The sequence below is a fragment of the Geobacter benzoatilyticus genome (assembly GCF_017338855.1).
GTDB lineage: Bacteria > Desulfobacterota > Desulfuromonadia > Geobacterales > Geobacteraceae > Geobacter > Geobacter benzoatilyticus.
Genome location: NZ_CP071382.1, coordinates 1,687,216 through 1,741,423, shown reverse-complemented (window position 1 = coordinate 1,741,423; position 54,208 = coordinate 1,687,216). Strand labels below are relative to the sequence as shown.

The 54,208-nt window shown below is 60.5% G+C and carries 61 protein-coding genes, 2 pseudogenes and 1 riboswitch (2 of these 64 running past the window's edge); of the genes and pseudogenes, 22 read left to right on the top strand and 41 right to left on the bottom strand.

What is annotated here, in order from left to right; genetic code table 11:
• From JZM60_RS08225 to JZM60_RS08200, 6 genes and pseudogenes are all read left to right on the top strand, one after another.
• Positions 1 to 53 carry the end of a thioredoxin family protein gene (locus JZM60_RS08225; RefSeq protein WP_207165282.1) on the top strand. Its footprint begins 175 nt before the window's first position, so only the last 53 of its 228 coding nucleotides appear in the window; its start codon lies off the left edge, out of view; the stop codon is at positions 51 to 53.
• Positions 53 to 430 carry a thioredoxin family protein gene (locus JZM60_RS08220; protein WP_207165280.1) on the top strand — a complete coding sequence of 126 codons (378 nt, stop codon included), beginning with the start codon at positions 53 to 55 and terminating at the stop codon, positions 428 to 430. The genes JZM60_RS08225 and JZM60_RS08220 overlap by 1 nt, the downstream gene beginning before the upstream one ends.
• A complete protein-coding gene (locus tag JZM60_RS08215) occupies positions 427 to 1,113 on the top strand; it encodes a cytochrome c biogenesis CcdA family protein (protein ID WP_207165277.1) in 687 nt (228 codons plus the stop codon). The genes JZM60_RS08220 and JZM60_RS08215 overlap by 4 nt, the downstream gene beginning before the upstream one ends.
• Positions 1,114 to 1,415: 302 nt before the next feature.
• Entirely contained in the window at positions 1,416 to 1,751 is a 336-nt protein-coding gene (locus JZM60_RS08210) for an endonuclease domain-containing protein (protein WP_207165275.1), read from the top strand.
• A gap of 170 nt (positions 1,752 to 1,921) precedes the next feature.
• Positions 1,922 to 2,188 (top strand): annotated as a pseudogene (locus JZM60_RS16760) (BRO-N domain-containing protein); the annotation flags it as partial.
• Between the two features lie 238 nt (positions 2,189 to 2,426).
• Entirely contained in the window at positions 2,427 to 3,092 is a 666-nt protein-coding gene (locus JZM60_RS08200) for a cation efflux transmembrane domain-containing protein (RefSeq protein WP_207165273.1), read from the top strand.
• A 13-nt stretch (positions 3,093 to 3,105) separates the two neighbouring features.
• Here JZM60_RS08200 and modC read toward each other — a convergent pair whose 3' ends face one another.
• From modC to JZM60_RS08180, 4 genes are all read right to left on the bottom strand, one after another.
• The gene (modC, locus tag JZM60_RS08195; protein WP_207165271.1) at positions 3,106 to 4,161 is read right to left on the bottom strand and encodes a molybdenum ABC transporter ATP-binding protein; all 1,056 of its coding nucleotides are present in this window, start codon (positions 4,159 to 4,161) and stop codon (positions 3,106 to 3,108) included.
• Position 4,162: 1 nt separating this feature from the next.
• Entirely contained in the window at positions 4,163 to 4,846 is a 684-nt protein-coding gene (gene modB, locus JZM60_RS08190; protein ID WP_207165269.1) for a molybdate ABC transporter permease subunit, read from the bottom strand.
• A 7-nt stretch (positions 4,847 to 4,853) separates the two neighbouring features.
• A complete protein-coding gene (gene modA, locus JZM60_RS08185; RefSeq protein WP_207165268.1) occupies positions 4,854 to 5,606 on the bottom strand; it encodes a molybdate ABC transporter substrate-binding protein in 753 nt (250 codons plus the stop codon).
• Between the two features lie 272 nt (positions 5,607 to 5,878).
• Positions 5,879 to 6,304: a TOBE domain-containing protein gene (locus JZM60_RS08180; protein ID WP_207165267.1), complete on the bottom strand. Its 426-nt coding sequence runs from the start codon at positions 6,302 to 6,304 to the stop codon at positions 5,879 to 5,881.
• Between the two features lie 176 nt (positions 6,305 to 6,480).
• On the opposite strand from JZM60_RS08180, the gene JZM60_RS08175 reads away from it, so the two are divergent.
• Complete coding sequence (locus JZM60_RS08175; protein WP_207165266.1) at positions 6,481 to 7,140, top strand: YiaD family glycine zipper/OmpA-like lipoprotein; 660 nt, start codon at positions 6,481 to 6,483, stop codon at positions 7,138 to 7,140.
• An 84-nt stretch (positions 7,141 to 7,224) separates the two neighbouring features.
• Here JZM60_RS08175 and JZM60_RS08170 read toward each other — a convergent pair whose 3' ends face one another.
• Positions 7,225 to 7,401, bottom strand: coding sequence for a putative signal transducing protein (locus JZM60_RS08170; RefSeq protein ID WP_207165264.1), 177 nt, complete (start codon positions 7,399 to 7,401; stop codon positions 7,225 to 7,227).
• Between the two features lie 221 nt (positions 7,402 to 7,622).
• Here JZM60_RS08170 and JZM60_RS08165 point away from each other — a divergent pair, with 221 nt between their 5' ends.
• On the top strand, positions 7,623 to 7,916 hold the full coding sequence (locus JZM60_RS08165; RefSeq protein WP_207165263.1) for a Dabb family protein: 294 nt from the start codon (positions 7,623 to 7,625) through the stop codon (positions 7,914 to 7,916).
• Positions 7,917 to 7,993: 77 nt separating this feature from the next.
• Here the strand turns inward: JZM60_RS08165 and JZM60_RS08160 are convergent, their stop codons facing one another.
• From JZM60_RS08160 to JZM60_RS08145, 4 genes are all read right to left on the bottom strand, one after another.
• Positions 7,994 to 8,239 carry a YtxH domain-containing protein gene (locus JZM60_RS08160; RefSeq protein ID WP_207165261.1) on the bottom strand — a complete coding sequence of 82 codons (246 nt, stop codon included), beginning with the start codon at positions 8,237 to 8,239 and terminating at the stop codon, positions 7,994 to 7,996.
• A 106-nt stretch (positions 8,240 to 8,345) separates the two neighbouring features.
• Complete coding sequence (locus JZM60_RS08155) at positions 8,346 to 8,756, bottom strand: hypothetical protein (protein WP_207165260.1); 411 nt, start codon at positions 8,754 to 8,756, stop codon at positions 8,346 to 8,348.
• A 35-nt stretch (positions 8,757 to 8,791) separates the two neighbouring features.
• A complete protein-coding gene (locus JZM60_RS08150) occupies positions 8,792 to 10,609 on the bottom strand; it encodes a bifunctional homocysteine S-methyltransferase/methylenetetrahydrofolate reductase (protein ID WP_207165258.1) in 1,818 nt (605 codons plus the stop codon).
• Between the two features lie 3 nt (positions 10,610 to 10,612).
• On the bottom strand, positions 10,613 to 12,259 hold the full coding sequence (locus JZM60_RS08145) for a putative manganese-dependent inorganic diphosphatase (RefSeq protein WP_207165255.1): 1,647 nt from the start codon (positions 12,257 to 12,259) through the stop codon (positions 10,613 to 10,615).
• An 83-nt stretch (positions 12,260 to 12,342) separates the two neighbouring features.
• Here JZM60_RS08145 and JZM60_RS08140 point away from each other — a divergent pair, with 83 nt between their 5' ends.
• Positions 12,343 to 12,948, top strand: coding sequence for a DedA family protein (locus JZM60_RS08140; RefSeq protein WP_207165252.1), 606 nt, complete (start codon positions 12,343 to 12,345; stop codon positions 12,946 to 12,948).
• 91 nt (positions 12,949 to 13,039) lie between these two features.
• Here JZM60_RS08140 and fsa read toward each other — a convergent pair whose 3' ends face one another.
• From fsa to JZM60_RS08105, 7 genes are all read right to left on the bottom strand, one after another.
• On the bottom strand, positions 13,040 to 13,684 hold the full coding sequence (gene fsa, locus JZM60_RS08135; protein WP_207165250.1) for a fructose-6-phosphate aldolase: 645 nt from the start codon (positions 13,682 to 13,684) through the stop codon (positions 13,040 to 13,042).
• Positions 13,681 to 13,968, bottom strand: a complete 288-nt coding sequence (locus JZM60_RS08130) for a YHS domain-containing protein (RefSeq protein ID WP_207165248.1) — start codon at positions 13,966 to 13,968, stop codon at positions 13,681 to 13,683. The genes fsa and JZM60_RS08130 overlap by 4 nt, the downstream gene beginning before the upstream one ends.
• A gap of 10 nt (positions 13,969 to 13,978) precedes the next feature.
• Positions 13,979 to 14,467, bottom strand: coding sequence for a 2-amino-4-hydroxy-6-hydroxymethyldihydropteridine diphosphokinase (gene folK / locus JZM60_RS08125; RefSeq protein WP_207165246.1), 489 nt, complete (start codon positions 14,465 to 14,467; stop codon positions 13,979 to 13,981).
• A 74-nt stretch (positions 14,468 to 14,541) separates the two neighbouring features.
• Positions 14,542 to 14,961, bottom strand: coding sequence for a nickel-responsive transcriptional regulator NikR (nikR, locus tag JZM60_RS08120; protein WP_207165244.1), 420 nt, complete (start codon positions 14,959 to 14,961; stop codon positions 14,542 to 14,544).
• A gap of 73 nt (positions 14,962 to 15,034) precedes the next feature.
• Positions 15,035 to 15,859, bottom strand: coding sequence for a metal ABC transporter permease (locus tag JZM60_RS08115; RefSeq protein ID WP_207165242.1), 825 nt, complete (start codon positions 15,857 to 15,859; stop codon positions 15,035 to 15,037).
• A gap of 204 nt (positions 15,860 to 16,063) precedes the next feature.
• Complete coding sequence (locus JZM60_RS08110; protein WP_207165240.1) at positions 16,064 to 16,816, bottom strand: metal ABC transporter ATP-binding protein; 753 nt, start codon at positions 16,814 to 16,816, stop codon at positions 16,064 to 16,066.
• Positions 16,807 to 17,763 (bottom strand): metal ABC transporter substrate-binding protein, encoded by a 957-nt coding sequence (locus JZM60_RS08105; RefSeq protein ID WP_207165238.1) that lies wholly within the window; start codon positions 17,761 to 17,763, stop codon positions 16,807 to 16,809. Before JZM60_RS08105 ends, JZM60_RS08110 begins: the two co-directional genes overlap by 10 nt.
• Before the next feature lie 177 nt (positions 17,764 to 17,940).
• On the opposite strand from JZM60_RS08105, the gene JZM60_RS08100 reads away from it, so the two are divergent.
• The gene (locus tag JZM60_RS08100; RefSeq protein ID WP_241426410.1) at positions 17,941 to 18,411 is read left to right on the top strand and encodes a PPC domain-containing DNA-binding protein; all 471 of its coding nucleotides are present in this window, start codon (positions 17,941 to 17,943) and stop codon (positions 18,409 to 18,411) included.
• Positions 18,412 to 18,437: 26 nt separating this feature from the next.
• Positions 18,438 to 19,793 carry a J domain-containing protein gene (locus JZM60_RS08095; RefSeq protein WP_207165236.1) on the top strand — a complete coding sequence of 452 codons (1,356 nt, stop codon included), beginning with the start codon at positions 18,438 to 18,440 and terminating at the stop codon, positions 19,791 to 19,793.
• 4 nt (positions 19,794 to 19,797) lie between these two features.
• Here JZM60_RS08095 and cobD read toward each other — a convergent pair whose 3' ends face one another.
• The 23 genes and pseudogenes from cobD to yihA form a co-directional block, all read right to left on the bottom strand.
• The gene (gene cobD, locus JZM60_RS08090; protein WP_207165234.1) at positions 19,798 to 20,874 is read right to left on the bottom strand and encodes a threonine-phosphate decarboxylase CobD; all 1,077 of its coding nucleotides are present in this window, start codon (positions 20,872 to 20,874) and stop codon (positions 19,798 to 19,800) included.
• On the bottom strand, positions 20,871 to 21,836 hold the full coding sequence (gene cbiB, locus JZM60_RS08085) for an adenosylcobinamide-phosphate synthase CbiB (protein ID WP_207165232.1): 966 nt from the start codon (positions 21,834 to 21,836) through the stop codon (positions 20,871 to 20,873). Before cbiB ends, cobD begins: the two co-directional genes overlap by 4 nt.
• Positions 21,833 to 23,866 carry a sensor histidine kinase gene (locus JZM60_RS08080; protein WP_207165230.1) on the bottom strand — a complete coding sequence of 678 codons (2,034 nt, stop codon included), beginning with the start codon at positions 23,864 to 23,866 and terminating at the stop codon, positions 21,833 to 21,835. Before JZM60_RS08080 ends, cbiB begins: the two co-directional genes overlap by 4 nt.
• Positions 23,863 to 26,262, bottom strand: a complete 2,400-nt coding sequence (locus tag JZM60_RS08075; RefSeq protein ID WP_207165228.1) for a cobyric acid synthase — start codon at positions 26,260 to 26,262, stop codon at positions 23,863 to 23,865. Before JZM60_RS08075 ends, JZM60_RS08080 begins: the two co-directional genes overlap by 4 nt.
• A complete protein-coding gene (locus JZM60_RS08070) occupies positions 26,262 to 27,323 on the bottom strand; it encodes a cobalt-precorrin 5A hydrolase (protein WP_207165226.1) in 1,062 nt (353 codons plus the stop codon). Before JZM60_RS08070 ends, JZM60_RS08075 begins: the two co-directional genes overlap by 1 nt.
• 50 nt (positions 27,324 to 27,373) lie before the next feature.
• Positions 27,374 to 28,159: a precorrin-4 C(11)-methyltransferase gene (cobM, locus tag JZM60_RS08065; protein WP_207165224.1), complete on the bottom strand. Its 786-nt coding sequence runs from the start codon at positions 28,157 to 28,159 to the stop codon at positions 27,374 to 27,376.
• Between the two features lie 40 nt (positions 28,160 to 28,199).
• Positions 28,200 to 28,913, bottom strand: a complete 714-nt coding sequence (gene cobI / locus JZM60_RS08060) for a precorrin-2 C(20)-methyltransferase (protein ID WP_207165222.1) — start codon at positions 28,911 to 28,913, stop codon at positions 28,200 to 28,202.
• 23 nt (positions 28,914 to 28,936) lie between these two features.
• Positions 28,937 to 30,154: a precorrin-6y C5,15-methyltransferase (decarboxylating) subunit CbiE gene (gene cbiE / locus JZM60_RS08055; RefSeq protein WP_207165220.1), complete on the bottom strand. Its 1,218-nt coding sequence runs from the start codon at positions 30,152 to 30,154 to the stop codon at positions 28,937 to 28,939.
• A gap of 40 nt (positions 30,155 to 30,194) precedes the next feature.
• Complete coding sequence (locus JZM60_RS08050) at positions 30,195 to 31,274, bottom strand: cobalt-precorrin-5B (C(1))-methyltransferase (protein WP_207165218.1); 1,080 nt, start codon at positions 31,272 to 31,274, stop codon at positions 30,195 to 30,197.
• A 24-nt stretch (positions 31,275 to 31,298) separates the two neighbouring features.
• Positions 31,299 to 31,943, bottom strand: a complete 645-nt coding sequence (locus JZM60_RS08045; RefSeq protein ID WP_207165217.1) for a precorrin-8X methylmutase — start codon at positions 31,941 to 31,943, stop codon at positions 31,299 to 31,301.
• Positions 31,943 to 32,326 carry a sirohydrochlorin chelatase gene (locus tag JZM60_RS08040; RefSeq protein WP_207165215.1) on the bottom strand — a complete coding sequence of 128 codons (384 nt, stop codon included), beginning with the start codon at positions 32,324 to 32,326 and terminating at the stop codon, positions 31,943 to 31,945. The genes JZM60_RS08045 and JZM60_RS08040 overlap by 1 nt, the downstream gene beginning before the upstream one ends.
• Complete coding sequence (locus JZM60_RS08035; RefSeq protein ID WP_207165213.1) at positions 32,323 to 33,177, bottom strand: energy-coupling factor ABC transporter ATP-binding protein; 855 nt, start codon at positions 33,175 to 33,177, stop codon at positions 32,323 to 32,325. Before JZM60_RS08035 ends, JZM60_RS08040 begins: the two co-directional genes overlap by 4 nt.
• Positions 33,168 to 33,920 carry a cobalt ECF transporter T component CbiQ gene (cbiQ, locus tag JZM60_RS08030; RefSeq protein WP_207165211.1) on the bottom strand — a complete coding sequence of 251 codons (753 nt, stop codon included), beginning with the start codon at positions 33,918 to 33,920 and terminating at the stop codon, positions 33,168 to 33,170. The genes JZM60_RS08035 and cbiQ overlap by 10 nt, the downstream gene beginning before the upstream one ends.
• 12 nt (positions 33,921 to 33,932) lie before the next feature.
• Complete coding sequence (locus JZM60_RS08025; RefSeq protein ID WP_207165209.1) at positions 33,933 to 34,454, bottom strand: ferritin family protein; 522 nt, start codon at positions 34,452 to 34,454, stop codon at positions 33,933 to 33,935.
• Between the two features lie 36 nt (positions 34,455 to 34,490).
• Positions 34,491 to 34,700: pseudogene (locus tag JZM60_RS16755) on the bottom strand (cobalt transporter); the annotation flags it as partial.
• A gap of 59 nt (positions 34,701 to 34,759) precedes the next feature.
• Positions 34,760 to 35,521, bottom strand: a complete 762-nt coding sequence (locus JZM60_RS08020) for an energy-coupling factor ABC transporter permease (protein ID WP_241426408.1) — start codon at positions 35,519 to 35,521, stop codon at positions 34,760 to 34,762.
• A gap of 108 nt (positions 35,522 to 35,629) precedes the next feature.
• A complete protein-coding gene (gene thiC / locus JZM60_RS08015) occupies positions 35,630 to 36,937 on the bottom strand; it encodes a phosphomethylpyrimidine synthase ThiC (protein ID WP_207165208.1) in 1,308 nt (435 codons plus the stop codon).
• Positions 36,934 to 38,325, bottom strand: coding sequence for a cobyrinic acid a,c-diamide synthase CobB (locus tag JZM60_RS08010; RefSeq protein ID WP_207165207.1), 1,392 nt, complete (start codon positions 38,323 to 38,325; stop codon positions 36,934 to 36,936). The genes thiC and JZM60_RS08010 overlap by 4 nt, the downstream gene beginning before the upstream one ends.
• Positions 38,326 to 38,337: 12 nt before the next feature.
• A complete protein-coding gene (cobC, locus tag JZM60_RS08005) occupies positions 38,338 to 38,943 on the bottom strand; it encodes an alpha-ribazole phosphatase (protein ID WP_207165205.1) in 606 nt (201 codons plus the stop codon).
• A 1-nt stretch (position 38,944) separates the two neighbouring features.
• Entirely contained in the window at positions 38,945 to 39,694 is a 750-nt protein-coding gene (cobS, locus tag JZM60_RS08000; protein ID WP_207165203.1) for an adenosylcobinamide-GDP ribazoletransferase, read from the bottom strand.
• Positions 39,691 to 40,749: a nicotinate-nucleotide--dimethylbenzimidazole phosphoribosyltransferase gene (gene cobT / locus JZM60_RS07995; RefSeq protein WP_207165202.1), complete on the bottom strand. Its 1,059-nt coding sequence runs from the start codon at positions 40,747 to 40,749 to the stop codon at positions 39,691 to 39,693. Before cobT ends, cobS begins: the two co-directional genes overlap by 4 nt.
• A 120-nt stretch (positions 40,750 to 40,869) precedes the next feature.
• Positions 40,870 to 41,388, bottom strand: a complete 519-nt coding sequence (gene cobU / locus JZM60_RS07990; protein WP_207165200.1) for a bifunctional adenosylcobinamide kinase/adenosylcobinamide-phosphate guanylyltransferase — start codon at positions 41,386 to 41,388, stop codon at positions 40,870 to 40,872.
• 91 nt (positions 41,389 to 41,479) lie between these two features.
• Positions 41,480 to 41,681, bottom strand: a riboswitch (cobalamin riboswitch).
• Between the two features lie 61 nt (positions 41,682 to 41,742).
• The gene (gene yihA, locus JZM60_RS07985) at positions 41,743 to 42,357 is read right to left on the bottom strand and encodes a ribosome biogenesis GTP-binding protein YihA/YsxC (RefSeq protein WP_207165198.1); all 615 of its coding nucleotides are present in this window, start codon (positions 42,355 to 42,357) and stop codon (positions 41,743 to 41,745) included.
• 152 nt (positions 42,358 to 42,509) lie between these two features.
• Here yihA and JZM60_RS07980 point away from each other — a divergent pair, with 152 nt between their 5' ends.
• Positions 42,510 to 43,364, top strand: coding sequence for an HDOD domain-containing protein (locus tag JZM60_RS07980; RefSeq protein WP_207165196.1), 855 nt, complete (start codon positions 42,510 to 42,512; stop codon positions 43,362 to 43,364).
• A 195-nt stretch (positions 43,365 to 43,559) separates the two neighbouring features.
• On the opposite strand, the gene JZM60_RS07975 is transcribed toward JZM60_RS07980, so the two are convergent.
• Positions 43,560 to 43,940, bottom strand: coding sequence for a flagellar protein FlaG (locus tag JZM60_RS07975; RefSeq protein ID WP_207165194.1), 381 nt, complete (start codon positions 43,938 to 43,940; stop codon positions 43,560 to 43,562).
• A 273-nt stretch (positions 43,941 to 44,213) separates the two neighbouring features.
• Between JZM60_RS07975 and JZM60_RS07970 the strand changes: the two genes are divergently transcribed.
• Genes JZM60_RS07970 through JZM60_RS07960 form a run of 3 tightly spaced genes read left to right on the top strand, consistent with a single transcriptional unit; the run spans position 44,214 to position 46,127 of the window.
• The gene (locus tag JZM60_RS07970; protein WP_207165192.1) at positions 44,214 to 44,477 is read left to right on the top strand and encodes a flagellar FlbD family protein; all 264 of its coding nucleotides are present in this window, start codon (positions 44,214 to 44,216) and stop codon (positions 44,475 to 44,477) included.
• Between the two features lie 48 nt (positions 44,478 to 44,525).
• Positions 44,526 to 45,293: a flagellar motor protein gene (locus tag JZM60_RS07965; protein WP_207165191.1), complete on the top strand. Its 768-nt coding sequence runs from the start codon at positions 44,526 to 44,528 to the stop codon at positions 45,291 to 45,293.
• A 6-nt stretch (positions 45,294 to 45,299) separates the two neighbouring features.
• On the top strand, positions 45,300 to 46,127 hold the full coding sequence (locus JZM60_RS07960) for a flagellar motor protein MotB (RefSeq protein ID WP_207165188.1): 828 nt from the start codon (positions 45,300 to 45,302) through the stop codon (positions 46,125 to 46,127).
• 75 nt (positions 46,128 to 46,202) lie between these two features.
• Here JZM60_RS07960 and JZM60_RS07955 read toward each other — a convergent pair whose 3' ends face one another.
• A complete protein-coding gene (locus tag JZM60_RS07955) occupies positions 46,203 to 46,982 on the bottom strand; it encodes a PilZ-like domain-containing protein (protein WP_207165187.1) in 780 nt (259 codons plus the stop codon).
• 383 nt (positions 46,983 to 47,365) lie between these two features.
• On the opposite strand from JZM60_RS07955, the gene pseB reads away from it, so the two are divergent.
• The 7 genes in view from pseB to uxaC are tightly spaced (at most 50 nt apart) and all read left to right on the top strand, a layout consistent with a single transcriptional unit that may run on beyond the window.
• Positions 47,366 to 48,394 carry a UDP-N-acetylglucosamine 4,6-dehydratase (inverting) gene (gene pseB, locus JZM60_RS07950; protein ID WP_207165185.1) on the top strand — a complete coding sequence of 343 codons (1,029 nt, stop codon included), beginning with the start codon at positions 47,366 to 47,368 and terminating at the stop codon, positions 48,392 to 48,394.
• Positions 48,391 to 49,557, top strand: coding sequence for a UDP-4-amino-4,6-dideoxy-N-acetyl-beta-L-altrosamine transaminase (gene pseC / locus JZM60_RS07945; protein WP_207165182.1), 1,167 nt, complete (start codon positions 48,391 to 48,393; stop codon positions 49,555 to 49,557). The genes pseB and pseC overlap by 4 nt, the downstream gene beginning before the upstream one ends.
• Positions 49,554 to 50,414, top strand: coding sequence for an N-acetylneuraminate synthase family protein (locus JZM60_RS07940; protein WP_207165180.1), 861 nt, complete (start codon positions 49,554 to 49,556; stop codon positions 50,412 to 50,414). The genes pseC and JZM60_RS07940 overlap by 4 nt, the downstream gene beginning before the upstream one ends.
• Complete coding sequence (locus tag JZM60_RS07935; protein WP_207165178.1) at positions 50,407 to 52,188, top strand: cytidylyltransferase domain-containing protein; 1,782 nt, start codon at positions 50,407 to 50,409, stop codon at positions 52,186 to 52,188. The genes JZM60_RS07940 and JZM60_RS07935 overlap by 8 nt, the downstream gene beginning before the upstream one ends.
• On the top strand, positions 52,181 to 53,098 hold the full coding sequence (locus JZM60_RS07930; protein WP_207165176.1) for a class I SAM-dependent methyltransferase: 918 nt from the start codon (positions 52,181 to 52,183) through the stop codon (positions 53,096 to 53,098). Before JZM60_RS07935 ends, JZM60_RS07930 begins: the two co-directional genes overlap by 8 nt.
• Entirely contained in the window at positions 53,064 to 53,993 is a 930-nt protein-coding gene (locus JZM60_RS07925; RefSeq protein WP_241426407.1) for a class I SAM-dependent methyltransferase, read from the top strand. Before JZM60_RS07930 ends, JZM60_RS07925 begins: the two co-directional genes overlap by 35 nt.
• A 50-nt stretch (positions 53,994 to 54,043) precedes the next feature.
• Positions 54,044 to 54,208, top strand: the 5' end (the start) of a protein-coding gene (gene uxaC, locus JZM60_RS07920) for a glucuronate isomerase (protein WP_207165174.1). The gene runs 1,257 nt beyond the window's last position; 165 of the gene's 1,422 nt are visible here — the first part of the coding sequence; the start codon lies at positions 54,044 to 54,046; its stop codon lies beyond the right edge, outside the window.

The following is a 54,208-nucleotide window of genomic DNA, read 5'->3' as shown; positions in this document are numbered from 1 at the left end:
TCAAATTCTCCGGCAAAGTGCCGGCAGCGGATGAAATTCGGGGGATGCTGTGATGCGCATTATTGCCGCTCTCCTTTTTCTTTTTGCCGCCACCGCCGCCCGGGCGGAGCTTCCCTCGGCCAGTGACGCCGACATAAACAAGGCCCTCGCCTCAGGCAAACCGGCGGTCATCGACCTAGGGGCCAGGTACTGCATCCCCTGCAAGAAAATGGCGCCGATCCTGGAATCCCTGGCAGGGGAATACCGGGGCAAGGCAAGCGTCCTGTTCGTGGACGTCAATGCAAACCAGGCCGCGCCGAGGCGGTTCCGGGTGCAGATGATCCCGACCCAGATATTCTTCGACACCAGGGGCAAGGAAGTGAAGCGGCATATGGGCTTCATGGAAAAAGCCGATATCGTCAGGGAACTGAAGGCCCTGGGGACGCGATGAGCTTTCTCGACAATATCGAACTGATTGTCGCGACCCAACCGCTTCTGGCCTTCGGCGCGGTCTTTCTCGGGGGAGTCCTCTCATCGGCCTCCCCCTGCGTCCTTGCCACCATCCCACTGGTGGTGGGGTTCGTGGGGGGCTATGCGGAAGGGAGCCGGAAGAAGGCCTTTATCTACTCTCTTGCCTTCATCATCGGGCTGTCGATCACCTTCACCATGTTCGGCGCTGCGGCGGCGCTCCTGGGGACCATGTTCGGCACCGTGGGGGGGTGGTGGTACCTGGCCGTAGGGTGCGTAGCGGTAGCAATGGGACTCCAGATGCTGGGGTTTTACGAGCTGCGGCTGCCTGATCTGCCCCAATTCAAACCGAAACGGGGCGGCATAGTGGGCGCCCTTCTCCTGGGGCTCTTCTTCGGGGTCGCGTCATCCCCCTGCGCCACGCCGGTGCTTGTCGTGATCCTCTCTTTCGCCGCGCTGAAGGGAAACATCCTCTACGGCACCCTCCTGCTCTTCACCTACGCCCTCGGCCACTGCCTCCTCATGCTGGCAGCCGGCACCTTCACCGGCTTCGTGGAAGCCTTTGCCGCCTCGCGGGGGTTGGCCAACGCCTCCCTATGGGGAAAGCGGGTGAGCGGCCTCATCATCGCAGCAGTCGGAGCATGGTTCATCTGGCGGGCATTCTGAACAACAGCCAAGAAAAACTGCACTGGAAATCGGAGACCTGCCGCGCAAGTGACTGATGACCAGACCATTACGTCCTGCGGAACCGAGACAATGACTGCCAGGGTGGTGGAAGTACGTGCGTGATAGGGCAGGAAGTAATATACCCCCTCTCCCCAACCCTCTCCCACTGAGGGGAGAGGGAGTGAAAGGCTCTCCTGCCGAGGGAAGAGTCAGGGTTAAGCTCCCCTCCCTTTATGGGAGGGGCAGGGGGAATAAAGTCCCCTCTCCCCCCGTGGGAGAGGGTTAGGGAGAGGGGGGAGAATGTGTCCATAAACCTGACGGCAGCAGCCAAGGAACTCCGCCGCAACTCCACAGATGCGGAACGTCTCTTATGGAGCTATCTAAAAGCAAAGCGGCTCAACGGGCTAAAATTCCGGCGGCAGGAACAAATTGGCCGCTTCATTGCCGATTTTGTCTGCTATGAAAAAGGTGTTATCGTAGAGGCAGATGGTGGTCAGCATGCGCAGGAAAAGGAAAAAGACGCCGAACGGACCGACTGGCTCAATTCTCAAGGATTCACGGTACTTCGCTTCTGGAACCATGAAATCATGACCAATATCAATGGAGTGCTCGAAATAATAAGAACGCATTGCAGCTGACCATCTCCGTTTAACTTCTTGTCTCCCCCCTCTCCCCAACCCTCTCCCACTGAGGGGAGAGGGAGTGAAAGGCTCTCCTGCCGAGGGAAGAGTCAGGGTTAAGCTCCCCTCCCTTTATGGGAGGGGCAGGGGGGAGGGTGCAAACATTGTGAACAGATCGGAGTCATGAGATGACCACTGAAGAAATCACGAAACTTGCCGTCTTTGAAGGCCGGGAGATCAGGAAAACCATCCACAATGGCGAGTGGTGGTTCTCTATCATTGATGTTATCGAGGTTCTTACTGGCAGTGATCGCCCTCGTAAGTACTGGAGCGACCTGAAAAAGAAACTGCTTCAGGAAGGCTACGCTGAAGTGTCCGAAAAAATCGGACAGTTGAAAATGCTTGCTCCCGACGGAAAACAGCGGCTTACAGACTGCGCCAATACCGAGACAATTTTCCGCATCATCCAGTCCATCCCTTCCCCCAAGGCCGAGCCCTTCAAGCGCTGGCTCGCCAGGGTCGGACACGAACGTATCCAGGAGATCGAAAACCCCGAGCTGGCCCAGGAGCGGATGAAGCAGCTCTATGAGCAGAAGGGGTACCCCAAAGAGTGGATCGACAAGCGGCTGCGGGGCATCGCCGTCAGCACCAATCAGACATGCAAACTTCCAAGATCAAGGAGACCTATCAAACATGCTGTGCGACAAATTTCTTCGACTCCGGGAACTCTACCGCAAGGCGGCGCTGCTGGCCCTCATCACCATCATCTACAACATCGCCGAAGGGGGCGTTTCGGTCTGGTTCGGCGCGGCGGACGAAACCCTCTCCCTCTTCGGCTTCGGGCTCGATTCCTTCGTGGAGGTGATCTCGGGGGTGGGTATCTGGCACATGGTGCGCCGGCTCCAGCGGGGGGAGGAGGAAAAACGAGACGATTTCGAGCGCCGGGCGCTGCGGATTACCGGGGGGGCCTTTTACCTTCTGGCGGCGGGGCTCGTGGCGACGGCGGGGCTCAGCATCTACGGCGGGCACCATCCGGATACCACCGTCTGGGGGATTGTAGTGTCGCTGGTTTCCATCTCTTTCATGTGGCTCCTCATCCGGCAGAAAACCACGGTGGGAAAGGCCCTCAACTCGCCGGCAATCCTCGCCGACGCGGCTTGCAGCCGGGCTTGTCTGCTGCTTTCGGTGGCACTGCTGGCCGCCAGCGCCGGTTATGAGCTGACCGGCATCGGCTTCCTGGATTCACTGGGCTCCCTGGCCATTGCCTGGCTCTCCTTCAAGGAGGGACGCGAAGCCTTCGGGAAGGCCGACGGCATGGCGTGCTCCTGTTCCTGCTCCTGCGGCACCGCGGAGCACTAACAGCCTCGCCCCCCTACCCCAGCCGCCGGAAGGCCGATGCTTTCACGGCGGCAAACACCTCGCTCCCCACCGTCAAATCCAGTTCGCGGGCCGCTTCAGCGGCCACCTCGGCCACCAGGCGGCCGTTGCCGCAATCCAACTCCACCCCTGCCTTCCGCCCCGCTTCGAAGGTGCCGGCGACCGTACAGCGAAAGAGGTTCCGGGCACTGATCGCCTCGGGGTGCTTCTTGAAGAGAATCATATCCTTCGATGAGAGTTCGAAGAGGAGCTCTCCCTCCCCCGGCGACGCGGTGAGAAGCAGCCGGTTTCCCTCCCAGTTGTAGGAGGTGAGGTTCTGGTGCTCCCTGGGATCGGCAAGGCGCAGGATGTTTATGTACCCCACGGGGCTCGCCCCCATGCGGCTGCGTGCCAGTTCATCGGGCGTACTGTCCGCCACCTGGCGGCCGCGGCTGAAGACGATGACGCGGTCGGCCATGAGCCGCATCTCCACCAGGGAATGGGAGATGAAGAGATACGGAATGGCGAATGCCTCGCAGGCCCCCCGCAGGTAGGGGATAATCTGGAATCGGAGGGCATCGTCCAGGGCGGAGAGGGGCTCGTCCATGAGAAGAAGCCGGGGATTGGAGAGGAGCGCCCGGCCAAGGGCAACCCGTTGTTTCTCCCCGCCGGAGAGGTTGGTCACCCCTCGCTCCAGCAGATGGCCGATCTTCAGCACGTCGATGATGTCATCGAGCCCCACCTGCCGGTTCGCCACGGCGCACCGCTTCCAGCCGTAAAGGAGGTTCCCCCTGACCGAAAGGTGAGGGAAGAGGTGGGGGTTCTGGAATACCAGCGCAACCCGCCGCCGCTCGGGAGGCACGTTGATCCGCCGGGAGGAGTCGAAGAGGGGCTCGCCGTCCAGCAAAAGCTCGCCGGAATTGGGCCGATCGAGCCCTGCCAGCATGTTCACCAGGGTCGACTTGCCGCTCCCCGACTCGCCGAAAATGCCGATGCGACTCCCCTCAACGTCAAAGCCGGCCTCCAGGCGGAACGCGCCGAAGGATTTGGTCGCTTTCACCCGCAACTTCATCTCAATCGCTCCTCGACGCGCGGCGTGCCAGATATTCGTGGAAGAAGAGGACCAGCAGCGAGACCCCGGCGGAAACCAGGCAGAGGGCCAGAGCAGCGCTTTCTCCACCGGGGGCGCTTACATAGTCGTATACTGCGAGAGGTATCGTCTGGGTCACGCCGGGAATGTTGCCGGCAATGATAATGGTGGCGCCGAACTCGCCGAGGCTGCGGCCGAACATGAGTGACGAACCGGCGGCAATCCCCCTCAGTGAGAGGGGGAGGATAACGGTGGCCAGGGTGTCGCACCAGCGGGCACCAAGGGTGCGCGACGCCTGTATGAGGCGCGCGTCCACGGACTCCATGGCGATCCTGATGGAGCGGACCAGGAGCGGAAAGCCCACCACCGACGAGGCGATGACCGCCGCATACCAGGTGAAGATTATCCTCACCCCTGCCGCATCGAGAATCCCCCCGAGCCATCCTTCCCGGCCCAGGAGCAGGAGAAGCAGGTATCCGATCACCACCGGAGGGAGGGTAAGCGGCAGATTGAGAAACACTTCCACAAAGGTTTTGCCGCGGAAGGCATGAAAACTCATCACATAAGCGACGGCGACGCCGAATGGGAGCGAAACGATTGTCGCAGCCAGGGCAACTTTTGCGGAGAGCCTGATGGCATCTATGTCTGCGGGGGTAAAGGTTGGCATGGGAGCATCATTTCATTGCAAAGCCGAATTTTTCCAGTACCATCCTCGCCTCAGCCGAATGGAGGAAACGCAGGAACTTAACCGCATCCCGATTCCCCGCCCCGGTCACGGTAAGGGCCATGGGGTACGTAACCCGGTCGTGGAGCCCCGCCGGGACGGTGAAGAGTATTTTCGACCGTTTCCCCAGCAAAAGGGCATCGGTACGATACACTAAAGCGCCGTCCACCTCGCCCAGTTCGGCGTACTTCATCGCATCGCGAACATCCCTGGCCATGACGAGCTTACCCTCCAGCGCCTTTTCCAGTCCGGCCGCCCTGAATGATGCCATCGCATATTCGCCGGCCGGCACGCTCTTGGGACTGCCGATGGCTATCTTCCGGAGCTTCGGCAGGTCACGCATGCCGGAAACCGGCACTGCCGTGATCCCGGCAAAGACCAGCTCGTTATGGGCGAAGGTGTCGATGCTGGAGGGCTCCAGCAACTTTCGGCCCCTGAGATACTCTACCCATTCCGGATTTGCTGAAATAAAGATGTCAACGGGCGCCCCCTGTTCGATCTGCTTGGCCAGGGTGCCGGAGGCTCCGAAGTTTTTCCGGAAAGTGACGCCGGGCATTCTCCCTGAAAACCGGGCCGTCAACTCGTCGACCGCCTCCCTGAGGCTGGCCGCCGCCGACAGGGTCAACTCAGAGGGAAAGGCCGGCTGAACGTTTGAGAAAATACAGGTAAAGGCTATTGACAGGAAACCTATGATCCTCCGCACGATACTTCCTCCTTATGGATAGAATCGACCTTGGCACGAGCCCTGGAGAACCCTTTCCGGGCCGCCTCAGCCATTCTATCGCAAAGGTGATGCCGAAAATCGTACCGGCCCCTTCCCCCCGCAGGGGGAGCGCCTTCACGCCTCTGGGCAGCATATCGCGCAGAATTGCGGTTACCCCACCGACATAATCGATAGGCATAAAAAGAGGGGATTGCACATCCTTTGGGCACCGGCCCGTCGAACATGCCATCCCCTCGGGATGCGGTCCCGAATCACTTGACGCCGATGATCACGCTCGAAGCCTTAAAGAGAGCACAGGCATGCCCCCCCTTCACGATACCCAGCTTCTGCGCACTCTCGTTGGTAATGACGGCACTTATGGTATTGCCGCCACCGATCTCCACGTCCACCTCGGTACTGACCGGGCCTTCGATCACGTTCGCTACAACGCCGCACATGATGTTGCGGGCACTTATCCTGGCGTCATGGAGATCCGTGCCGATGATGACCGAACTCGCCTTGATGATGGCATAGGCCTCCATGCCGACTGCCAGTGCCAACCTGTCGACACTGGCATTAGTCACGACAGCGGTAACCGGTGTTCCCGCCTTCAGGTCGAGGGAGACTTCAGCATTCACCGCCCCCTTGGAAATGCCGCTGACTGTTCCGGAGAATACGTTTCGCGCACTGATTTTCATGACCTTTTTCCTCCATTTCGCTTGAAGATACCTAACCGAACCACCCCTTCTGAGTCAAAGGATAGCGCTGAAATCAGACAAGTAAAGGTTGCCACACATGGTTGCCTCCACCCGCGACTATTGATATACTTCCCCCGTTAACAGGCATCTCCATTCAATTTACCAGGGAGGAACCAATGAAACGAACAGCACTCTGCGCACTCACCATCGCCATGGCAACCGTCACCGGCTGCTCTCAGCCGATGACGCGAACCCAGACAGGAGCCGCCGTTGGCACGGGCGTAGGTGCAGCAATCGGCGCAGGCCTTGGCCAGGCCATTGGCCGCGATACCGAATCGACCCTCATCGGAGCGGCAGCAGGGGCATTGGCCGGCGGACTCACCGGCGGAGCCATCGGCAACTACATGGACAAGCAGGAAAATGCCATGCGGCAGGCGGTTGCGGCCGTGGACGGAGCCAGTGTCCAGCGCAACCAGAACACCCTCGCCGTCACCTTCAAATCGGACATCCTCTTCCCGGTCAATTCGGCCGTACTTCAGCCAGGCGCCAACGATGAAATCACGAGGGTAGCACAGGTACTCACCCAGTACCCCGCGACCAACATCACCATCGCCGGCCATACCGACAGCACCGGAAGCGATGCCTTGAATCAGGACCTGTCCGAGCGCCGCGCCAATGCCGTCAAGAGTGCTCTCGCCGCACGCGGAGTCGCCCCGACCCGCATGACCGCCATCGGTTTCGGAGAGAGCAAACCCATTGCCGACAACAGCACCGAAGCCGGACGGACCATAAACCGCCGGGTGGAGATCACCATCGTACCGCAACAGCAGCAATAACCTGCCGCTTCAACGCAGCCAGCACCGGCCCGCCCGACAGCGGGCCGGTTTTTCATTTTCAACAGGTCCTGGCACGGCAGGTCGTTACCGCCGCAACAACTCCTCCGCGGCAGGGATATCTTCCTCGGCGACATGAATCTGCTGGGGACCGATCCCCCCCTGGGGCTCCGGAAGCAGGAAGTACTCAATCCCCCCCTCCCTCAGAATCGCCTCCACACGGGCTTGGTCGTTCACATCCTTGGGATCGTAGAATTTCACCATGACGGCCCTCCTTGACCATGTAGTTCGGAAACAATTCTACCAGGAAAAAGGGAGCTACGTACCTGCCGGTGACAAAGACCCGGCGCTTGTGCTATGGTTACGGCACTGGAGCCGGTTCCGGCCGGTCAGCATCCGGCGGCAACGGCATTTAAACATTCAATATCAGGAATTTACGAAACAGAAATGTTTCAGGGACAACTACTCAAGGGAGGGATAAACCGATGATAACCCACATTGTATTTTTCAGATTTAACGACCCGACACCGGCGAACTTGAATGCGACAAAGGAAAAGCTGGAGAGCATGAGAGGAAAGATTCCGCAACTGCGCCACCTTGAGGTGGGGATCGACGTCGTCAGGTCCGAGCGCTCCTACGACCTGGCCCTCGTGACGAAGTTCGACTCCCTGGAAGATCTCCAGGCATACCAGGTGCATCCTTACCATGCCGGCGAGGTGATCCCCCACATGAAAGGCGTGGCGGCAGCCAGTGCTGCGGTCGATTACGAATCCATCTGAAAAAGCCCGGCATTGCCCGCAAAACTTCAACGCCCCGTTCCTCTGTGAGGGAACGGGGCGTTGTCATTCAAAGGCTTCTAGATCCAGCAACCGCCGCCTTCTATATCGCCGCTCTCGTCCTTCCCCTTGGGGGCAACCTTGTACTTCGCCTCGCGAACTGCCGTGCGGATTTTTCCGACCGCATCCTCGGTCACTTCGCCGAGCTTCTCCCGGACTTCGCGGCCCGGCTTGGGGGTGAGCAGGAGGGCGGCACCGGCCGCAAGGGCCGCGCCGGCGAAGAAAGCCATGATAGCAGCAGTTTCGGTGTTTTTGCTGTCTGACATACGGTGCGCTCCTTTAGTCTCTGGCGTTACGCCTGATGGTAATTCCTGTTTATCACATTATTGCTGACATTGGAACAGCAGGTTTAATTCCGCCATCCCGCGGGTATCACCTGAACGCCGGTAACGGCGTCACGATGCGCCACACCTCACTCCCCTCAACCGGTTCGTAGCGCCACTGCTGGAGGTCCTCAATGGTCTTGAGCCGGGCAGAGGGGAGGATGTAATAGTCGATTTCCGCCCGAACCGTCGCCGTCCCCTTTTCCCTATCGACTTCCGTCCCCTTTACCCGGTAGTCGGCCATGGAAACCCCCTCCGCTGCCCTGGCCCGCATGAGGCAGTCCTCTCTGATCGAAGGGGCGGCAAAGGTATCGCAGGCCTTTTCGTACTCATGCCACCGCACCATCTGACCATACTTCCGGGAACTGTCCTCAAAGCGCTGGGCCACCAGGTAAGGATTGCGGCAGCCGGCAAGGAGAACGGCCAGGAGAAGAAACGATGCAGCCCGTTGGATGTGCATGGGGTTACCTCCCGGGGCGGTGATGCGGATGAAGCTCAACGCCCTTTGATGTGCCGCACGAGCTCAACGGCGATTTCGAACCGGCCGAAGGGGGGAATGAGATAGAAACCGCCTACCCGGTCGCGGACCGAATCGATGAACTCCCGGGCGATGGCGAGCCCCTCCCGGACCCCCGCTTCCTTTTCCTTCCCCCGCATCCTCGCCCGAATCCCGTCAGGAATGACTATTCCCGGCACCTCGTTGTGCAGGAACTCGCAGTTGCGCTCACTCACCAGCGGCAGAATTCCCGGCAGAACCGGCACCCCCAGATGAGCCGTCCGCTCCAGCATCTCGTCCAGGCGCGCCAGGTCGTAGAGGGGCTGGGTCTGGACGAAACGCGCCCCGTTGGCCACCTTCTTGTTCAGGCGCTCCGCCTGCACCTCCATCCGCTGGCTGTTGGGATTGAAAGCGCAGCCGATGGTGAAGCCGGCCCCCCGGCCGAGGGGATTCCCCAGGGCGTTCACCCCGGCGTTCAGGTCGGCCAGGAGCTTGATGAGGGTAAAAGAGTTCAGATCGTAGACCGACGTGGCCCCGGCCTGTTCGCCAATCCGGGCGGGATCCCCGGTGATGGCGAGGATATTCCGTATGCCCAGGAGGCTCGCCCCCATGAGGTCCGACTGGAGCCCAAGAAGGTTACGGTCCCGGCAGGTGATGTGGACGATGGTCTCGATCCCCGCCTCTTGCTGGATGAGATGCCCCAGGGCAATGTTCCCCATGCGGATGCGGGCAAGGGGATTTTCGGCGATGTTGATGGCATCGGCACCGGCGGTCTTCAAGGTCTGGCTCCCCTCGATAATCTTCGCGCAGTCGAAACCCTTGGGGGGATCCAGCTCCACGGTGACCACCGGTTCCTTCCCCCACTTCGCCAGAAAGCCTTCCGCCCCGGCAACCGCCTCGCGCCGCTCCTCCACGGGCGTCGCAGCCGCCACCACGCTGCGGGCCACGGGAACCATCCCCGCAAGCCGCTCCGCCAGGCTGCGAATATGGTCCGGCGTCGTGCCGCAACACCCCCCCACCAGCACCGCGCCATTGGCCACCATCTCGGCGGCCCGTTCGGCAAAGTAGTCAGGGGTGGTGCGGTAGACGTGGCGTCCGTTCACATACTCGGGGAACCCGCTGTTGGGGTATGCCGCGATGGGAAGCGCCGTGGCGCCGGCCATGCGGCGGATGGTGCCGAGCACCTCCAGGGGGCCCGCGCCGCAGTTGGCCCCCACGACGCTTGCCCCGGCATTGGTCAGCGCCAGCGCTGCCCGCTCCACGTCGGCCCCGCCGGCCAGGCGGCCGTTCTCCAGGAACGCCATGTTCGCCACCACCGGAAGCCCCGTCTCCCGGGCCGCCGCCAGGGCGCAGAGAATCTGCCCCAGGTCGGTAAAGGTTTCGAGGATGAGGAGATCAACCCCTCCGTCGGCCAGGGCCAGCACCTGCCGCCGGTAGATCTCGGCCGTCTCGGCCGGGGAGAGCTCCCGCTCATCCCCCTTCACCCGGACCAGGGGGCCCACGGAGCCGGACACAAAGGCGTTGGCGCCTTCAGCAGCCTCCCGGGCAAGCCGTGCCCCCCGCAGGTTGATCTCCCGCTCCCGCTTTTCCAGGCCGATGGCCGCAAGCTTCGTCCAGTTGGCGCCGAAGGTGTTGGTCTCGATGACCCGGGCTCCGGCGGCCAGGTACTCCCGGTGGAGCTCCAGGACCAGCTCCGGCCGCACCAGATTCAGGTGCTCCACGTTGGCGTCGAGGGATACCCCCTTGGCGTAGAGCATGGTGCCGATGGCACCGTCGCCGATGAGGATTTCGTTCTTCAGGGATTCGAGAAAATTCATAGACTAGATCTTCCCCAGCACCTTCAAAAGGTGCGGCACCATCTGCTTCTTGCGGGACATGACCCCCTTGAGCTCGTAAAGATGGGGCTCCACCTGGGGGTAGCCCATAATATGGGCAAGCTCATTCTTCCCTTCCACCAGGAAGAGGGTCGTTTCGCTGTAAATGTCAGTGACCATGAGGCCGGCCATGGCAAGCCGGTCAACCTCTTTCACACTCTTCAGGGTTTCGCGAAGGGTCTCCTTCAACTCGTGGAACTCGTCGAACCCCACCACCTCCACCTGCCCCACGCCGAAGAGGATATCCCCGGCGGTGAAGTGCTTGAAGTCGGAGCGGACCGCCTTCTCCAGAGTGGCATGGGCGGAGAAGCCGCCGCAAGCGGAGAAGATGTCCTTGCCGAAGGCCACGTGATCGAGGCCGGCGCGCTCTTCGAGCCAATGCACCATCTCCCGGTCGCGGCGGGTGGTGGTGGGAGATTTGAGGATCACCGTGTCCGAGAGAATCCCGGCCAGCAGGAGCGCCGCGATCTTCTGTTCCGGCTCTATCCCCCCCTCCCGGTAGAGGGAGGCGACCACGGTGCAGGTGCTCCCCACCGGGGCGGCCATGAAGGTGATCGGCTGATTGGTGGGGGGATTTCCCAGCTTGTGGTGGTCGATAACCTCCAGGATTTCCACCGTTTCGGCACCGGGAACCGACTGCCCCAACTCGTTGTGGTCCACGAGGATGAGGGCGTAGGGAATCGGTGACAGCAGCGACGATTTGGTGGCAACTCCGGCAATGGTGCCGTCTTCCTCCACGGCGATCACGGCGGGCTCGCCGGAGTGGAGGAGCTTGAGGCGCAGATGGTCCAGGGGCTCGGCCACCCCGATTTTCTCGAATTTTCCATCCACGAAATGGGACAGCGGCGTGGAGAGCCGGGCCAGGCCGGCAGCAGTGGCAGTGTCGTGGGGAGTGGAGATGACCGTTACGCCCCGCTCCTGTGCCCGTTCACGCAATCCATCGGCCAAGGGGAACCCGCCGGTCACCACCAGGAGCCGCACCCCCCGCTCGATGGCCGCCTGCTGGATCGTGCGGCGGTCTCCCGTCATAATCAGGAGCGAGGACGGGTCATAACCCTCAATGCGGCTCGAAAACGACTCCTCCAGCATGGCGCCGATGAACAGGTGCAGGTGCTCCTCCCCATCGGAAGGGGTGCCGGTGAGAAATGTGCCGTCAAGGCAGGCCGCCAGGGTGCTGAGCGACGCATCGACTCCCCGCTTGCGACCCGTATCGACCAGCAGATACTTCTCTGAAAGTTTGAGGAGCGACACGAGCCCCAGCGGCGCACCCGCATCATCGACAACCGGCAGCACCCGGATGCCGTGGGTATGGAACATGCCGAGGGCGTCGCGCAGGGGGGTGACGGCCGAAGCCGTCACCGGCTGGCGGTTGAGGACGTGGCAGACCTTCGGGTGGACGTCGGCGAGGTAGACCGGCGGCTCCACCCCCAGGCGGTCTAGGATGTAGCGGGTCTGGGGATTCGGTTCCCCGGCCATGGCGGCCGTGACGCTCTTCTGCCCCTGGCGGTTTTTCAGGGCCGCATAGCCCAGCGCCGAAGCGACGGAATCGGTATCGGGGTTGCGGTGCCCAACCACGTAAATCTGCTTATCCATTGATTCTCCTGCTTTTTATGCCCGGCGAGGCAAATTGTGTGCTATAAGAGCGTGCTTCACTCAACCACGCGGAAGGAACTGCCATGCAGCAACTCATCGACTGGCTCGTCGCCACCATTGGCGCCATGGGCTACCCGGGCATCTTCATTCTCATGGCCATGGAAAGCTCCGTTTTCCCGGTGCCGAGCGAACTGGTCATGCCTCCGGCCGGTTATCTTGCCCACCGGGGGGAGATGAACCTCTGGCTCGCCATCCTCATCGGTACGCTGGGAAGCCTTGCGGGGGCCTATGCCAACTATTACGCCGCCCACTGGCTGGGGCGTCCCCTCATCCTCAAGTACGGAAAGTATGTCTGGATAACCGAAGAGAAGTTCGCGAAAGTTGAGACATTCTTCCACAAGCACGGCGAGATTTCAACCTTCATCGGCCGGCTCCTCCCCGTGGTGCGGCACCTGATTTCGCTCCCCGCCGGACTCGCCGGCATGCACCACGGGAAGTTCGCCTTCTACACCACGGCAGGAGCATTTTTCTGGGTGACGATCCTCACCTGGATCGGCTATTTCATCGGCCAGAACCAGGAACTGATCATGCGCTACTCCCACCAGGCGCTGATCTGGGTCATCATTTTCAGCATTGCGCTGGTGGCGGTTTATGTGCGGTGGCACCGACGAAAACAGGGCCGGGCGTAACCGGCAATCGCCCCACCACTCTCCCCAAAACAGATAACCCCGGAACAGCAGCCCGTTCCGGGGTTTTTTCTTTTCTGAAGCCTGCAGCGTCCTACTTCGGCACCTTCTCCCAATCCTTCAGGAAGCGCTCGATGCCGGCATCGGTGAGGGGATGCTTGGCAAGCTGGAGCATGACCGAGTACGGAATGGTGGCGATGTCGGCGCCGATGAGGGCGGAGTTCAGAACGTGGACCGGGTTGCGGACGCTGGCCACGATGATCTCGGCGGTGTAGCCGTAGTTATCGAAGATCGTCTTGATGTCATCGATGATCCCCATGCCGTCCTGGGAGATGTCGTCGAGGCGTCCCACGAAGGGAGAGACATAGGTGGCGCCGGCCTTGGCGGCCAGCAGCGCCTGCATGGCGGTGAAAATCAGGGTGACGTTGGTCTTGATCCCCTTCTGGGTCAGGGTGGAGCAGGCCTTGAGCCCCTCGGTGGTCATGGGGAGCTTGATGACGATGTTCTTGTGGATCTTGGCCAGTTCCTCGGCCTCGCGGATCATCCCGTCGTGCTCCAGGGAAATCACCTCGGCGGAAATGGGGCCGTCAACGATGCCGGCAATCTCCTTGATGACATCCTCGAACTTGCGCCCCGACTTGGCGATGAGCGAGGGATTGGTGGTGACGCCGTCCACGAGCCCAAGGGCATGGGCCTCGCGAATCTCGTTCACGTCTGCGGTGTCGATGAAAAACTTCATGCGTGTTCCTCCGGTTTTGATTGAGTATCTGTAGTGCTCGTATGTTCGACATTTGCCCGGTACTTCTCAAGGCAGGCCATGGAACAGAAATGGATTCGCTTTCCCTCGTGGCGGCCGATGACGGCATCATCCCCGGTGACGTAGACGCCGCAGACCGGATCCTGGAAGGTCTCTTCCTTCTCGGGCTCCTGAACCGCCGGTTTTTCTCCCCGATTCTTCTGCATGAGCCCCTGCACGATCTTGAAGCCCACATAAAACAGGATGAGGATTACAATCAGCCGCATCTAATAACTCCTAAACCTTTGTGACCCGCTCGCCGGAAGGAAGCGCCCGGAGCAGTTCATCGGCGCGGCGCCCCAGGCCGGGATGAATGACGGCGGGGGCGATCTCAGCAAGGGGGACCAGAACGAAACGCCGCTCGTGGAGCCGGGGATGGGGGATGACGAGCCCCTCACCGTCAAGGATGAGGTCGCCGTAGAGGAGGATATCCAGGTCCATGGAACGGGGCCCCCACTGAACCGCCCTCTTCCTCCGGAACACCTCGGTTTCGATTCTCTGGAGTTCCGTGAGCAGCAGGCTGGGGGAAAGGGACGTTTCAACCCTTATTACCGCATTCAGGAAATTGGGCTGTTCCACCGGGCCCACCGGCTCGGTATCGTAGAAACCGGAGAGGGCCGTGATGCGGGTCTGGGGAAGTTTGCCGATTTCGGCCACGGCCCGCAGCAGGTTCAGCTCCCGGTCCCCCTGGTTCGACCCGAGGGCTATGAAGACATTGGATTCCACCGCACGATTAGAGCACAACACGCCCGATTTTTCAACGCCCCTGACCGCCTTTACCGGTCCCCGGTCCCGGCCTCTCAGTGCAATTCCTCCCCCGTGGTGGTCATGACGAGCTTGCCGTGCTTTACCCCCTTCACGCCGATCAGCTCATCGGCAATCTTCTTCACCTCCCGGGCCTTGCCCCGCACCACCAGGACTTCGAGGCAATTGTGGGCATCCAGATGGACGTGAAGCGCCGAGACAATCTCGTTGTGGTGGGAGTGCTGCTGCTCGGTGAGCTTGTCGGAGAGGTCGCGGACATGATGGTTGTAGACAAGGGTCACCGTGCCGACGGTTTCCTCCTCGCCCCCCTCCCACTTGAGCTCCACCAGCGCCCCGCGGATCAGGTCGCGAATCGCCTCGGAGCGGTTCATGTACCCCTTTTCCTCGATGAGGCGGTCGAAATTCTCCAGCAGTTTATCGTCGATGGAAATGCCGAATCTGACGGTTTCGCCCATGGGTCTGTTCTCCTGCGGCTGGACTGAAAACTGTTGGATGATAGACCACTTCAGGCGGCAGGGGAATCTTTTTTTAGCGCTGATTCCGTAGTTTCCGCACCCCAAAGGAGATGAGGAACAGGGTGAAGTTCACCAGAATGATGGTCGCGCCGGCCGGAAGGTTGCCCAGAAAGGAAATGACGATGCCGGCCGCCACCGACAGAACCCCGAGGGCCACGGCAAGGGCGATGGCGGTCCGGAACCCGCGGGCCATCTGCAGCGAGGTGACCGCGGGGAGGATGAGGAGTGCCGAAATGAGCATGATCCCCACCACCTTCATGGCCAGCACCACGGTGAGCGCGGTGAGGAGGACGAGCACGGCGTTGATCCGGTCGACCCGGACCCCCGACGTGCGGGCAAGCTCCTCGTCGAAGGTGATGGCCAGGAGGTCGTGATAGAAGAAAATCACCGCCAGGCAGACGATGACAAAGAGAACCCCCGTCTGCCCCAGTTCGAAGGGGCTGATGGAGAGGATGTTCCCGAAGAGGTAGCTGAAGAGGTCCACGTTGAAGCCGCCGGCTATGCTGGCCAGCATTATGCCTATGGCGATCCCCAGGGACGAAACGATGCCGATTGCGGCGTCGCCGTAGATACGCGCCCGTTCGGCCAGCTTCAGGATGCCCAGGGCCGCCAGCAGCACGGCCGGTATGGCGGCAACGGCGGCGTAGGCCGACTGAAAGCGGAGGAAAAGGGCCAGCGCCACGCTCCCGAAGGTAACATGGGCGAGGCCGTCGCCGATGAGCGACAGTCGCCGCAGCACGAGGAACACCCCGAGCACCGAGCAGAGCGCCGCGATGAGGGACCCGGCCGCAAGGGCCCGGAGGAGAAAACCGTACTGGAATATTTCGAGGAAAGTCATAATAACCCTGAGTATCGCAGTTGAAAGTTGCCGAAATGAGAGCATCAGGGCTCTTTCGTTGCAATTCTTGGCGAAATGGAGCGTCAACAGCCGATAGTGTCTGAGCCCGCCGGGCGAGTTTATCGGCTGTAGCGAAGTGAGCCTGGAATTGTAGAAAGAGCACGTCAGCTCGAATGCAGGCAGCTTTCAACTGCCATTTCGCCCTTAATGCCTGTGACAGATCAGGTGCTGGCTGGAAGGGCCGAAAAACTCCGCCATTTCCGAAGAGCCGCAAAAATCGTCGAAGCCGCCATAAAAGACCAGGCGCTTGTCCAGGTAGAGGAGCTTCGAGGCGTAGCTGCCGATGGTGCCGCTGTCGTGGGTCACGAGAATGACCGTGGTTTCCCTCTCACGGTTGAGATCGCTGATGGCGCGGTAGAAACTCTCACGCGTCTCGGGGTCCAGGGCCGTTGTCGGTTCATCGAGCACGAGAAGTTCCGGTTCGTTGACAAGTGCCCGGGCCAGGAGCACCCGCTGCCGCAGCCCCCCGGAAAGCTCGCCGATGAGCCGGTTGCGGATGTCGCCGATCCCCATGAGTTCCAGCGCCCGGTCAACCGCCCCGGCATCCTCGCGGCTAAGGCGACGGGGAAAACGGCGGGCGGCCAAGAGCCCAAGCCCCACCACTTCGGCAACGGTGGCGGGAAAGTGGGGATTGAAGTGCTGGAGCCCCTGGGGGAGGTAGCCCACCCGCTGCCACTGGTCGAAAGATTCCAGCGGGGCGCCGAAGAGGCTCACCCCTCCCCGGTCGGGGCGGGCAAGCCCCAGGATGCAGCGGACAAGGGTGCTCTTCCCCGAGCCGTTGGGGCCGACGATACCGACATAGCTCCCCTTTTCCACGGCAAACGACACGTCGCACAGGGCATCGGCCCCCTGGTAGGCCAGGGAAAGACCGTGAACCGTAACAACCTCTACCGGCATTGGAGCCCCTTCCGAAGATTCTCGAGATTTTTCTCCATGAGCCCGATGAAGGTTACCCCCTTGTCCATATCGGTCTTGGAGACGGTATGGGCGCCATGGAGCATCAGTATCGAGGCGCCGGTTTCCCGGGCAATGGTTTCGGCAGTGCGGGGGTCGAGGAGTTCCTCGGTATAGATATGCTTCAAGCCTTCGGCCCGCACCTGCTTCACGAGCGCCGCCAGTTTCGCCGGGGTCGGCTCGGCATCGGCGGAAACGGCGTAGGCCGACTCGTAGCGAAGCCCGTAGCGGTTGGCCAGATAACCGAAGGCAAAATGCCCGCCATGGAGAACGGTCCGCGTGGCGCATGTGGCGAGCCAGGTGCGGTAGCGGTCGTCCAGTTCGGCCAGTTTGGCCCGGTAGGCGGCGGCGTTGGCCAGGTAGAGGGAACGGTTGGCCGGGTCCCGGTCGGCAAGGGCAGCGGCAATGGTATCCACCATAAGTTGGGCGTTGGTGAAATCGAGCCAGAGATGGGGATCCATCCCTTCACCGCCGTGACCGCGCTCCCCATCGTCATGGCCGGCGTGCCTGGCGCCATCGCCCGCCTTCAGGAATTTTGCGCCGCGGCTGGCATCGACCACCGTGAGCCTGCTGCTGCCTGCTCCCTTGACGATCTCGCCGGCCCACGGCTCCATGTAACGATTCGTATAGACGAACAAGTCCGCCCGGCTCACCCGGACAATGTCTTCGGGGCGGGGCTCGAAACTGTGGGGCTCCATGCCGGGAGGCAGCAGCATCACCACCTCGGCCTTGTCCCCCGCCACGACACGGGCAAACTCGTAAACCGGGAAAATGGTAGCCACAACCAGAAGCCTGCCGCCCCCCCCGGCCGCTTGCTCCGCCTGCTTCCGGCATCCGGCGGCGATAGCCGTCAGCATCAACACAAGCATGATAGCAACAATACGTCTCATGAATCCTCTTCGTTCGTCAGTTGGTGCAGCAGCAACAGGCAATAAGCGGCATTTGCGTTTGCCGCTCTAAGATACCCCTAGACCGGTGCTTGTCAAGGGGGAATCCCTCCGTTGACTCCCACCGGCAGATGGGCTACAGTGGCCGTAACTTTCACCACCGGCGGCCGGAAAGGAGATATGGCAATGCTCATGGGGAAGCTGGCGCACCAGGCGGACCTGATCGAAGCCCTCACCGATGCGGCCGGCGCCAATGGCGTCAGAGCCGGAGCAGTGCAGGTGGTCGGCGCCCTCCAGAAGGCAAAGCTCGGCTTCTATGACCAGTGGCGCAAAGCCTACCGGGAACTCCCCTTCGAAAGGCCCATGGAGATCGTTTCCGGCATGGGGAACGTCTCCCTTCGCGACGGCAAACCCTTTATCCACCTCCATCTCGCCCTGTCCGACGATGAGGGGAAGGTCTTCGGCGGCCACGCCCTGGGGGGGTGCACCATCTTCGCGGCCGAATTCTCCATCATGCCGCTGCCAGGGGAAGCGCCGGTTCGTGTTTTCGACGAGACCACCGGCCTCTATCTCTGGGAGAGGGCAATCTACCCGACAGAAGCATCCGGGGAAATTTCTCCCGAACTGGCGCGGGCACTACTTCAACCCTAATTTCACCGGCAACACCCTAGGATTTCATGAAGGCAGGATACAAACGGATACCAACCGCTGAAGAACAGGAGCTTGAGCGCAAGCGGCGGGAGTTCCACGCCCTTGAACGGCGCCTGGTCCGGCTCGAGCACGACCTGGAGGATCTCCGGGAGGAGATCAGGGAGTTCGAGAAGCTCTATGCGGTTAAAATGGCCGACCGGGTCCGCGAACTGGACCAGTTGCGCCAGGAATTATCCAGGGCCCGGGCGGAGGAGGTAAACCGCCTCCAAGGGAACGGCAACGGGCGGCGCAGTTACGGGCTCAGTGACGATGAACCGGAACCGGAGGAAATCCCCCGTTTGAAGCCGGAAGCCGGTGCAACGGCAAAAAGCGCGGGAATCCGCGAAGTCTACCGCAGGTTGGCCAAGGCAATCCACCCGGACCTGGCGGATTCGGACGAAGACCGCAAGCGCCGCCAGAAACTCATGGCCGAGGCAAACCGGGCATACGCCGAAGAAGACAGAGTCACCCTCCAGGCGATCATGGAAGAATGGGAGCTATCCCCGGAAACCGCCGTTGCCGTCGGTACCGCGGGGGAACTGGCCCTGGTCATCCGCCGCATCACGCGGGTCGTGGAGCAGATCAGGGGGGTCGAGCTGGAAATGGCCCGCCTCAGGAACACCGACCTCTACCGCCTTATCCAGCGGGTGCAGGACGCCCGGTGGCGGGGGCGCGACATCATGGACGAAATGGCGGCGAGACTCGATGACGAGATCCTTGCCATCTGCAGAACCCTGAACGCATCTGGCCGCAGCCGCAGCGCCTCCGGCGCTTCCGAAGCACCACCCACCCCTGCGCCGCCTCAGGCAGACACCTTCCGCACCGTCAAGTTCCCCACCAGCGGTGGTCCCATCGGCACCCTTTTCGTCCGGGAACGGAACTCCGGCAGCTTTCTGGACTGGAAACGGCTCGGCGAAGCATTCGGCAACGTGGCGGTACCTGCCGGAAAGGGGCTGAGGCTCGACATGCGCGAGGGAGCAGCCGACATGGGCCTTCTCGGCACTCTGCAAGCCGACGATCTCCAGGCCTGCTTCCTTTACGGCATTGCGGACGACGACCTGACCCACATCCTGGGTCTCAAGGGCATCACTGAACTTTACCTCTCCGGCGCAGGCATAACCGGCGAAGGCATCATCCACCTTCTGGAACTGAAAAACCTCGAACGGCTTTACCTCTACGACACCAGGGTCACCAGCGCCGGGCTCGCCTGCCTCAAGCATCTGCCGCGGCTGCGGTCTCTCACCCTCAGCAACGCTCCGGTAACCGACGGAGAGCTCGAACGCCTGCGGCTGGCTCTTCCGGGCTGCCGGGTCGTTATCCTCCAGAGCGGCAAACGGGGCTGAGGACTCAGGCAAAGACCTTCCCCAGCAAATCCAGAAGCCGCATATTCTCCTCCGCCCCCCGCACGGCAACCCGGAAAAACCGGTCCGAAAGCCCCCTGAATGATGAACAGTCCCGGATCAGGACCCGCTCGGCGAGAAGCCGTGCCGCCAGCTCCGGCGCCGAAGGGCCCGCATCGATGCGTACCAGGAGATAGTTGGCAGAGGAGGGATAGACCGTAAGCCCCGGCAGTGCGGCAATGCCGGAGGCAAGACGCTTCCGTTCCGCCGCCACAAGATCAAGGGTCCGGGCGGGGTACTCCCAGTCTTCCAGACAGGCAAGGCCGGCGGCCTGGGCCAGGGTATTGACGCTCCAGGGCTCCCGGGACGCCGCAAGCCGGGCAATAACCTCCCCGCTCCCCACGGCGTAGCCGAGCCGAAGCCCCGGAATGGCGTAAAACTTGGTCATTGAGCGAAGCACCACGGCCCCGCCCCCCTGGGCCACGAGTGATGTCGCCGACTCCTCCTCCCGAAAATCGATAAACGCCTCGTCTAGAACAAGGAAGGTGCCGCGGCTACGGCAGAGACGGAGAATCTCGGCCACGTCGTTGCCCGGAATCAAGGCACCGGTAGGGTTGCCGGGATTGGCCAGGAAGAGAAGATCGCATCCCCTTGCCAGCCGTCGGTCCAGGATCTCCAGAGACAGGGCAAACCCCTGATCCGGGTCCAGGTCCAGGTAGTCGATCTCCCAACCGGCACGGGTAAGGCTCTTGGCATACTCGGAGAAGGGAGGGGCGACGATAAGCCCCCGACCGCCGCCGACAAGCCGCGGCACCAGATAGATAAGCTCCGTGGAGCCATTGGCAACGCAGATATTTTCAGGGAGTAGATTGTGACGGCGGGCCAGGGCATCCCGCAGCTCCACGGCCCCGCTGTCGGGATAGTGGACGAGACGGTCAAAGGCGGCCGCAAGCGCTCCGCGCACCCCAACCGGTGGGCCGAGGGGGTTGATGCTCGCCGAGAAGTCGAGGATGTTGTCGGGGGAAACGCCCAGCCGGCGGGCAACGGCAAAGACCGTCCCGCCGTGGTCGAAGGTTTCTTTCATGGGACCGTGACACCTCTCAGCACAAAGAATCCCAAAAAGAGCAGGATAAGACCTTCGCTGCCGTACATGAGGCGGACGGCGCCCTGCCAGGCCGCGGCATCGAGGGGCTTGAGGGGATCGCCGATGACCGGTTTCGCCACCGGCTTGCCGAAGTAGCTGTTGGTGCCCCCCAGCTGAACGCCGAGCGCGCCGGCTGCCGCCGCCTCGGGGATGCCGCTGTTGGGTGACGAATGGTTACGGCCATCCCGCAGCATAATGCGCCAGGCATTGCGTCCCAACAACCCGATAAGTGGGGCGGCCAGCGCCATGAGAACCCCCGTGAGCCGCGCCGGCACGAGATTAGCCAGGTCGTCGAACCGGGCCGAAGCCCAGCCGAAGCGAAGATACCGCTCGTTCTTGTATCCGACCATGGAATCCAGCGTATTGACCGCCTTGTAGGCGAGGGAGAGTGGAGCCCCGCCGATCATGAGCCAGAACAGCGGCGCGATAACGCCGTCCGACGTGTTCTCCGCCACGGTCTCCACGGCGCCGCGCCAGATCTCCGGCTCGGGCAGCGCCTCCGTATCCCGCCCCACGATGAGGGAGAGGGCATGGCGGGCCGCCGGAAGGTCTCCCCTGGCGATGGCCCCGGCCACTCGACCCGACTCGCCGTGGAGCGAACGCGCCGCCAGGCAGGTCCAACCCAGAGCAGCCTCCACGGCAAACCCGGCAGCAGGATGAAGAAGCCAGGCTCCGCGAACAACTCCCCATGCCGTGCCGGCAGTTATCCCCACGACCAGAACCAGCAGCAGCACTCCGCCGAACCGCTCATTCGCCACAAACCGGCGGAGCAAGCGCTCAAGAGCGGCAACGAGCCGGCCGATTGCCACCACCGGATGGGGAAGCCAACGGGGATCGCCCAGCAGCCAGTCCAGGAACATTGAGGCAATGACAAGCGCCACTGCCCGGTCAGCACAACTCATGCACTCCCCTCGGGCCGCAGGAGGGTGCCGGATGGGAGCGGCGTCTCGTTAAGCGTGAAAAAGAAGGTCGCGCCCTCGTCCACGGCGCCCTCTGCCCAAATCCGGCCGCCATGCCTGCGGATGACCCGCGCCACGGTGGCAAGTCCCACGCCATTTCCGGGGAATTCATCAGGGGTATGCAGCCTGCTGAACGGGCGAAACAGCTTTTTCGTCTCCTCCGCATCGAAACCGGCGCCATTGTCCCTGATAAAGTAAACCCGCCTCCCCCCCTCGTCGCGGGAGCCGAACTCGATGGAAGCCTCTTCCCGTTGCGACGTGTACTTCCAGGCATTGCTGACCAGATTTTCCACCGCAAGGCCGAGAAGCTCCGCGTCACCATTCACCAGAAGGTCTCCCGTCCGGGCGAAGGCCACCCGCCGTTGGGGCTCGACCCGCAGAAGGTCGCCGATCACCGAACTGGCGATCGCCCCCATGTCCACCTGCTCCATGGTCAGTTGTTGGCAGGTGGCCCGGGCAAGGGCCAGCTGCGCATCTATGAGGGCATTCATGCGCACGGCAGCTTCATTGACGGAAACAAGCAACTCGCTCAGCGACGCATCGCCCTTCTCCTCGCACTCGGCGAGCGCCAGCTGCACATATCCGCTGATGCACGACAGGGGTGTCCTCAGGTCGTGGCTCAGGGCCGAGCTGAACTGTTTCAGATCGTCGTTGGCCGCCTCGAACTGCGCTGTCCGTTCCCTGACCCGCTGTTCGAGGAGCCGGGCAAAGGCGTCCAGATCCTCATGGGATTTTTCGAGACGCTCCGCCATGGAGTTGAACGATGCGGCAAGAGTGCCCAGTTCATCCGGACGCCGGATATCCAGCCGATGGGAGAGTTTTCCCTCGGCAATGGCTACGGTTCCGGCGGTAAGGGAGTCAAGGACGCGCATAATGGACCGGCTCGTCCCGAGGATGAGGCTGACAGCCACCACGAGGATTATGGAGACGGCGAGAACACCCTGCCAACGGGCGGCGGCAGCCAGGTTGAGCATCTGGGAACTGCCCGCGTCAAGGGAGCGGGAAATGATCGGCACGAGGTTTTTGTAGAGGATTCCCTCCATGCGGGTATTGGCCAGGGCTACAGCCTCCTGGCCGCGCCCCGATTTCTTGAGCTCCACGGCCTTTTGCATGAGACCTGCCAGTTCCTGGAAACTCCTGGTAACGGCCTCGGAATCTTTCAGGGCTGACGGGTCGCCATTTTGCGCCTTGCGTTGCATCTGGTGCTGAAAATCTTCCAAAGCATGGCCAGCCTCCCAACCGAGTCGCGAAAAATCATTACCAACTTCCTGGCGCTGGTCGAGCAGATACTTCATCAACTCCTTGAACTGAGCGGTCACATCGGCAAGAAGCCGGTTGGCGGCAAGGAATCCATCCAATGCCGCTTCGCCCCGCTCGATGTTTCGGCGCCCCTCGCCGGACATCCAGGGAATCCACCCCACGGTTATGAGCAGTTCGTGAAAGGCGACATGAACCTCCTCAGAGCCGTCACTCAGAGCCTTGTCCAGCGGCAGGAGCACCTCACGATCGAAATAGGGCTCCAGGCGGTCTCGGAACAACGCCATCGCCTCAACCCCGCGACCGGCGTCTTGAAGCTCGAAAAACCATTCGGCCGTCCGTACCCACGACTCATGGCGCTCCCGCACTTCCAACGCAAGCTCCAGGTCATCATCCTCGCCGGACACGCCCAGGGCTTTCTGGCGTTTGATGGCATCCAGCCAGACATTGAAGGCCCCGCCGATAACCTTGTCTTCCCTGTGGAACTCTTCCCGTGCCAGGGGATCGGCAATGGAAAGATAGTCGACGACCTCTTTCATCTGCTGGATCATCCCCGCCCTGGCAATGGCAATTCCCCTGAGGTACTCGACAGCGGGTACAAGGTGGCTCACCCGCGCATGGACCTGTGAGGAGGAATGGAACAGATAGCCCACAAACAGCGTCACGAGCAGCGCAATCAGGAAGATCAAAGCCTGAATCTTCCGCTTAATGGTCATCGACGCTCTCCTTCCGGCTGGCCGCCATCACGGCAACCCCCGCCGAGTCCGCACAGCGTCAGCAACCGCTCCATGTCCAGGTAAGTTTCGAGGTGTTTTGCCAGCAAATCGAAGGGATCGTCCCGCAGTTCCGCAGCGGGGCGCTCCTCGAGCCCCTTTGCCCGCCGCAGCTTATTGAGAAAAGCGGAGCGAAAGCCCGCGTTGTCGAAGATCCCATGAATATAGGTGCCGAAGACCCTGCCGTCACAGGAAACGGCGCCGTCCAGCACTTCCACCGGGCGGCCCGAGCGCTCCGTGGCCCGGGCAAAGGGGCGGACGCCGGGACCGAGTATCGTCTCCCCCATATGGATCTCGTACCCCTCCAGATCTCCCCGGCAGCGGGGAGCCACCTGGTACCCCGCCGGCAGTAGCTCCGCCAGGGCCTGGTGGGTGGTTTTCTTCTCCAGCATCACCGTCACCACGTCCAGAAGCCCCAACCCCTCGGCCTCCCGGATTCCCGACTCCACGGCATGGGGGTCCGAGACCCGTTTCCCCAGCATCTGGTAGCCGCCGCAGATGCCGACTATGGGCTCCCGGAAGGCCCGGATCGCCTCGAAGAGCCCCTGTTCCACCAGGAAGCAGAGGTCAGTGATGGTTGCCTTGCTCCCGGGGATGATGAGGAGATCGAGCCCCCGGAGCTGGTCCGCCCCCTCAACGTAAGTGAGGCGCACATCGGGCTCCGCCTCAAGGGCGTCGAAGTCGGTGTAGTTGGATATCCTCGGCAGCTTCACCACCCCGATCTTCAGCTTTTCAGCCGCCCCCCGGTCCCCGGCCCCCGATCCCCGCTTTTCCAGGGCAACGCTGTCCTCCTCCGGGATGCGGAAGCCGCTGAAGCACGGCACCACCCCCAGGACCGGCACGCCGGTCCGCTTCTCCACGAACTCGATTCCCGGCGCAAGGAGCGAAGGCTCCCCCCGGAACTTGTTGATGACGATGCCGGCGATCCGTTCCCGCTCCGCCGGCTCCAGGAGCTCCAGGGTCCCCACGATCTGGGCGAAGACCCCGCCCCGATCGATGTCGGCCACTAGAATTGCCCGGCACCCGGCCATCTCGGCCACCTTCAGGTTGGCGATATCGTGGGCCTTCAGGTTGATCTCGGCAATGCTCCCGGCCCCTTCGATGACCACAACGTCGTGGGCCGCAGAGAGCCTGTCGAAACTTTCCCGCACCTTCCCGAAGGCTGTCGGCTTGTAGTCGTGGTACTCCCGCACCGTCATGTTCCCTACAACCTCGCCCGCAACGATGACCTGGCTCCCCGTGTCGGAGGAAGGCTTCAGGAGAATCGGATTCATGTCCACATGGGGGGGGATGCCGCAGGCCGCCGCCTGCACCGCCTGGGCCCGGCCGATCTCCCCCCCCTCGGGAGTTACGGCCGAGTTGAGGGCCATGTTCTGGGATTTGAAGGGCGCAACCCGGAGGCCCCGGTTCTTGAGGATACGGCAGATGCCGGCCGTCAGAACCGATTTCCCCACATCCGAGGCGGTACCTACAATCATTAAAGACCGGGACCGGGAATCTAAAATCGGGGACCGGGAATTCAAAATCTGAACCGGTGAATCCTCCAACTGCTTATCAACTGCTTTTTCTTGCTTTGCCCTGGTCCCTGGTCCCCGGTCCCCGGTCCCGGCGGCATAGCCGCGCGGCGTCACCATCCGCCCTGCCGCATCGACGAAGGTGGAAGAGTTGCCCACTATCACGAGGGAAAACATGTCTATGGGGTGCTCAAGCATCCGCCCAAGGGTGGTGACGATGCGCTCTTCACCCTCCCGCATGGCATTGCGGACGATCCCCACGGGGGTATCCTGCGGCCGGGCGGAGAGGAGAATCTGCCGCGCCTCCTCGATCTGCCGGACCCGCCCCTTGCTCCGGGGGTTGTACAGGGCCACGACGAAATCGGCGGTGGCAGCGGCCACAAGCCTTCGCTCTATGAGATCCCACGGTGTCATGAGATCCGACAGGGAGATGACAGCGAAATCGTGCATAAGGGGCGCGCCGAGCACTGCCGCCGCCGCCTGTACGGCAGAAACGCCGGGAATTACCACAATCTCCGGGGGATCCGCCATCTCCGCCGCCAGCTCCAAAGCGAGCCCCGCCATGCCGTAGATGCCGGCGTCGCCACTGGAGACCAGCGCCACGGTCTTCCCCGAAGCGGCCAGGTCCAGGGCCTCGCGACAGCGCTCCACCTCTTTCATCATGCCGGAGGAGATGATCTCCTTGCCGGCAATAAGGGGATTTATCAAATCCAGGTAGGTCTTGTAACCCACCACGGCATCGGCAGAATCAAGGGCCTCGTTGGCCTGGAAAGTCATATGATCAAGGTCGCCGGGACCGATGCCGACGACGTAAAGTTTAGACATCAAAAACCTCGTATTTCAGCAATGGCGAGCGTAACGTTGCCGCTCTTGATCTTTGCCAGCAACAGGCGTCCTCCGTCGGATGCAAGCACTGCGGCCGGCTCGGCGACACCGGTGGCGCCGATGGCCTCCAGGGCATGGGCCGAGGGGGGTGACGGCACGGCAACTCCGTTCAATTCCCCGCTCTCGAAAAAGCGAATGGCCAGATCGTGCTCACCGGCAAAAGCCAGAAGTCCCGCCTCCTCACGCTTTGCCGCGGCGCTCCCGATGCAGGCAACGCTCTTCAGGGAGAGGAAGAGGCGCTTCATCTGGGCACTCACCACCTCTTCGATTTCCTCGGCACCGGTGCCGCTGTTGCAGCCGATGCCGAGCACCAGGTTGCGGGGACGCAGAACAAGGAGGGCATCTGCCTGGGATTGGGGAGGAAGCCGTCGGTTGGTGACGAATACGAACCCCCTGGCGCCGCTCTGGAGGGCTTCCACGAACGTATCGTGGAAGGAGAGCCGCGCCGCGCCGTGAAAGGCGGTCCGGACCCGGTCGGTGGGGTCCACCACGGCGATCTCTTCCCCCGCAAGGATGAGCGCGTTCAGGGTCTTCACTCGGCAGAGGTCGTCTATGGCCCATCCCTCCTCCTTGGCCAGCATGTCGAAGGAGGGGAGGCTGTTGGCGTCGGTGGCGGTAGTTATCACCTCACGGGCGCCGGTGATGAAGGCACAGCGGCAAGCAAGCTCATTGGCGCCGCCGAGATGTCCCGCCAGGAGGGAAACGGCGAATTTCCCGGCGTCGTCCATCACCACCACCGCAGGATCCACATCCTTGGCAACCAGGTGCGGGGCCACCATCCGGACAACGATTCCCGTGGCCATGATGAAGACGAAACCGTCGAAGAGGGGCCAGAGTTCCGCCACCAGTCCCTTAAGATCCCCGGAAAAGGGAATGGCCCCTTTCCCCGCCTGCCCGGCGAACTTCTGCAGGACGTAAAGCTCCCCGTTGCCGAACCCATCCCGCAACTGCGTGCCAAGCCGGGCGCCGTTGCGGGTTATGGCGATTATGGCGATGCTCATGACACCCAACCTCCTCTGCCGCATAGGCCGCAAAGGCCACAGAGAGAAAACTACGTGACAATCCCCTTCCGGAACTCGTGGGAAAAGCCCTTGTCGTACAGGAGCGACTTGCTCTTGAGACCTTCCCGCCGGGCTTTCAGCACATCCCCCACTAGGATGATGGCCTGCTTGCCGATACCGGCGTCCCGCACCTTTACGGCGATATCCGCCAGGGTTCCCTCCACCGACTGCTCGTCGGGCCACGACGCCCGGGCCACCACCGCTACCGGTGTCTTCGGCGTGTAGGCCCCCTCCAGGAGTTCAGCCACCACCTGCTCGATCATGGAAACCGACAGGTAAATAACCAACGTCGCCCCGAGCTTCGCGATCCCGGCCAGCTTCTCCCGCTCCGGCACCGGGGTCCGCCCCGCAAGCCGCGTGATGATGACGGTCTGGGAGACCTCCGGCAGGGTCAGCTCCTGCTTGAGGGTAGCGGCGGCGGCAAAGGCGCTCGTCACACCCGGCACCACGGCATAGCCGATGCCGAGGGCATCCAGCTCCGCCATCTGCTCCTGGATCGCCCCATAAATGGAGGGGTCGCCGGTGTGGAGGCGCACCGCCCGCTTGCCGTCCGCCACCACCCGGGCCAGGACCGCCGTGGTCTCTTCCAGGGTCATGGCGGCGGAGTCGTACACTTCCGCATCGGGGGCATAGGTGCGGACCAGTTCCCGATCCACCAGGCTCCCGGCATAGACGACGACATCCGCTTCCCGCAGAAGCCGGGCCCCCTTTAAGGTAATGAGCTCGGCATCGCCGGGGCCGGCGCCGACGAAATGGACTATATTTTTTTCAACCACAGAGGACACAGAGGATAACCTCTCCTTAGCCTTTTCCGTTCTACTTCCTGACAATCAAGAGCGACAGGTAATCTAGCTTTTCCCCCACCAGCCGCTCCAGATCGAAGACCACCTCTTCATCGGCGGAACCGACCCGGCGGACAAAGACTGCCTTTCGCTCCAGCCCCAGCTCCTTCAGCAGGGAATATATCCGGTCGAAGACCCGGTTCACCTTCATTAGGATGACGGTGTCGAAGTCGGCGAAGGTCCTGCGGAGTTCGTCATCCTCGTAGGTGGTGGGGAGGATGGCGATCCTCCCGGCGGCCATCCCCAGGGGGACGCCGGCAACGGCTGCGGCAGCGTTGATGCTGGATATCCCCGGCACAATCTCCACGGGGATCTCCGGGTAGCGCTCCCGGAAGATGCGATAGAGGTAGAGGAAGGTGGAGTAGAGGAACGGGTCGCCTATGGTGATGAAGGCCACATCCTTCCCGCCCCGGACCCGCTCGGCAACCTGGGCGGCAGCCTCATCCCAGAACGCCTCGAGCCCCTCCTGGTCCTTGCGCATGGGAAAAACCTGGGGAAGCACCTCCTGGCGGGAGGAATCAACGAGATCCGCCACGATGGACAGGGCGTAGCTGGCGGCATCGGCCGCGCCGGTGGGGGCGCAGATGACGTCGGCAGTGCGAATGATCCGCTCGGCCTTCCTCGTCAGCAGCTCCGGGTCGCCGGGGCCGACGCCCACGGCGTAAATCTTGGCAGTAGTATACGGCACAGCAAAAAGCTCCAGATTTTCCCTCACTCTTCGCCCTTCCAGGCGGTGATGATATAGACCGGATTGTGGGACTCGAACATCTTGTACTCGGTGAGCCCCTTGGTCTTGGCCACGTTGATGCAGGCCACCTCCACCCCATAGCCGTGATCCTCCAGGAACTCCACCGACTTGGTGAGGGTATCGAGGGTCACGGCGTTGAGTACTATGACACCGTCGGGCTTGAGGCGCCGGTCAACGGCATCAATGATATCCTCCAGCATGCCGCCGGAGCCGCCGATGAAGACACGGTCCGGATCCGGAAGCTCATCGAGCCCATCGGGAGCAAAAGCTTCGATGAGCGTCACATTACGGGCCACGAACTTCTTCAGGTTGCTGCGGATGAATGTGAGGTACTGGGAATTCCTCTCCAGGGCGAAGATCCGACCGTTTGGCATCAGATTCGATGCCTCGATGGATACGGAACCGCTCCCGGCACCGATGTCCCACATTACAAGATCATCCTGGAGCCTGAGCTTAGACAGGGTCACCGCCCGCACTTCCTGCTTGGTTATGAGCTTCTTGGCGGTGGCGAATTCTTCGTCGTCGATGCCGATGACCGGATACTGGGCCAGTTGGGGCTCCCAGGCCTTGATGAGTATGAGAATGTTCAGCTCCGCAGCCGGCAGCTCCAAAAGCCCCTTCACGTCGGTCCTGGTGAATTTCTCGCCGGTCAGCCCCATGTTTTCGCAGAGCCACGCCTCGTATCCCTCGGCGCCACGGACGATGAGCTCCCGGGCTATTGCCGCGGGGTTATTGGTTTTGTCAGTGAGAACCGCCACCTTCTCGGCGGCCACGATCCGGTCCACGGCCCCCTTGAGCCCCCGGCCATGAACCGAGACGAAGATGGCGTCGTCCCACGGTTCCTTGATCTGGGCGAAGGCATACTGGACGCTCGTCACGTTGGGAAATATCTCGATCCGATCCTTGGGAAGGTTGCGGAGCAGGAACCGGGCGATGCCGAAGAAGTTCGGATCGCCGGAACCGAGGACCACCGTCAATTTGTCGGTCGCCCGAAGCTGTTCCAGGAGGATGGAGAGGTCGCCCAATTCCTGCTTCTTACCGGCGAAATCGGGGAAAATGTCCAGGTGACGCTTATGGCCAATCAGGACCTCGGCCTTGCCGATAACCTCAAGGGCCTTGGCGCCGAACCCTTCCCACCCTTCAATGCCTGCGCCGATGAGATAGATTTTCTGGTGGGGCATGGGAACCTCCTCAATACCAAAATGATTCTCTGCCGGGATTTTACCCGAAATATAGCACTGTTGAATCGTACCCTGCCAGTAAAACCTTGATGTCGAGGGAAGGGGCCATCCGGCCGGCCGCCTCCCGTGCCCTGATGCATACGTGCTCAATGAGGGCACGATCGTGACCCGACTCCTCCAGCACCTGGCGGGCGGTGTTGTACCGGGACCAGGGACCGGGGACCGGGGACCGTGAATCCATCTCGCGGAGCCAGTCCGCAAGCATTTGCAGATCCAGCACCGACGAGGAGACATGGGTCTGCTCGTGGCCGCAGGCGATCTTGAGGAGCTTGGCGAACTGCCCCGCCAGTATGACGCGGCCAACCCCCTTGCGGGCGCAGGCCCGGAGCGCGTACCCCACATGGTCCCCCATCATCACATAGGCCTCTTCCGGAAACGCGGCCACCTTCTGAGCCACAATCTCGCTGGTCCTCCCCGTTGAGAGGACCACTGTCTCACAGCCGCAGGCCCGGGCCACGTCCAGGGCCGCATCGAGGGTATCGGTCCAGGCCTTGGCGGAGATGGGGCGCACGATGCCGGTGGTTCCGAGGATGGAGAGCCCCCCCACGATGCCGAGGCGGGCGTTCAGGGTCTTTTTCGCCAGTTCTTCGCCGTTTGGGATGGAAATGGTAACGTAGAGGGCCTGGGGGAGGCAGATGACGGAAAATTCTTCTTTCACCCCCTCAGTAATCATCCGCATCGGCACCGGGTTGATGGCCGGGTTTCCCACCCCCACGCCGAGGCCCGGCTTGGTCACCGTGCCGACCCCCTTGCCGCCATCCACAAAGACCATATTCCGGGCGCCGGAACGGTTCAGGGGCTCACGCCGGACCCGGGCGTGGATCTCGGCGCCGTTGGTGACGTCGGGGTCGTCCCCCGCGTCTTTCACCACGAAACAGGCGGCGGCACTGTCGTCGAACTCCTGCCCCCGAAGGCGGAAGAGCACCCGCTCTCCCCTGGGGAGGACAAGTTCCACCTCCTCCACGATACGCTGCTCCCGGAGCATCCGGGCCGCCCCCTTGGCAGCGGCGGCAGCGCAAGCACCGGTGGTGTAGCCGTGTCGGAGTTCTTTCCTGTCCATAGATGAGCGGCGGGAGGGCTGCCCCTACCCCGCCTCCTCCGCCAGAATCAGGAGCGCGTTCACCACGGCAGCGGCCACGTTGGACCCCCCCTTGCGCCCCCGGTTGGTGATGAAGGGAATGTCGGGAAACTCATCCTCCAGGGCCAGGAGCGCGTCCTTGCTCTCGGCGGCCCCCACGAATCCCACCGGAAGCCCCACAATCAGCTCCGGCCGCACCCCTTCCTCCCGAATGAGGCGCAGCAGCTCGAAGAGGGCGGTGGGGGCATTACCGATGACGAAAATGCCATTGCCCCTGTCTGCCGCCCCCTTGCGCATGGCCAGGATGGAGCGGGTAATCCCCTGTGCTTTTGCTTCCCTGGCCACATCCGGGTCGGCCACAAAGCAGGCGGCGCCGATACCGAAACGCCCGAGGCGCGGCTTGGCAATTCCCGAAAGGGCCATGGTCGTATCGGTGACGATCCCCAGCCCCTTCCGCAGGGCCTCCACGCCCCGGGAAACGGCCCGCGGCGAAAACACCATGGTGCGGGCATAGTCGAAATCGGCGCTCGTGTGGATCGCCCGCCGCACCACCGGCCATTCGGCAGGCCCCCAGGGATGGGGTCCCACCTCAGCGTCGATGATGCGGAACGATTCGGCCTCGATCTCCTCGGGGGCAAGATGGACCGACATCAGTGCCATCCCGTGGCGGTAAGGGCCTCTGCAATCCGCTCCACTTCCACCTCGGCCAGTTTTCGGTGAACCCCCAGGTGCCCCCCCATGGCGAACTCGACTTTGGGGTGGCGTTCCCGGGCCTGGGCCATCTCCTCGGGAAGGTCTTCCTGAACGTGGGCTCCCACGAAGAGGAAATAGGGCATCAGAAGTACCCGCTTCGCCCCTTGGGCAACGCAGGCGTCGATCCCCTGCTGGATATTGGGGAGGTGCTGCTCCCGGAACGACACCTCCACAATGTCGTAGCCGGTCATCTCCTTCACCATGGCGGCAATCCCGAGCACAGCATCATTGGCCTCGGGAATGCGGCTTCCATGGGCCATCAGTAAAATTGCGGTTTTCATGAACTGCTCCTTTTCATTTCCATTACCTCCACAATCTCCCGCCGCGCCTCGCCGATGGTGAGGGGAAGCCGCCGGAAGGGGAGGCCGTCTTCGTGTTTCAGTTGGTGAATCAGCTCGGCGATGTGGGGAAGGCGCAGCTTCACGTTTTCAAGTTCAGAGGGGGCGGTAAAGACCTCCTCCGGTGAGCCGCTACGGACTATCTTCCCCCGACTCAGAATGTGGAGCCGGTGGAGGAACAGGGGTACCAGGTCCACCGAGTGGGTCGCCATGACAACGGTCACCCCCTGGTCGCGGTTGAGCCGCGTCAGGAGCTCCATCATCCGGTACTCCCCCATGGGATCGAGGCCCGCGGTGGGCTCGTCCATGAGGAGCACCTCGTGCCCCATGGCCAGGAGCCCGGCGATGCAGACCCGCTTCTTCTGGCCGTAGCTGAGGGCGTGGATGTTCTTGCCGGCCAGCTCTCCCATCTCCACGGCGGCAAGGGCACCATCCACCCGCTCCTTTACCGCGGATTCCCCAACCCCCATGTTACGTGGGCCAAAGGCCACATCCTCGAAAACCGTATGGGCGAAAAGCTGGTCATCCGGATTCTGGAACACGAGCCCCACGGTCCGGTAGATGTCCCTGGGGTGGAGTTTCCGCACATCCCGGCCGTCCAGGAGCACCTGGCCGTCATAATCCTTCACCAACCCGTCCATGGCCCTGAGGAGTGTCGTCTTGCCCGATCCGTTGGAACCGAGGATACCGCAGAATTCTCCCCGCCCCACCTCAAACCGGATGTCGGCCAGGGCACGAGTGCCGTCGGAATAAGTGAATGCCCGAATGTCGACAGAAAGGCGAGCTACAGCCACCGTATCACCCCCATGGTCGCCACGAACAGGACCGACGCCGCCACCTCGCCCGCACGGAAGGGGCGGTGTTTCAGGAGGGGGAGATTACCGTCGTACCCCCGCTGCACCATGGCGGTGGTAATGGTCTGGCTGGTATCGAAGGCCTTGATGACCAGGGCACCCGCCAGCATCCCGAAGGAGCGGAGCCCCCGCCGGAAACCGGCATAGCCCAGACGGTTCCTCTGGGCACCGTAGACCACCTGGGCATCGTCGAAGAGGACGAAGAGGTAGCGCCAGGCAAAGAGAGCCACGTCGATGAAGCCCTGTGGAACCCGCAGCCACGCCAGGGCCGCCATAAGGCCGGTGAATGGGGTGGCAAAACCCACCGCCGCCACCACCGCAACGGCCCCGGCGATCCGCGCGGCAATGGCTCCCCCTGCAACAAGTCCGTCCCGGTGGGCAACGATCTCGAAACCCGGGATATTGATACTGAAAAGCGGTTCCGTCCCGCTGAAGAAGGTCTTGATGAGCAGGACAACAAGCGCGATGAAGAGGGGCTCGGCGAACCGCAGAAGGATAACCCTGGCCGGCACCCCCAGCCAAAGGCAGAGGGCAAGCCCGAGAGCGGCTGTCAGGAGCGGGAAGGCGAATCCCGTGCTGCTCAATACCATAACGAGAAGCGCCAGCGCGGAAATGAGCTTAACGCGCGGGTCGAGCTTAGTGACAGGGTGTTGTTGCGGTACGTGATGGGAAAGTCGGTGCATTTGCGCAGGGGGTCACGGAGACTGGCCGATACCCTGCTCCTCCATGTAGCGTCTGATCCGGTCGGCATGATCCCGGTCGTTGTTGTTAAGGGTCTGGAAAACTTTCAGGGCCTCGGTGCGGGCCTCCCCGGCCATGCCCCTCTGGAAGTGGATCTCGCCCGCCGCTTCCTCCAGGGCCACGGCCAGACGGAACGCATCTCCCCGCAGGGGAGGAAGTATCTCGAAATCATCGATGAGCCGCTCGAGCTCCCGGTTCTGCTCAATCAGCGGGGCCAGCGATCCGGGGAGGATTTCAAGGGGAAAGATATCATTGGGAGCATAATGCTTGCGGCCGATCTTGAGGAGAAGCGCATGATTCTCTTCCTCCTGGGACAAAAGCTGCCAGAATTCGGCATCCTCCGGGAACAGGTCCTGAAAGAGGGCGTAAAGGCGCGCAACGTTCAGCTCCAGGCTTATCGCTTCGTTGATGAGCCGGATCAGATCCGCATCGGGCTCAACAGCCCCGGCTTCGTACGTTTCCGAGTAAACCGTCATGATGTCCTCCCGCTTCGGCCCGGTTCCGCCGCAGCTTTAGCGACGGTCCGCTTCACCCTTTTCCGTAACGAGCATCCGCCACCAGTATCCCGCCGCGAACCCTCCGACGGCACCGGCAACCAGAAAGACAAAAAGCAGAAGGTCTCCCTGATCGGTATTGATGAGGGGAGCGCGGGCTCCCCGTCCCCTGGCTTCGGCGATCCGTTCGACCACCGTCTCGTCAACGCCGGGCCATTTGTCTTCGGCGCCGGCCATGGCGGTAAAGACTACACCACTCCATAGCATCGAAACCAGCAAAAAAATCCTCACGCCGCCACCTCTTTCGGCCGGAGAACCCGCATCTTCACCAGCAAATCGGGGCGCTTGCGGGAAAGGAGCACCACCATGCCGGCGGTCATGGCCCCCTCGAGGATACCGAGGGGAAGCTGGGTCGGAATGAAGGCCACTGCGATTTTCAGGAAGAGGGGGAGAAAGGGTTCGCTCCCCCGGATGCCGGCAGCCAGTTCCCCTGACGTGGCCAGGTAGGTGGCCCAGTCAGCCGCAAGCCCCGCGCAGAAACCCGCCACGGCGAGGCTTCCACCCAACCGGCGCATCCCCCGGAATACGAACCACCCGGCAAAGGAGCCCACCACCCCCATGGAGACGATGTCGGCCCCCAGGGTAGAGAGCCCGCCGTGGGCCAACAGGAGCGCCTGGATGAGAAGCGCCACCGCGGCGATTACCACCGACACGAAGGGGCCCGTCAGAATGGCGGATATCCCCGTGCCGCAGGGATGGGAGCAGGTGCCGGCGCTGGGGACCGGAATCGGCATGCAGGAGATGATGAAGACCACCGCCGCCATGAGCCCCACCAGCGGCTTCATGGAGAGATCTTCCCGGGAAAGCGCGTTCAGCCGTCGGATCCCCACAGCAAGAAACGGCGCCGCCACCGCAAACCAGAGGAGCGCCCAGTTGAAGGGGAGAATCCCCTCGGCGATGTGCATGGCGTGGGCGGGAACTGCGCTGAAAAGCAGTAATCCACCACAGAGACACAGAGACACGGAGAAAACCTTGAGAAACTTTTGCATGTAAAAACCGGTTAGAATCTGTTTTTGCATAAATGTACCCTATTTTTCAGTTCTTAATCTGTTTAGCCTTTTCTCTGTGACTCTGTGCCTCTGTGGTGAACTTTGCCTTTAAATCTTATCCCCCCGCAGATCGGCAGCGAAGAGCTTCCCCGCCCCCCGGGAGGCGCAGAAGTCGCCGCACATGGTGCAGGTGGCCTCGTCCTCGGGGGTACGGCTGGCACGGATCGCTTTCGCGTCCTCCGGGAAGAGGGCCAGCTCGAACTGCTTCTGCCAGTCCAGGTCCCGGCGGGCCTTGGACATCTCCTTGTCCCGCTCCCGCCCCCGCTCCGGGTACTTGTTCATATCGCCTATGTAAGCGGCAACCTTTGCCGCCTTCACTCCCTGGCGGACATCCTCCTCGTTGGGGAGGGCCAGGTGCTCGGCCGGGGTGATGTAGCAGATGAGGTCGGCGCCGTACCGGCTCGACTGGGCCGCGCCGATTGCCGCGGTAATGTGGTCGAACCCCGGTGCCACGTCGGTGGAAATGGGGCCGAGCATGTAGTAGGGGGCGCCGCCGCTCATCCGCTTCTGGAGCTGGATGTTCCCCTCCACCTCGTCCAGGGGGACATGGCCGGGGCCTTCCACCAGCATCTGGCACCCCATCTCCCGCCCCATCTCGGCCAGCTCACAGTTGATGAGGAGCTCCTGGATCTGGGCCCGGTCCGACGAGTCGTGGATGGCGCCGGCCCGCAGGCCGTTCCCCAGTGAGAGGACGGTGTCATACTTCTTGAGGATACCGGTCACCCGGTCGAATTGTTCGTAGAGAGGGTTCTCCCGCTTGTTGGCCATCATCCAGGCCACCATGCTCACCCCACCCTTGGAGACGAGGCCGCCATAGCGGTAACCCTGCCGCTTCAGGCGTTCAACGGTGTAAAGGTTGATGCCGCAGTGGACTGCCATGAAGGCCATGCCGTCCTCGCACTGCCTTTCGATCAGGTCGAAGAGCATCTCCGGATCCAGCTTGTTGGGATCGCCGTATTTCCTGGCCGCTTCGCAGAAGGCCTGGTAAAGGGGAACGTTTCCCACGGGGAGGTCCACGGCGGCGATCACCTCGCGGCGCACCCGGTCCAGGTCGCCCCCGACGGAGAGCTCCATGAGGGTATCGGCCCCCGACTCCTGGGCGGCTCGAGCCTTGCGCACCTCGGCTTCATAATCGATGATATCGGAGGAAGTGCCGATGGAGGCATTCACCTTGGTGCGCAGCCCCTTGCCGATGCCGACGGCTTTGGGTTTGCGGTTGTGGTTCCACGGAATGACGATCTTCCCCTCGGCCACCATCTGCCGGACGTAGTCGGGGGAAACGTGCTCTTCAGCCGCGACGGTCGCCATCTGGGGAGAAATGATACCCTCGCGGGCGATTTCGATCTGGGTTTTCACAAACTGCTCCTTTGCGCGTAATTTCTGCAATTATCAACGAACGACTCCGCCGTGGCGGGGTTGCTCCCAAAATGAAGGTGTATGTAAGATGCGAGGCAGTTCCGGTACCGGTACCCTTCGGCTCCCAGGTCGACTCCGGCCCTTTGTACGCGGTAGAGGCGTTCCACTTCGGGGGGCATCTCTTCCATCTCCGAGTAGTGGAACTCGTGCCCCCGGGCAACGGTGCCGGCGGGGCCCATGAGGCAGTCGGCCGCAAGCTCCGCTTCGCGGTACCCCAGGGCCTTGCGGCGCGGCAACAGCCGCGTGGCAACCGGGAAGATGCCGACAAATTCCTGAAACGACTCCACATCGCCCCGCATGCCGACCACCCCCCGCGAAAGGTAGATGAACCCGCCGCATTCGGCATAGACCGGCATTCCCCCATCGATCGCTTTACGCAAAGCATCCAGCAAGGAAGCATTGGCTGACAGGGCATCGGCGAACACTTCGGGATACCCGCCGGGAAGATATAGTCCGGCAACCCCCTCGGGAAGTGCGCCATCGACCAGCGGGGAAAACTCGACCAGCTCCGCGCCGGCCTGGCGCAGGAGCCGCAGGTTGTCCTCGTAGACGAAGCAGAAGGCGGCATCACGGGCAACGCCGATGCGTACCGGATCACGCCGGGGGCTCTGCACCGCAACGCTCTTCACATCCGGAGACCCGTGGAGAGTCGCCACCGTCCAGAGCATCCCCAGGTCCACATGCTCTCGAACCACCTCCACCAGATGATCGAGAAACTCCTCCGGCAGGGGGTTCTCATCCGCGGTCAAAAGCCCCAGGTGCCGCGAGGGAATGGAAATGCTATCATCGCGGGGGATGCACCCCAGCACCCTCACGTCGGGTAGCCGGCTTTCCACCGCGTCCCGCAGGATGCGGCCGTGGGTGTCGCTCGCCACGTTGTTGAAAATAACCCCGACGACCCGCACATCCGGGTCGAATTCGACAAACCCCTTCATCATGGCGGCGACGCTGCGGGCCTGCCCCCTGGCGTCCGCCACGAGGACAACCGGCGCTCCCAGGAACTTCGCCACCTGGGCGGTACTCCCCTCGTCCGAAGCCCCACCGATGCCGTCAAAGAGCCCCATCACCCCCTCCACGACGGCAATATCCGCACCGGCGGCATGATGGTAAAAAGTCTCCCGCACAAAGTCGCCGCCGCACATCCAGCCGTCGAGATTGACGGAAGGGCGGCCGCAGACGAGGCGATGATAGCCGGGATCGATGAAATCAGGGCCCACCTTGAAGGGAGCCACCGTCAGGCCCCGCCGTTTCAGGCACTCCATGATGCCCAGGGTGATGGTCGTCTTGCCGGAACTGCTGTTGGGGGCTGCAATGATGATGGATTTCATGGTGGCGACCTTTCAGCCGTTAACGAGCTTCACCACTGTATTGCCATCGGAAAAATAGTCGATGACATTCAGGCAGCAATAGGTCTGCTCGATGGCGAAGAGACTGCTCAACGGGGCTCCGATGGCATTCAGGAGGATAATCCGGTTCACCCCCCCATGGGCCACCACGAGAACATCCTCCCCCCGGTGGCGCTCCACGATATCGCTGATGACCGGCATTACCCGGTGGTGCACATCGAGGACGTTCTCCCCCCCGGGAACCCGATAGTTGACGATGTCATCGAGCCGTGCCCGCCACTGGTCCGGGTACTGCTCCATGAGCTCCGGCCAGCTCTTCCCCTCCCAGATCCCCACGCCCATTTCACGCAATTCCGGTTTGCGCTCCGGGGTAAGCCCCAGATGAGCGCCGAGAACCTCGGCACCCCAGGCGCAGCGGGTGAGGTCACTGGAATAGATTGCGGTTATGGGCACGCCGGTGAAACGTTCCTTGATGGCATGGTACTGGCTCCGCCCGCGGTCCGACAGCCCCACGTCGGTATGGCCGTTGTAGCGCCGCACGGGCCCGGCCCCTTCAACTTCTCCGTGACGGATGAGATGTATTCGCGTTTTTGGTGTCATGTCAATTTCCCTGCATTTTATTCATGCCCACGATAATGAGGAGGCAGGCAATCTCGTTAAGCTCGCTGGCACAACCGATGACGTCGCCGGTAATGCCGCCCAGGCGCCGGTGGGACCAGGCCCGGACCCCCGCCGTGAAGAGGGAAAGCACTGCCCAGCAGCCGATCCCGGCAATGCCGAAGAAAAGATACGCAATGGCCAGGGTCATGGCCCCTGCCGCCAGAAGCTGCGTCCCCCCGGCCCCGGCAATGCAGGCGGCGCCCAATCCATCCTGCCGCGCCCGCCGGGATCCCACGGTCATCTGCACCTGGGCGAAACGGGCCACGGCCGGAAAGAAGAACAGCGCTTGGCGCTTGACCTCGGGAGGGATGGCCAGCAGGGCCTGGTACTTGAGCAGGAGCCCCAGGACGATACCCACCACCCCCACGGCGCCGACACGGGAATCCTTCATCACTTCGAGGAAGCGCTCCCGGGGCCCCCTGGCCGCCAGCCCATCGCAGACATCGGCAAGCCCGTCGTGGTGCAGTGCCCCGGTCACCCCCGCCAGAAGCGCCACCAGCAGGAGATCCGCCACCGATCGCGGCAGATACGCCCCAAGGAGAAAGTCGGTCCCGGCCAGGAGCCCCCCAATGGTGAGCCCCACCAAGGGAAAGAACGCCATGGAGCGCCCCAGGTCGTTCTCCCTCCACCTTGGGGTGAATGGAAGCGGGATAATGGTCAGGAATTGAAATGCGATAAAATAGAGTCTCAATATTCCCCTTCCGCCACGCCCGCCTCCGCAAAGGTGGCCATCTCTTTCAGGATCTTCACTCCCGCTTCAACGAGCCCCATGGCCAGGGCCGCTCCGGTCCCCTCGCCGAGGCGCAACTGGAGGTCAAGAATCGGCTCCGCCCCAATCCGCTCCAGCATGAACCGATGGCCGATTTCCACCGACTCGTGGGCCGCGAAAAGGTACTCCTTGACCGCGGGGCAAAGCTCGCAAGCGATAAGAGCGCCCGATGTGGAGATGAATCCGTCAACCACCACCGGCATCCGGTTGGCGGCACAGCCAAGGACTAGCCCCGCGATACCGGCAATCTCAAGCCCGCCGACTTTAGCCAGAACGTCGATGGGGTCTTTCGGATCGGGGCGGTTCACGGCCAGGGCCTGCTCGATAATCTTGATTTTGTGGTTCAGTGCCCCGTCGTTGATGCCGGTTCCCCGGTGGGTCACGTCGGCGACGGTACAGCCGGAAAAGGCGGCGATAATGGCCGAGGCCGCCGTCGTATTGGCAATCCCCATCTCGCCGGTTCCGGCCATGGTAACCCCCTGGGCACGGCACCCGTTAGCCAGCTCGATGCCGACCTCCAGGGCGGCAATCGCCTCCTCCCGTGTCATGGCCGGCCCCTTGGCGAAGTTGCGGGTCCCCCGGGCCACCTTGCGGCCGATGAGGCCGGGGACTTCGCCGAACTCGTGATCAACCCCCATGTCAACCACCCGCACTTCCGCCCCAACATGCCTGGAGAGAACGTTTATGCCGGCCCCGCCGTTCAGGAAGTTGAGGACCATCTGAACCGTCACTTCCTTTGGAAAAGCGGATACCCCCTCCTCCACAACGCCGTGGTCGGCAGCGAAGGTAAAAATCACCTTCTTCCCCAGAACCGGATCGGGCGTTCCGGTCATGGCCGCATAGCGCCGGGCAAACTCTTCCAGACGGCCAAGGGAGCCGACAGGTTTAGTCTTGTTGTCGAGCCGGGCCTGGGCCTTTGCCATAATGCCGGCGTCCACGGGACGGATATTTGACAGGGTCTCGTTCAGAATGGTCATGGGTTACCTCGATATTGTGTTTATTTTGTAGGGGCGATCCTTGTGCCTGCGCGCTGAAGCGCTTCGGCGCACAAGCGTGATCGCCCATCATCCGGAAGCGGGCGAATACAAGATTCGCCCCTACTTAAGTCGCAGCGGTATCCCGCTAAAGGTCACATGCACCTCGTCGGCCGCTGCGGCTATCATCTCGTTGGCCTCGCCGGCCAGGTCCCGAAACCGGCGGGCCAGCCGGTTCTCGGGAACTATCCCCATCCCCACCTCGTTGGAGACGAGGATTATGGGGGTCGCAAGGTGCGGGAAAACCGCTGTCAATTCCTTGACCTGATCCAGGCATCGGGTCGAATCGTCGTACGCGAGGAGCAGGTTGGTGAGCCACAGGGTGATGCAATCCACGAGAACCGCGGCAAAGCGGCCATCGTTTTCCCGCAGCGCGGCGGCAAGCTCCATCGGCTCTTCGATAGTGGTCCAGGCGTCGCCGCGCCGCTGCCGGTGACGGGCAATCCGCGCCGCCATCTCCCCATCGCCGGCGGCACCGGTGGCAACATATCCCAGAGGCATCCCGAAACTGCCGGCAAGCCGCTCCGCCAAGCGGCTCTTGCCGCTGCGGGCTCCACCCGTTATGAAAATCACTGGCGCCATAAACGAAAACCCCCGTCTCCTGAGTGGAAGCGGGGGCCAAAACCGGCAAAAAACTGCACACCGGGCCTTGGAGCCTCTTCCACGGAGGTCCTGCAAAGCTTACGGTCAGGCAGGTTTCCTGGCTCACGGCTCCCATCCGCGCCTTCCCGGTTAATCCCAGTGGCTTCGCTGCGGTGTTCATCGCCGTTCACAGTTGCGGGACAGCAAGGGACTCGCACCCTTTTCCCTTTTACCTTTTGCCGGGAGCCAGGCAGGCTCCTTGCGACAAAAGCACCTGAACATAAAATGTATTTTGTTATGCCTGATACTACTAACAGAGGAGGCGGCCGAAAGTCAACGACGGAAACAGGTCCTTCACTCGTCGGACTCTTCCTGCTCATCCCGGTTCGCGGCCAGAATCGCCTCGATCTTCGCCCATACCACGTCGCGCCCCTCTTTCGAGAGGGCGGAGAAAAAGGCCATCTCGTCACTGGAAAGTCCCATGGTCCGTGCTATGACGGCCGCCTGCCGGGCACGTTCGTTCTTGGAAACCTTGTCGCACTTGGTAACCACCACGAGCACCGGCACGTTGTAGGCCCTCAGCCACTGGAGCATCAGCTGGTCCTCCTCCGTTGGAATCCGGCGGACATCGAGAATGAGCACCACACACCCCAGGTTGGTGCGGGTGGAGAGGTAGGTCTCCACCATGGGACCCCATTCTTTCTTCACGGCAAGGGGGACCTTGGCAAAACCGTAGCCCGGCAGGTCAACCAGCATGAGGCTCCCGTTGACCAGAAAAAAGTTGATGAGCTGGGTCCGTCCGGGAGTGGAACTGGTTCGCACCAGGCTCTTCCGGTTGACAAGAATATTGATGAGTGACGATTTTCCGACATTAGAGCGGCCGGCAAAGGCCACTTCCGGGAACTCCGCGGGGGGAAAATGGGCCGGCCTGGTGCCGCTCGTTACGAATTCAGCGTTTGTGATGTTCACCTAAATCTCCCTGTCCTTGCATGTAAATACGTGTACAGTCATACCATCTCGCCAGGGATAGCGCAATCGGATAGAGGGAACGGCGAGGTATTTGCAACAAAAGTGCGGAGACTCACTCTCAATTCATCAACACCAAATAACAGGATCCACCCATGAACAAAGAACTCGAAACCCTTATCATGTCCGCCGTCGACCTCCCAACGATCCCGGTGGTGGCCACCAAAGTCATAGAGTTGATCGAGCAGGAAGATGTAACTATCGAAAAACTGGCCACCGCGGTCTCCTCCGACCCGGCGGTGGCGGCGCGCATCCTCAAGCTCTCCAACTCGGCCTACTACGGGTGCCAGCGGCAGATCAACACCCTCTCCGCCGCCATCATGCTCCTGGGCTTCAAGACCCTGAAGAGCCTCGTCATCGCCGCATCCATGAAACAGCTCAGCAGGCGTTTCGGGCTCACGGAGAAAATGCTCTGGGAACACTCCGTAGGTGCGGCCTTTGCGGGGCGGGTCATCGCCTCCCAGGGAAGGTTCATCAACGAGGAGACAGGCTTTCTGGTGGGACTTTTCCACGACCTGGGCAAGACCATCATGAGCAACCGCGACCCCCAGAAGTTCCAGGGGGTGATGATGCGCTGCTACAACGAGGGAATCCAGTTCTCCGAAGCGGAAAAGAGTGTCTACCCCTATTCCCATGCCGAAGTGGGTGCCCTGGTCATCAGAAAGTGGAACTTCCCCGAGTCCCTCTCCACCGCCATAATGTATCACCACCAGTTCGGGAGCGCCCCCATCACCGACCAGTATGACCTCTTCCTCACCGCCACGGTAAGTCTCGCCAACAAGTTCTGTGAAAAGTTAGGCATCGGCGATAGAGAAGCCGACGAAGACCTTGACCTGATACACTCGCCGGAGGCTATGCTACTGGGGTTCACTCCGGAATCCCTGGGAAATGCCATTGAAACGTTCTGTCAGACGTTTGAGGAGAACAAGAGTTTCTTCCTGAACGACTAGGCCGAACCTGCCACGAAGACACAAAAAAACCGCCTTTGGCGGTTTTTTGACACGTGTCGTCAATAGACTGGATAAATTTCAACCAATGTATAGTGATGTCAAGCAATTATAAGCATTTTCACCAGAGCACACCACCGCCTGAGGCAGCACACCTGCATCTGAAATTGACGAGACTTCGCCAAGACTCAGCAGATACTAGACTTTTTCCTTGATAATCAACCCTTTAAGCTCATCAAGTGCCTTTGCGATTTCCAGAGCTTCTTCAGACGGAATCTGCCTGATCACGTCACCGCTCTTGCGATCAACAACCTTCAGCACCACCCGCTCGGAATCCTTGTCAATGGTGAACTGGATATCACGGGTAAATGACTCGATGAATTCGTTGATCTTTTCGGCCGCTGCTTTCGTCCGCTCTTCCTGCTCGGCCGGAGACAGCTTCTTCACGGCCATTTTCGGCAACTCGACCTTTGCCGCGGCTTCCTTGTCTCGCCCTTCTGCCTGACGGGGGTTAACTGCCTCCACAGCAGTTGTTCCGCCCGGCAATGTCCTGGCAACACTGGTAAGTTCAACGTTCATGGGGTTCCTCCTTGACAGCTGACATCCCTTATGGATTGTATCGGCCGCCATGACGAAATCTTGAATATTTTTTCGTCATAAAACCTCTTATTCGCCGCCGCAATTCCCTATAAAAGCGATATTTTCAGCAATATCGCCAAGATGCAAACCACACATACTGCAAACATGGCATAACAGTTGCTGCCGTAAATGTGGCTTTCTCTAAAGTATTTCGTAATTCAACCGAAACGCTTAGGGAGAGCCGCCACCATCCCATCACAATACAGGTGCCCCATGATCAAGCTGACACGTCTCGATGGAAGCGAATTTCTGGTTAATCCCGACCTGATTGAGGCCGTCGAAGAAACTCCCGACACCCACATCACCCTCCTAAACGGCAAGAAGTATCTCGTACTGGAGAAGGCCCCCGCAATCGTCGACAAGATCGTCACGTTCAAGGCGCTCGTACTGCACCGCGCCAATCCGGGCAAAGCCAAAAAATACCTTTTCCGCAAGAAGATGACGATCTACCGTCTCTTTTGCCCTCTTGGGGACTGAATTTTGCAAATCCCCATTCAATTACTTTTTCTACGGGACTGTTAACGCATGGATATAGCGACAATCATAGGTTTGGCAATGGGCTTCGGGGCAGTAATCGGAGGCGCGCTGATCGAAGGTCTGCACCTGGGCGCCCTCATTCAGCCGACCGCCGCCCTCATCGTACTTGGCGGCACCTTCGGCGCGGCCTTCGTCAGTTATCCGATGAAGACCATTATCGGGGCGGTCAAAGACATAAGGAAAGTGCTTTTTCCTGCCCAGCACGACCCCGAGAAGGTCATAAAGGAGATCATCGGTTACGCTGCCAAGGCCCGCCGCAACGGTCTCATATCCCTTGAGCAGGAAGCCCAGAACGTCAAGGACCCCTTCACCAAAAAAGGAATCTCCCTGGTGGTTGACGGCATCGACCCCCAGAAACTGCGGGAAACCCTGGAAATCGAAACCGCTTACTACGAGGAGCACGCCAAGCAAAGTGCGGAATTCTTTGAAGCGGCAGGCGGGTACGCTCCCACCATCGGTATCATCGGCGCCGTTCTCGGCCTTATCCACGTCATGGCGAACCTGTCGGACTCTTCCAAGCTGGGGGCCGGCATCGCCGTCGCCTTCGTTGCCACCATCTACGGCCTCATGACAGCCAACATAGTCTGTCTCCCCTTCGGCACCAAGATCAAGCACGGCATCAAGGAAGAGCTCGTCTGCAAAAACATGATTATCGAAGGGCTCATTGCCATTCAGAACGGCGAGAACCCCCACTTCATCGAGCAGAAGCTCAAGTCCTTCGTCCAGCACGGCGGCGAAGAGAAGAAGGGGAAGTAAGCGCCCATGGCAAAGCCAAAGAAGGAAGAGAAACACGTTAACCACGAACGGTGGCTCGTTTCCTACGGCGACTTTCTCACGCTGCTCTTCGCCGTTTTCGTGGCCCTTTACGCCATGGGGCAAGCGGACCAAAAGAAGGTGGAGCAGGTAATGCAGTCCATGCGGGAATCCTTCGGCTACACAACCATCCAGGGTTCCGCAGCCCGACCAACCGTAGTGGACTCCACAGATATCCGGATTGTTCCATCCATAACGCCAGACCTTACCAACAAGGGGCGCAGCCAGGGGCAAATCATGGGTGGGAAAGGCCGTGCCCGGGCCGAAGAGAAAGACTTCCGGGCCATAAAGGCAGCCATGGAGGCATATCTTGTCAAGCAGGGTGCCCAGGATAAGGTGAGTGTGAGCATCACTCGGCGGGGGCTCGTGGTGAGCCTCAAGGAGGCAGGTTTCTTTGATTCGGGGAGTGCCATCGTTCGGGAAAGCGCCTATCCGCTCCTGGCCAAGGTGGCCGAATCCCTGGGAGGTTACTCAAATGCGGTGCGGGTGGAAGGGCACACTGATACCATGCCCATCAACTCGGCAACATTTCCCTCAAACTGGGAGCTCTCAACGGGCAGGGCAACCAATATCGTTCATTTCCTGACCAAATCCTATGACTTCGACCCGGAAGCCATATCCGCCGCCGGGTTCGGCCAATACCGCCCCATTGCCGAAAACTCCACCAGCGACGGACGTTCGAAAAACCGCCGGGTAGACATCGTACTTCTCTCCGGTGAGGGGGAAAAGGGGGAGCCAACGGGCAGGGACCAAGAAATGGGGACCGGGGACCGGTAAAATCCAGAGCGTCAGACAAGAAAAAAGGCCGGGAAAACTCCTTCCCGGCCTTTTTGTATTTTGATGCCAGCTATATCATCGCACCCGTTCGTTTTTTGCCATAAGTTCACGGCGCTGTTCATTGAAGAGATAAGAGATAATCGCTTCCCGGTCCCGGTCGGCGATCATGGTGAATTTAAGGGACAGGGAGTAGTGGGTACCAGGTTCGCGGCTCAATGTTATCTCCGAGCAGCGAAGGGCTTCGGCCACCACGTAGATGGCTCTTGGCTGGGGAAGCGGCAGGAAGAGGGTCAGCTTTACCAACGCGCCCGAGGCAACCTGGCGGGAAACCCTTAAACGCATGCCACCGCCGCTCAGGTTGGCACGCGCGGATGAAACGTCTGCTCCATCCCAATCCATGACCTTCGGGCCATTGGCGGACGGCACGATCTCGGGTGGGCGGCAGAACACCTTACGGTCAGCGGCCCAATCTGCCTCCGCGGCTTCCTGGGTGACACCATCAAGGACCTTGTAGAGCACGGGAAGCGACACGTCGAGCCGGAAATACTCCCGCCGTTGCGTCTCCTTCACATCACCAACCAGACGGACGGAGAACTGACGATCGTCGCGGACGGTTTCAACCCGCGCGCCGCATCGGCACAGTGCCCCGCCGGTCCATACCGACAGCCAAGCCTCCGCCCCCGGTCGTACCCCGCCCCGCGGAGGCTGCTCGCTGCCGTACAGCTCGAGCCAGGCAAGATCACCCTTGAGCGAGTTTATGGCGGCGGTCCCATCGAATGACCCGCCCCCGCCGAGACGGATGGCAAGATTGATTTTCTGGAGCTCTTCGAAGTAATTACCGTAATCTGTCGACATCTACAGGGGATCCTCAAGATCAATGAAAATTCCGGCAACCCGAGTCGCCGGACACAGAGCATAGTCTATTCTATCGGCATCATACGACATTTCTTTAGTTCCACAATTGACTTTCCATGTCAAGTGATACTAAATCTCCAGATTCAAGTTCGAGTCAAAATCCAGACACTCCCCCGCACATTCAAAAGACGACACAATCACTTCAATAAAGGAATCCATTGCCAGCCGGTGGTTTTCCGGCCCGAAACCCCGTGCCATCCATTTTTTGACACACTAGCACCGGCATTCTCTTTGCAGTACACTAACATGTATTCAAAATACTGATATGTCGCGCATCATCAGCGAAATCAACCGCTCAACCATAAAATGCACACGGAGCAGCCATGCTTACAGGAAAATCAATTCTCGTTACCGGTGGCACCGGATCATTCGGCAAGAAATTCATCGAAACGATCCTCACCTCCTATCCCGAAGTAAAGCGAATCGTGGTTTTCTCCCGCGACGAACTGAAGCAGTTCGAAATGGCACAACAGTTCCCCACCCATAAGTATCCGCAACTCCGCTATTTCATCGGCGATGTGCGGGACAAGGATCGCCTTTACCGGGCCTTCGAGGGAATCAACATCGTGGTTCACGCAGCCGCCCTCAAGCAGGTCCCCGCCTGTGAGTACAACCCCTTCGAAGCCATCAAGACCAACATCCTCGGAGCCCAGAACATCATCGAAACAGCCCTTGAGCAGGGAGTGACAAAAGTGGTGGCCCTCTCGACCGACAAGGCCGCCGCCCCCATAAATCTCTATGGCGCAACGAAGCTCTGCTCTGATAAACTTTTCGTTGCTGCCAACAATTTCAAGGGGACCAGGGATATAAAGTTTTCCGTGGTCCGGTACGGCAACGTCATGGGGAGCCGCGGCAGCGTCATACCCTTTTTCCTGAAGAAAAAACGCGAAGGGGTACTCCCCGTCACCGACGAACGGATGACCCGATTCAACATCACCCTTGAAGACGGAGTCAAGCTGGTGCTTAAGGCCCTGGACACCATGTGGGGAGGGGAAATCTTCGTCCCCAAGATCCCCAGCTACCGGATTCTGGACGTGGCCAAGGCCGTCGATTCAGGCTGCCGGATCGAAATCGTCGGCATTCGGCCGGGGGAGAAGCTGCACGAGGAGATGATCACTGTCACCGACGCCCTGAACACCATCGAGTTCAAGGACTACTTCGTCATCCTCCCCTCCATGACATTGTGGGATGTTGAACAGTTCACGACGCATTTCAACGGTCAACGCTGTACCGATGGTTTTGCCTACAACAGTGGCACCAACACCGATTGGCTGAGCGTTGAACAACTGAAAGATTTGATCAACACCCACCTCAACCCGGATGTTAACCGCCGCAAGGACGACTTGGCATGAACGGTCCCCCCATTCCCTACGGCCGCCAGAGCATAAGCCAGGCCGACATCCAGGCCGTCGTCGACGTTCTCTCCTCAGACTGGCTCACCCAGGGGCCCACGGTGGAGCGTTTCGAGCAAACCGTGGCCGGCTACTGCGGCACCGCCCATGGCGTGGCGGTAAACAGCGCCACTTCAGCGCTCCATATTGCCTGCCTCGCCGCAGGGATCGGCCCCGGCGACATCCTCTGGACATCCCCTAACACCTTTGTCGCCTCCGCCAACTGCGGGCTTTACTGCGGAGCCACAGTGGATTTCGTGGACATCGATTCCCGCACCTACAACATGAGCGTCGAACGGTTGGAGGAAAAACTGGAGCAGGCAGAACGGGACGGGAAACTGCCGAAGGTCGTGATTCCGGTGCACTTCGCCGGGCAGCCGTGCGATATGGAAGCAATCGGCCGACTCGCCGGGCGGTACGGGTTCACCGTCATTGAAGACGCCTCCCACGCCATCGGCGGACGGTATAAGAATGAGCCGGTCGGCAACTGCCGTCATTCCGCCATGACGGTGTTCAGCTTTCACCCCGTCAAGATCATTACCACCGGCGAAGGTGGCATGGTACTCACCAACAGCCCCGAACTGCACGAGAGGCTGCTGCGGCTTCGCAGCCACGGCATCACCCGCGATCCAGCTCTCATGGCGGGGGAATCACACGGCCCCTGGTACTATGAACAGATCGAGCTGGGGTTCAACTACCGGATGACCGACATCCAGGCGGCCTTGGGGGTGAGCCAGATGACGCGGCTGGACGAATTCGTTAAGCGGCGGCATCAGTTGGCGGAACGGTACGATGAGGCCCTTGCCGAGTTGCCGCTCACCCTCCCGTGGCAGCACCCGGATACATGGTCTGCGTTCCACCTGTATGTGGTACGCCTCAATCCGGGCACAATCCGGAAGAGCCGTCGGCAGGTATTCGAAGACCTCAGGGGACGAGGACTACTCGTCAACATCCACTACATCCCGGTACACACCCAGCCCTTTTATCGCGCAACCGGTTTTGCTGACGGCGACTTCCCCGAATCGGAGCGGTACTACCGGGAAGCGATTACCCTGCCGCTCTACGCCGGTCTGGCCGAAGGCGACCAGGATCGGGTCATAACCACACTTCGGGAGATTCTATGACTAACCCACTTTTCATAGCAGAAGTGTCCAGCAATCACCACCGCGACATGGAGCGCTGCTTTCGCTTCATCGACACCGCAGCAGCCGTAGGCTGTGGAGCAGTAAAGTTCCAGCTTTTTCGAATCGAGGAACTCTTTGCACCGGAAGTCCTCGCCAAGAGCCCTGTGCTCACTGCACGGAAAGAGTGGGAACTTCCCGTAGAATTTCTCGCCCCAATAGCCGAGCGGTGCCAACAGCAGAAGATTCAATTTTCATGCACCCCCTTTTACCTCCAAGCGGTAGAAGAGCTCTTGCCCTATGTGGATTTTTATAAAATCGCATCATATGAGCTTCTCTGGAATGACCTTTTACGAGCATGTGCCGCTACCGGAAAGCCGGTGATCCTTTCAACAGGTATGGCTACACTGGATGAGATTGGCGGCGCGGTGGAAACGTTGCGCACAGCCGGGTGCAAGGATCTTACCCTGCTTCACTGTGTTTCCGGTTATCCAGCCCCCCCAGAAGAGTGCAACATTGCAGCGATTGAAACCATTCGCTCACGCTTTGGTTGCCCGGTAGGCTGGTCCGACCATAGCGTCTCCCCTGCTGTAATCCAGCGGGCAGTGCACCACTGGGAAGCCAGTGCAGTGGAGTTCCATCTCGACCTGGAAGGTGAGGGAGAAGAGTTCGCTACCGGCCACTGCTGGCTTCCTGACGGAATCAAAGCCGTCATTGCGGATGTGAGCATTGCGCTGTCTTCAGACGGCACAGGAGAGAAGATACCCACCCCTGTTGAGCTCCCTGACCGCGAATGGCGTGCCGACCCTTCCGACGGTTTGAGACCTTTTCTGCATGTAAGGAACGAATGGAATGGCTAAAAAGAAAAATGTAGCTGTCATTCAAGCCCGCATGGGTTCTTCGCGCCTGCCGGGGAAGGTGCTCATGCCGGTGGCGGGTAAACCGCTGCTTGAGCATATTATTGACCGCCTTCGCCGTAGCAGTACCCTCGATGACATCGTTATCGCCACCTCGGACAAGCCCTCCGATGATCCGCTGGTTGACTTCGCCCAAACGCGGGGAGTTACCCTGGTGAGAGGCTCAGAGGACAATGTCCTCTTGCGCTTCAACAAGGCAGCAGAAGAGGTTGATGCCGATGTCATTATTCGTGTTACTGGCGACGCTCCCTTGGTGGATCCCGAGGTAATGGACCGGCTGGTGCGAACCCTTTTGCAAGAAGGGGCTGAGTACTGCACTATCGAAGCAGGGATTCATTCCATTCACGAAGGTTTCTGCACCTTCACCCGGGAAGCACTCAAACGGCTCATGACAGAAGCCTCCGATGATCCAGTGGCCATTGAGCATGTAACAGCCTACTTCATTGCGCACCCCGACAAGTTCCATATTGCCCGGATTCCTGTCGGCAACGAACACCGATTCAAAGGCGCTCGGCTGTCTGTCGACACTCCGGCGGATGTGCAATTTTTCGATGAACTTTACCGGCTTCTCGGCGTTCCTGCTGGGGATGCCGATATTGCAGACGTCGTACGGCTTCTCAGGAACAATCCTCACCTGCTTCAAATCAATCAACATGTCTATCAGAAAAAAGCAACTGACCGGAGTCACAAGGTTCTCATTCGTTGCGATGGCGACAGCCGTACCGGCCTCGGGCATGTGGTTCGTTGCCTGGCTCTTGCCGGAGAACTTCGAGAGAAACAGGGCTGCGGTATAATCTTCGCCATGGCCAGCGGCGAACCCGGCATGGAAATGGTGCGCCAAGCGGATTTCCCCCTCGAACGGCAGGGAGATGCAGACGAAGGGGAATGGATGGATGAACTGATTTCGTGCCATCACCCCGACGTCTTGGTACTCGATATACGGAACGATTTGCCCGTGGAAAAAGTCAATTCCTGGCGCGAGGAGGGCATTCTGGTCGTTGGCATAGATGATCCTACACCTCGACGCCTTGCAGCCGATCTCCTTTTCTATCCTCCCATCCCTCAGATTTCAGAACTGAATTGGAATAATTTTAAAGGTGAGATCTACAGCGGTTGGGAGTGGGTTTTACTCCGTAAACAATTCTGCACATCCTGTCCCCCCCGCGACAACAATCCTCCAGTTCTCCTTCTCACCATGGGAGGAAGCGACCCCGAGAATTTCACTGTCACGGTTCTCCGCATCCTTGACGAATTGCGGAATGATTTTAAAACAATCGTGGTTATAGGGGCAGGTTTTGTCCATGAAGATGACTTGCAGCAGTTCCTCGCCCAAGCCAGACGCAATTACCGTATAGAACGGGAAGTAAGCGACATGGCATCACTCATGCGGCAGGCTGATCTGGCCATCGCGTCTTTTGGTGTAACAGCTTACGAATTGGCAGCATCCGGCGTACCGGCAGTGTATTTATGCCTGACACCGGATCACGCCCGTTCGGCCTCAAAGTTTGTCGACGGCCGACTTGCTTTCAGTTGCGGCGTACTCGAAGAATGCAGCAATGAGAGTATTATCGAAACGACACTATCACTTCTTGACTCTCGGGAACTCAGACACGAAATGGGCCGCCGCGCCTGCGCCACTGTCGACGGGTACGGTGCTATGCGTATAGCCACAAAGATCGTTGAACAACTGGAAAGGATGCATTCTTCTAATGGCTGAAAAGAAAACCTGGTGTGATCATGAAGGTGAAGTCTGCGACTCCGTCAAGGGATTTGATGTCATCGACTGCAGCAGCTGCGGTTTCAAGCATATCGTTCCGATTCCCTCTCCGGACGAACTGGAAGAGGTCTACCGGCACGAATACTATACATCCGAGAAACCCCTTTACCTGGAACGTTACCGGGAAGATCTGGACTGGTGGAACCTCGTTTATGGTGATCGTTATGACACCTTCGAAGAACTGCTCCCCCCAAATCGCCGCCGTATCCTCGATATAGGGTCAGGCCCAGGCTTCTTCCTAAAACATGGCAAAGACCGCGAATGGGAGACAGTCGGGATTGAACCCTCGGCCCTTGCAGCGGCTCACAGCCGGGAAATGGGCCTCGATATCATCGAGGAGTTTTTCTCGGCAGACACCGCGGTTCAACTCGGGCTATTTGATGTCATACACATGAGTGCGGTACTGGAGCACATCCCCGACCCTGAACATTTCCTCGGCATTGTCCGGAAGAATCTAACCCCCGAGGGGATTCTCTGCGTCGTCGTTCCGAACGACTACAACCCATTTCAACTGGCACTTCGTACGGCCTGTAATTTCCAACCGTGGTGGGTTGCCCCCCCTCATCACATCAATTTCTTCGACTTCGAATCCCTAGAACATTTGTTGACGAGAAGCGGATTTGACGTTATGTGCAAGGAATCAACCTTTCCCATTGATCTGTTCCTGCTCATGGGTGACAACTATATAGGCAATGACGCACAAGGTCGTGCATGTCACGCGAAGCGCAAGCAGTTCGAAACCAACCTCGCAGCCGCTGGGCTAACATCAGTAAAGAGATCGTTGTACCAAAGCCTTGCCAATCTCAACATTGGTCGTGAAGTATGTCTTTATTCACGGCGAACTGATTAAAGGATACGAAATGGTCGCCGAGACAATAAAATCATTCTGTGGGGATAGCCAAACTACGGCCTGTCGGATATGCGGGGAGACATTGGCCGGAAAGACAGTAACGTCGGGGCAGCAGCCTTACGAGACAACCTGGATTCTCTGTGCAGCGTGCGGGTCGTGGTCCATAGGCAGCAAACCGGACATTGAGCGCCTGAATGCTTTTTATTCTGACTATTCAATCCACCATAAAAAGGCAGCTACAAACACCGACGCAAATGATGGAAAACGATATAGCGATGAGTGGCGGGACACCAGAGAGCGGGAATACCGTTTAAGCATCAACGATATAGGCCTTGAGCTGGAGCAAGGCAAAGACCTTGTGGATTTCGGTGCATACGATGGCGTTTTCCTTGACGTCTGCCGGGCAACACAACCGAATCTGGGCAAGACAACGGCTGTCGATTACCCACGAGAAGACACTCTTCATCTTGCGATTCGGGGGCACAACTTCGAACCAATCAACGAGTGGCTGGCAGGAGAGAGTCTAACCGACATCGTCACTCTTTGGGATGTCTACGAACATATAGCCGATCTCCCCGAATTACTGACAACGCTCTCCCGTAGAGTGAAATCAGGAGGTCAGGTTCTTATCCAGACCCCCCGCGCTCATATGCACGCCCAAATCCTTGGACCGCAATGGCACCACTTTCTCCCTGTCCAGCATCTTCAGCTTCCGAGCAGGGAAGGTATTCTCCGTCAATTTGATCATTACGGGTTTACCGCCGTTCAAGTTGGGTCTTTTGGGGCAAACGCCCCAGGTAGTATCATCCCGCAGCCCTACAAGCAGTTGTTCGATACGCTGGCCAAGATGGGCGATCTAGGGTCGACGCAGTTGATCCGTTTTGTTCGACGCTGATGCCTAACACTTTGGCACTCATTCTCAAATGCTGAGAAAAGGAATCCTCAATGACAATTAGGCGTAATTTCACTGCATCTGTACGAGAAAACGCCCTTGCCCTGTACGAGCGACATGCCTCCTTGCCCATCATCGACTATCACGGTCATCTACCGCCGGCAAGGCTCGCCAGCAATGCCCACTTCAGGGATCTTTCGGAACTGTGGATCGAAGGA

What these genes read in the sequence shown, in the direction of transcription:
- JZM60_RS08220 (WP_207165280.1), top strand. Translation starts at nt 53, where the DNA reads ATGCGCATTATTGCCGCTCTCCTTTTTCTTTTTGCCGCCACCGCCGCC.
- JZM60_RS08215 (WP_207165277.1), top strand. Translation starts at nt 427, where the DNA reads ATGAGCTTTCTCGACAATATCGAACTGATTGTCGCGACCCAACCGCTT.
- JZM60_RS08200 (WP_207165273.1), top strand. Translation starts at nt 2,427, where the DNA reads ATGCTGTGCGACAAATTTCTTCGACTCCGGGAACTCTACCGCAAGGCG.
- modC (WP_207165271.1), bottom strand. Translation starts at nt 4,161, where the DNA reads ATGAAGTTGCGGGTGAAAGCGACCAAATCCTTCGGCGCGTTCCGCCTG.
- modB (WP_207165269.1), bottom strand. Translation starts at nt 4,846, where the DNA reads ATGCCAACCTTTACCCCCGCAGACATAGATGCCATCAGGCTCTCCGCA.
- JZM60_RS08180 (WP_207165267.1), bottom strand. Translation starts at nt 6,304, where the DNA reads ATGAAAATCAGTGCGCGAAACGTATTCTCCGGAACAGTCAGCGGCATT.
- JZM60_RS08175 (WP_207165266.1), top strand. Translation starts at nt 6,481, where the DNA reads ATGAAACGAACAGCACTCTGCGCACTCACCATCGCCATGGCAACCGTC.
- JZM60_RS08170 (WP_207165264.1), bottom strand. Translation starts at nt 7,401, where the DNA reads ATGGTGAAATTCTACGATCCCAAGGATGTGAACGACCAAGCCCGTGTG.
- JZM60_RS08165 (WP_207165263.1), top strand. Translation starts at nt 7,623, where the DNA reads ATGATAACCCACATTGTATTTTTCAGATTTAACGACCCGACACCGGCG.
- JZM60_RS08160 (WP_207165261.1), bottom strand. Translation starts at nt 8,239, where the DNA reads ATGTCAGACAGCAAAAACACCGAAACTGCTGCTATCATGGCTTTCTTC.
- JZM60_RS08155 (WP_207165260.1), bottom strand. Translation starts at nt 8,756, where the DNA reads ATGCACATCCAACGGGCTGCATCGTTTCTTCTCCTGGCCGTTCTCCTT.
- JZM60_RS08150 (WP_207165258.1), bottom strand. Translation starts at nt 10,609, where the DNA reads ATGAATTTTCTCGAATCCCTGAAGAACGAAATCCTCATCGGCGACGGT.
- JZM60_RS08145 (WP_207165255.1), bottom strand. Translation starts at nt 12,259, where the DNA reads ATGGATAAGCAGATTTACGTGGTTGGGCACCGCAACCCCGATACCGAT.
- JZM60_RS08140 (WP_207165252.1), top strand. Translation starts at nt 12,343, where the DNA reads ATGCAGCAACTCATCGACTGGCTCGTCGCCACCATTGGCGCCATGGGC.
- fsa (WP_207165250.1), bottom strand. Translation starts at nt 13,684, where the DNA reads ATGAAGTTTTTCATCGACACCGCAGACGTGAACGAGATTCGCGAGGCC.
- JZM60_RS08130 (WP_207165248.1), bottom strand. Translation starts at nt 13,968, where the DNA reads ATGCGGCTGATTGTAATCCTCATCCTGTTTTATGTGGGCTTCAAGATC.
- nikR (WP_207165244.1), bottom strand. Translation starts at nt 14,961, where the DNA reads ATGGGCGAAACCGTCAGATTCGGCATTTCCATCGACGATAAACTGCTG.
- JZM60_RS08115 (WP_207165242.1), bottom strand. Translation starts at nt 15,859, where the DNA reads ATGACTTTCCTCGAAATATTCCAGTACGGTTTTCTCCTCCGGGCCCTT.
- JZM60_RS08110 (WP_207165240.1), bottom strand. Translation starts at nt 16,816, where the DNA reads ATGCCGGTAGAGGTTGTTACGGTTCACGGTCTTTCCCTGGCCTACCAG.
- JZM60_RS08105 (WP_207165238.1), bottom strand. Translation starts at nt 17,763, where the DNA reads ATGAGACGTATTGTTGCTATCATGCTTGTGTTGATGCTGACGGCTATC.
- JZM60_RS08100 (WP_241426410.1), top strand. Translation starts at nt 17,941, where the DNA reads ATGGCAATGCTCATGGGGAAGCTGGCGCACCAGGCGGACCTGATCGAA.
- JZM60_RS08095 (WP_207165236.1), top strand. Translation starts at nt 18,438, where the DNA reads ATGAAGGCAGGATACAAACGGATACCAACCGCTGAAGAACAGGAGCTT.
- cobD (WP_207165234.1), bottom strand. Translation starts at nt 20,874, where the DNA reads ATGAAAGAAACCTTCGACCACGGCGGGACGGTCTTTGCCGTTGCCCGC.
- cbiB (WP_207165232.1), bottom strand. Translation starts at nt 21,836, where the DNA reads ATGAGTTGTGCTGACCGGGCAGTGGCGCTTGTCATTGCCTCAATGTTC.
- JZM60_RS08080 (WP_207165230.1), bottom strand. Translation starts at nt 23,866, where the DNA reads ATGACCATTAAGCGGAAGATTCAGGCTTTGATCTTCCTGATTGCGCTG.
- JZM60_RS08075 (WP_207165228.1), bottom strand. Translation starts at nt 26,262, where the DNA reads ATGTCTAAACTTTACGTCGTCGGCATCGGTCCCGGCGACCTTGATCAT.
- JZM60_RS08070 (WP_207165226.1), bottom strand. Translation starts at nt 27,323, where the DNA reads ATGAGCATCGCCATAATCGCCATAACCCGCAACGGCGCCCGGCTTGGC.
- cbiE (WP_207165220.1), bottom strand. Translation starts at nt 30,154, where the DNA reads ATGCCCCACCAGAAAATCTATCTCATCGGCGCAGGCATTGAAGGGTGG.
- JZM60_RS08050 (WP_207165218.1), bottom strand. Translation starts at nt 31,274, where the DNA reads ATGGACAGGAAAGAACTCCGACACGGCTACACCACCGGTGCTTGCGCT.
- JZM60_RS08045 (WP_207165217.1), bottom strand. Translation starts at nt 31,943, where the DNA reads ATGTCGGTCCATCTTGCCCCCGAGGAGATCGAGGCCGAATCGTTCCGC.
- JZM60_RS08040 (WP_207165215.1), bottom strand. Translation starts at nt 32,326, where the DNA reads ATGAAAACCGCAATTTTACTGATGGCCCATGGAAGCCGCATTCCCGAG.
- cbiQ (WP_207165211.1), bottom strand. Translation starts at nt 33,920, where the DNA reads ATGCACCGACTTTCCCATCACGTACCGCAACAACACCCTGTCACTAAG.
- JZM60_RS08025 (WP_207165209.1), bottom strand. Translation starts at nt 34,454, where the DNA reads ATGACGGTTTACTCGGAAACGTACGAAGCCGGGGCTGTTGAGCCCGAT.
- JZM60_RS08020 (WP_241426408.1), bottom strand. Translation starts at nt 35,521, where the DNA reads ATGCAAAAGTTTCTCAAGGTTTTCTCCGTGTCTCTGTGTCTCTGTGGT.
- JZM60_RS08010 (WP_207165207.1), bottom strand. Translation starts at nt 38,325, where the DNA reads ATGAAATCCATCATCATTGCAGCCCCCAACAGCAGTTCCGGCAAGACG.
- cobC (WP_207165205.1), bottom strand. Translation starts at nt 38,943, where the DNA reads ATGACACCAAAAACGCGAATACATCTCATCCGTCACGGAGAAGTTGAA.
- cobT (WP_207165202.1), bottom strand. Translation starts at nt 40,749, where the DNA reads ATGACCATTCTGAACGAGACCCTGTCAAATATCCGTCCCGTGGACGCC.
- cobU (WP_207165200.1), bottom strand. Translation starts at nt 41,388, where the DNA reads ATGGCGCCAGTGATTTTCATAACGGGTGGAGCCCGCAGCGGCAAGAGC.
- JZM60_RS07980 (WP_207165196.1), top strand. Translation starts at nt 42,510, where the DNA reads ATGAACAAAGAACTCGAAACCCTTATCATGTCCGCCGTCGACCTCCCA.
- JZM60_RS07975 (WP_207165194.1), bottom strand. Translation starts at nt 43,940, where the DNA reads ATGAACGTTGAACTTACCAGTGTTGCCAGGACATTGCCGGGCGGAACA.
- JZM60_RS07970 (WP_207165192.1), top strand. Translation starts at nt 44,214, where the DNA reads ATGATCAAGCTGACACGTCTCGATGGAAGCGAATTTCTGGTTAATCCC.
- JZM60_RS07965 (WP_207165191.1), top strand. Translation starts at nt 44,526, where the DNA reads ATGGATATAGCGACAATCATAGGTTTGGCAATGGGCTTCGGGGCAGTA.
- JZM60_RS07960 (WP_207165188.1), top strand. Translation starts at nt 45,300, where the DNA reads ATGGCAAAGCCAAAGAAGGAAGAGAAACACGTTAACCACGAACGGTGG.
- JZM60_RS07955 (WP_207165187.1), bottom strand. Translation starts at nt 46,982, where the DNA reads ATGTCGACAGATTACGGTAATTACTTCGAAGAGCTCCAGAAAATCAAT.
- pseB (WP_207165185.1), top strand. Translation starts at nt 47,366, where the DNA reads ATGCTTACAGGAAAATCAATTCTCGTTACCGGTGGCACCGGATCATTC.
- pseC (WP_207165182.1), top strand. Translation starts at nt 48,391, where the DNA reads ATGAACGGTCCCCCCATTCCCTACGGCCGCCAGAGCATAAGCCAGGCC.
- JZM60_RS07940 (WP_207165180.1), top strand. Translation starts at nt 49,554, where the DNA reads ATGACTAACCCACTTTTCATAGCAGAAGTGTCCAGCAATCACCACCGC.
- JZM60_RS07935 (WP_207165178.1), top strand. Translation starts at nt 50,407, where the DNA reads ATGGCTAAAAAGAAAAATGTAGCTGTCATTCAAGCCCGCATGGGTTCT.
- JZM60_RS07930 (WP_207165176.1), top strand. Translation starts at nt 52,181, where the DNA reads ATGGCTGAAAAGAAAACCTGGTGTGATCATGAAGGTGAAGTCTGCGAC.